This is a genomic window from Shewanella gelidii (genome assembly GCF_014647855.1).
GTDB classification, from domain to species: Bacteria; Pseudomonadota; Gammaproteobacteria; order Enterobacterales; family Shewanellaceae; genus Shewanella; species Shewanella gelidii.
The window spans coordinates 57,672-115,342 of record NZ_BMPZ01000009.1; the positions used below are offsets into that span (position 1 = coordinate 57,672).

At 43.0% G+C, this 57,671-nt stretch carries 52 protein-coding genes (2 of these 52 cut by a window edge); 21 read left to right on the forward strand and 31 right to left on the reverse strand.

Features of this window, described 5'->3' with window-relative positions; genetic code table 11:
- From IEY18_RS14120 to IEY18_RS14160, 9 genes are all read right to left on the reverse strand, one after another.
- Positions 1–543 carry the 5' portion of a WD40/YVTN/BNR-like repeat-containing protein gene (locus IEY18_RS14120; RefSeq protein WP_188921939.1) on the reverse strand. The gene continues 471 nt to the left of window position 1, outside the view, so only the first 543 of its 1,014 coding nucleotides appear in the window; the start codon lies at positions 541–543; its stop codon lies off the left edge, out of view.
- Positions 544–645: 102 nt separating this feature from the next.
- Positions 646–2,010: a DUF1329 domain-containing protein gene (locus IEY18_RS14125; protein WP_188921941.1), complete on the reverse strand. Its 1,365-nt coding sequence runs from the start codon at positions 2,008–2,010 to the stop codon at positions 646–648.
- Between the two features lie 11 nt (positions 2,011–2,021).
- Positions 2,022–4,061, reverse strand: a complete 2,040-nt coding sequence (locus IEY18_RS14130; RefSeq protein WP_188921943.1) for a DUF1302 domain-containing protein — start codon at positions 4,059–4,061, stop codon at positions 2,022–2,024.
- 315 nt (positions 4,062–4,376) lie between these two features.
- On the reverse strand, positions 4,377–4,592 hold the full coding sequence (locus tag IEY18_RS14135) for a DUF2835 domain-containing protein (protein WP_188921945.1): 216 nt from the start codon (positions 4,590–4,592) through the stop codon (positions 4,377–4,379).
- A 78-nt stretch (positions 4,593–4,670) separates the two neighbouring features.
- A complete protein-coding gene (pepN, locus tag IEY18_RS14140; RefSeq protein WP_188921948.1) occupies positions 4,671–7,232 on the reverse strand; it encodes an aminopeptidase N in 2,562 nt (853 codons plus the stop codon).
- 202 nt (positions 7,233–7,434) lie between these two features.
- Complete coding sequence (prc, locus tag IEY18_RS14145) at positions 7,435–9,480, reverse strand: carboxy terminal-processing peptidase (RefSeq protein WP_188921950.1); 2,046 nt, start codon at positions 9,478–9,480, stop codon at positions 7,435–7,437.
- A gap of 25 nt (positions 9,481–9,505) precedes the next feature.
- The gene (proQ, locus tag IEY18_RS14150; protein WP_188922115.1) at positions 9,506–10,126 is read right to left on the reverse strand and encodes an RNA chaperone ProQ; all 621 of its coding nucleotides are present in this window, start codon (positions 10,124–10,126) and stop codon (positions 9,506–9,508) included.
- A gap of 270 nt (positions 10,127–10,396) precedes the next feature.
- Complete coding sequence (gene msrC / locus IEY18_RS14155) at positions 10,397–10,855, reverse strand: free L-methionine (R)-S-oxide reductase MsrC (protein WP_188921952.1); 459 nt, start codon at positions 10,853–10,855, stop codon at positions 10,397–10,399.
- Between the two features lie 18 nt (positions 10,856–10,873).
- A complete protein-coding gene (locus IEY18_RS14160) occupies positions 10,874–11,155 on the reverse strand; it encodes a YebG family protein (protein WP_188921954.1) in 282 nt (93 codons plus the stop codon).
- Between the two features lie 205 nt (positions 11,156–11,360).
- Between IEY18_RS14160 and IEY18_RS14165 the strand changes: the two genes are divergently transcribed.
- From IEY18_RS14165 to IEY18_RS14175, 3 genes are read left to right on the forward strand one after another with little or no spacing between them, the layout of a single operon-like run.
- Positions 11,361–11,987, forward strand: coding sequence for a paraquat-inducible protein A (locus IEY18_RS14165; protein WP_188922117.1), 627 nt, complete (start codon positions 11,361–11,363; stop codon positions 11,985–11,987).
- Positions 11,980–12,609, forward strand: coding sequence for a paraquat-inducible protein A (locus IEY18_RS14170; protein ID WP_188921956.1), 630 nt, complete (start codon positions 11,980–11,982; stop codon positions 12,607–12,609). The genes IEY18_RS14165 and IEY18_RS14170 overlap by 8 nt, the downstream gene beginning before the upstream one ends.
- The gene (locus IEY18_RS14175; protein ID WP_188921958.1) at positions 12,596–15,265 is read left to right on the forward strand and encodes a PqiB family protein; all 2,670 of its coding nucleotides are present in this window, start codon (positions 12,596–12,598) and stop codon (positions 15,263–15,265) included. The genes IEY18_RS14170 and IEY18_RS14175 overlap by 14 nt, the downstream gene beginning before the upstream one ends.
- A 347-nt stretch (positions 15,266–15,612) precedes the next feature.
- Here the strand turns inward: IEY18_RS14175 and IEY18_RS14180 are convergent, their stop codons facing one another.
- Complete coding sequence (locus IEY18_RS14180; RefSeq protein WP_188921960.1) at positions 15,613–16,839, reverse strand: spore maturation protein; 1,227 nt, start codon at positions 16,837–16,839, stop codon at positions 15,613–15,615.
- A gap of 80 nt (positions 16,840–16,919) precedes the next feature.
- On the opposite strand from IEY18_RS14180, the gene rsmF reads away from it, so the two are divergent.
- Positions 16,920–18,335 carry a 16S rRNA (cytosine(1407)-C(5))-methyltransferase RsmF gene (rsmF, locus tag IEY18_RS14185; protein ID WP_188921962.1) on the forward strand — a complete coding sequence of 472 codons (1,416 nt, stop codon included), beginning with the start codon at positions 16,920–16,922 and terminating at the stop codon, positions 18,333–18,335.
- A 337-nt stretch (positions 18,336–18,672) separates the two neighbouring features.
- On the opposite strand, the gene IEY18_RS14190 is transcribed toward rsmF, so the two are convergent.
- From IEY18_RS14190 to apbC, 9 genes are all read right to left on the reverse strand, one after another.
- Positions 18,673–19,461: a TatD family hydrolase gene (locus IEY18_RS14190; protein WP_188921964.1), complete on the reverse strand. Its 789-nt coding sequence runs from the start codon at positions 19,459–19,461 to the stop codon at positions 18,673–18,675.
- 63 nt (positions 19,462–19,524) lie between these two features.
- On the reverse strand, positions 19,525–19,851 hold the full coding sequence (locus tag IEY18_RS14195; protein WP_188921966.1) for a PilZ domain-containing protein: 327 nt from the start codon (positions 19,849–19,851) through the stop codon (positions 19,525–19,527).
- Between the two features lie 69 nt (positions 19,852–19,920).
- Complete coding sequence (gene holB / locus IEY18_RS14200; protein ID WP_188921968.1) at positions 19,921–20,838, reverse strand: DNA polymerase III subunit delta'; 918 nt, start codon at positions 20,836–20,838, stop codon at positions 19,921–19,923.
- Complete coding sequence (gene tmk, locus IEY18_RS14205; RefSeq protein ID WP_188921970.1) at positions 20,838–21,467, reverse strand: dTMP kinase; 630 nt, start codon at positions 21,465–21,467, stop codon at positions 20,838–20,840. Before tmk ends, holB begins: the two co-directional genes overlap by 1 nt.
- Positions 21,464–22,474, reverse strand: a complete 1,011-nt coding sequence (gene mltG, locus IEY18_RS14210; RefSeq protein WP_188921972.1) for an endolytic transglycosylase MltG — start codon at positions 22,472–22,474, stop codon at positions 21,464–21,466. Before mltG ends, tmk begins: the two co-directional genes overlap by 4 nt.
- Positions 22,471–23,328 carry an aminodeoxychorismate lyase gene (gene pabC, locus IEY18_RS14215; protein ID WP_188921974.1) on the reverse strand — a complete coding sequence of 286 codons (858 nt, stop codon included), beginning with the start codon at positions 23,326–23,328 and terminating at the stop codon, positions 22,471–22,473. Before pabC ends, mltG begins: the two co-directional genes overlap by 4 nt.
- Positions 23,329–23,913, reverse strand: a complete 585-nt coding sequence (dcd, locus tag IEY18_RS14220; RefSeq protein ID WP_188921976.1) for a dCTP deaminase — start codon at positions 23,911–23,913, stop codon at positions 23,329–23,331. It lies immediately after the preceding gene.
- A 41-nt stretch (positions 23,914–23,954) separates the two neighbouring features.
- On the reverse strand, positions 23,955–24,593 hold the full coding sequence (gene udk, locus IEY18_RS14225) for a uridine kinase (protein ID WP_188921978.1): 639 nt from the start codon (positions 24,591–24,593) through the stop codon (positions 23,955–23,957).
- Positions 24,594–24,604: 11 nt separating this feature from the next.
- A complete protein-coding gene (gene apbC / locus IEY18_RS14230; RefSeq protein ID WP_188921980.1) occupies positions 24,605–25,720 on the reverse strand; it encodes an iron-sulfur cluster carrier protein ApbC in 1,116 nt (371 codons plus the stop codon).
- Positions 25,721–25,879: 159 nt separating this feature from the next.
- On the opposite strand from apbC, the gene metG reads away from it, so the two are divergent.
- Positions 25,880–27,901, forward strand: a complete 2,022-nt coding sequence (metG, locus tag IEY18_RS14235; protein WP_188921982.1) for a methionine--tRNA ligase — start codon at positions 25,880–25,882, stop codon at positions 27,899–27,901.
- 153 nt (positions 27,902–28,054) lie between these two features.
- Here the strand turns inward: metG and IEY18_RS14240 are convergent, their stop codons facing one another.
- Complete coding sequence (locus IEY18_RS14240; RefSeq protein WP_188921985.1) at positions 28,055–28,807, reverse strand: Nif3-like dinuclear metal center hexameric protein; 753 nt, start codon at positions 28,805–28,807, stop codon at positions 28,055–28,057.
- A 227-nt stretch (positions 28,808–29,034) separates the two neighbouring features.
- On the opposite strand from IEY18_RS14240, the gene IEY18_RS14245 reads away from it, so the two are divergent.
- The gene (locus IEY18_RS14245; RefSeq protein ID WP_188921987.1) at positions 29,035–29,388 is read left to right on the forward strand and encodes a hypothetical protein; all 354 of its coding nucleotides are present in this window, start codon (positions 29,035–29,037) and stop codon (positions 29,386–29,388) included.
- 76 nt (positions 29,389–29,464) lie between these two features.
- Here the strand turns inward: IEY18_RS14245 and IEY18_RS14250 are convergent, their stop codons facing one another.
- Positions 29,465–29,932: an outer membrane lipoprotein gene (locus IEY18_RS14250; protein WP_188921989.1), complete on the reverse strand. Its 468-nt coding sequence runs from the start codon at positions 29,930–29,932 to the stop codon at positions 29,465–29,467.
- A gap of 53 nt (positions 29,933–29,985) precedes the next feature.
- Here IEY18_RS14250 and aat point away from each other — a divergent pair, with 53 nt between their 5' ends.
- The 3 genes from aat (at position 29,986) to infA (ending at position 31,695) form a co-directional block, all read left to right on the forward strand.
- Positions 29,986–30,696, forward strand: coding sequence for a leucyl/phenylalanyl-tRNA--protein transferase (gene aat / locus IEY18_RS14255; RefSeq protein ID WP_188921991.1), 711 nt, complete (start codon positions 29,986–29,988; stop codon positions 30,694–30,696).
- Positions 30,686–31,396, forward strand: a complete 711-nt coding sequence (locus tag IEY18_RS14260) for an arginyltransferase (RefSeq protein ID WP_188921993.1) — start codon at positions 30,686–30,688, stop codon at positions 31,394–31,396. Before aat ends, IEY18_RS14260 begins: the two co-directional genes overlap by 11 nt.
- 80 nt (positions 31,397–31,476) lie before the next feature.
- Positions 31,477–31,695, forward strand: coding sequence for a translation initiation factor IF-1 (gene infA, locus IEY18_RS14265; RefSeq protein WP_026959988.1), 219 nt, complete (start codon positions 31,477–31,479; stop codon positions 31,693–31,695).
- A gap of 68 nt (positions 31,696–31,763) precedes the next feature.
- Here infA and clpA read toward each other — a convergent pair whose 3' ends face one another.
- Together clpA and clpS are read right to left on the reverse strand one after the other, a co-directional pair.
- The gene (clpA, locus tag IEY18_RS14270) at positions 31,764–34,028 is read right to left on the reverse strand and encodes an ATP-dependent Clp protease ATP-binding subunit ClpA (RefSeq protein ID WP_188921995.1); all 2,265 of its coding nucleotides are present in this window, start codon (positions 34,026–34,028) and stop codon (positions 31,764–31,766) included.
- Between the two features lie 36 nt (positions 34,029–34,064).
- Positions 34,065–34,373, reverse strand: coding sequence for an ATP-dependent Clp protease adapter ClpS (gene clpS / locus IEY18_RS14275; RefSeq protein WP_188921997.1), 309 nt, complete (start codon positions 34,371–34,373; stop codon positions 34,065–34,067).
- A gap of 198 nt (positions 34,374–34,571) precedes the next feature.
- Between clpS and cspD the strand changes: the two genes are divergently transcribed.
- Entirely contained in the window at positions 34,572–34,778 is a 207-nt protein-coding gene (gene cspD / locus IEY18_RS14280; RefSeq protein ID WP_188921999.1) for a cold shock domain-containing protein CspD, read from the forward strand.
- 89 nt (positions 34,779–34,867) lie between these two features.
- Here the strand turns inward: cspD and IEY18_RS14285 are convergent, their stop codons facing one another.
- On the reverse strand, positions 34,868–37,090 hold the full coding sequence (locus IEY18_RS14285; RefSeq protein WP_188922000.1) for an NADP-dependent isocitrate dehydrogenase: 2,223 nt from the start codon (positions 37,088–37,090) through the stop codon (positions 34,868–34,870).
- A 333-nt stretch (positions 37,091–37,423) separates the two neighbouring features.
- Here IEY18_RS14285 and IEY18_RS14290 point away from each other — a divergent pair, with 333 nt between their 5' ends.
- From IEY18_RS14290 to IEY18_RS14315, 6 genes are all read left to right on the forward strand, one after another.
- Positions 37,424–38,125: an rRNA large subunit pseudouridine synthase E gene (locus tag IEY18_RS14290; protein WP_188922002.1), complete on the forward strand. Its 702-nt coding sequence runs from the start codon at positions 37,424–37,426 to the stop codon at positions 38,123–38,125.
- Positions 38,126–38,127: 2 nt separating this feature from the next.
- The gene (locus IEY18_RS14295) at positions 38,128–38,580 is read left to right on the forward strand and encodes an NUDIX hydrolase (RefSeq protein WP_188922005.1); all 453 of its coding nucleotides are present in this window, start codon (positions 38,128–38,130) and stop codon (positions 38,578–38,580) included.
- A 171-nt stretch (positions 38,581–38,751) separates the two neighbouring features.
- A complete protein-coding gene (gene mnmA / locus IEY18_RS14300; protein ID WP_188922006.1) occupies positions 38,752–39,870 on the forward strand; it encodes a tRNA 2-thiouridine(34) synthase MnmA in 1,119 nt (372 codons plus the stop codon).
- 4 nt (positions 39,871–39,874) lie between these two features.
- Complete coding sequence (gene hflD, locus IEY18_RS14305; RefSeq protein ID WP_188922008.1) at positions 39,875–40,489, forward strand: high frequency lysogenization protein HflD; 615 nt, start codon at positions 39,875–39,877, stop codon at positions 40,487–40,489.
- 29 nt (positions 40,490–40,518) lie between these two features.
- Complete coding sequence (gene purB, locus IEY18_RS14310; RefSeq protein WP_188922010.1) at positions 40,519–41,889, forward strand: adenylosuccinate lyase; 1,371 nt, start codon at positions 40,519–40,521, stop codon at positions 41,887–41,889.
- A 70-nt stretch (positions 41,890–41,959) separates the two neighbouring features.
- Complete coding sequence (locus IEY18_RS14315; protein WP_188922012.1) at positions 41,960–43,108, forward strand: ribosomal protein uL16 3-hydroxylase; 1,149 nt, start codon at positions 41,960–41,962, stop codon at positions 43,106–43,108.
- Between the two features lie 118 nt (positions 43,109–43,226).
- Here the strand turns inward: IEY18_RS14315 and IEY18_RS14320 are convergent, their stop codons facing one another.
- Positions 43,227–43,664: a DUF4826 family protein gene (locus tag IEY18_RS14320; protein ID WP_188922014.1), complete on the reverse strand. Its 438-nt coding sequence runs from the start codon at positions 43,662–43,664 to the stop codon at positions 43,227–43,229.
- A 261-nt stretch (positions 43,665–43,925) separates the two neighbouring features.
- Between IEY18_RS14320 and IEY18_RS14325 the strand changes: the two genes are divergently transcribed.
- Both IEY18_RS14325 and IEY18_RS14330 read left to right on the forward strand, forming a co-directional pair.
- On the forward strand, positions 43,926–44,960 hold the full coding sequence (locus IEY18_RS14325) for a Glu/Leu/Phe/Val dehydrogenase dimerization domain-containing protein (protein ID WP_188922016.1): 1,035 nt from the start codon (positions 43,926–43,928) through the stop codon (positions 44,958–44,960).
- Positions 44,961–45,114: 154 nt separating this feature from the next.
- On the forward strand, positions 45,115–45,462 hold the full coding sequence (locus tag IEY18_RS14330) for a hypothetical protein (RefSeq protein WP_188922018.1): 348 nt from the start codon (positions 45,115–45,117) through the stop codon (positions 45,460–45,462).
- 180 nt (positions 45,463–45,642) lie between these two features.
- Here IEY18_RS14330 and IEY18_RS14335 read toward each other — a convergent pair whose 3' ends face one another.
- The 4 genes from IEY18_RS14335 to ppsA form a co-directional block, all read right to left on the reverse strand.
- Positions 45,643–46,059, reverse strand: a complete 417-nt coding sequence (locus IEY18_RS14335) for a MarR family winged helix-turn-helix transcriptional regulator (protein ID WP_188922020.1) — start codon at positions 46,057–46,059, stop codon at positions 45,643–45,645.
- A gap of 116 nt (positions 46,060–46,175) precedes the next feature.
- Complete coding sequence (locus IEY18_RS14340) at positions 46,176–46,628, reverse strand: DUF1285 domain-containing protein (protein WP_188922022.1); 453 nt, start codon at positions 46,626–46,628, stop codon at positions 46,176–46,178.
- A 254-nt stretch (positions 46,629–46,882) separates the two neighbouring features.
- Positions 46,883–49,918: a D-2-hydroxyglutarate dehydrogenase YdiJ gene (gene ydiJ, locus IEY18_RS14345; RefSeq protein WP_188922024.1), complete on the reverse strand. Its 3,036-nt coding sequence runs from the start codon at positions 49,916–49,918 to the stop codon at positions 46,883–46,885.
- 98 nt (positions 49,919–50,016) lie between these two features.
- The gene (ppsA, locus tag IEY18_RS14350; protein ID WP_188922026.1) at positions 50,017–52,386 is read right to left on the reverse strand and encodes a phosphoenolpyruvate synthase; all 2,370 of its coding nucleotides are present in this window, start codon (positions 52,384–52,386) and stop codon (positions 50,017–50,019) included.
- Positions 52,387–52,512: 126 nt separating this feature from the next.
- On the opposite strand from ppsA, the gene ppsR reads away from it, so the two are divergent.
- From ppsR to IEY18_RS14365, 3 genes are all read left to right on the forward strand, one after another.
- Positions 52,513–53,325, forward strand: coding sequence for a posphoenolpyruvate synthetase regulatory kinase/phosphorylase PpsR (gene ppsR / locus IEY18_RS14355; protein ID WP_188922045.1), 813 nt, complete (start codon positions 52,513–52,515; stop codon positions 53,323–53,325).
- Positions 53,326–53,511: 186 nt separating this feature from the next.
- On the forward strand, positions 53,512–54,579 hold the full coding sequence (locus tag IEY18_RS14360; protein WP_188922047.1) for a 3-deoxy-7-phosphoheptulonate synthase: 1,068 nt from the start codon (positions 53,512–53,514) through the stop codon (positions 54,577–54,579).
- A 562-nt stretch (positions 54,580–55,141) separates the two neighbouring features.
- Positions 55,142–55,807, forward strand: a complete 666-nt coding sequence (locus IEY18_RS14365) for a response regulator transcription factor (protein WP_188922049.1) — start codon at positions 55,142–55,144, stop codon at positions 55,805–55,807.
- 87 nt (positions 55,808–55,894) lie between these two features.
- Here the strand turns inward: IEY18_RS14365 and fghA are convergent, their stop codons facing one another.
- Positions 55,895–56,746 carry an S-formylglutathione hydrolase gene (fghA, locus tag IEY18_RS14370; RefSeq protein ID WP_283103796.1) on the reverse strand — a complete coding sequence of 284 codons (852 nt, stop codon included), beginning with the start codon at positions 56,744–56,746 and terminating at the stop codon, positions 55,895–55,897.
- Between the two features lie 10 nt (positions 56,747–56,756).
- Positions 56,757–57,671, reverse strand: the 3' portion of a protein-coding gene (locus IEY18_RS14375; RefSeq protein ID WP_188922051.1) for an S-(hydroxymethyl)glutathione dehydrogenase/class III alcohol dehydrogenase. Its footprint extends 225 nt past the window's final position; the window shows 915 of its 1,140 coding nt (coding positions 226–1,140); its start codon lies beyond the right edge, outside the window; it ends in the stop codon at positions 56,757–56,759.

Sequence of the window (57,671 nt, forward strand, 5' to 3'; positions counted from 1 at the left end):
ATATAATTCATGGTCCTCGACTTTCAACTGCTCTAAATATTCAACATCTTCTTCAAATAATAGCTCTTGATGAAATTCTTCATGCCATGTCTCACCGCCATTTTGGGTACGGTAAAACATACCGTATGCACCGACAGCGACGCCATGGCTATCATCGAAAAAAAACACATCAAAAAAAGGCTTTTCAAGCTCAAACGACTGTAGCTGCACGGCCCAAGTGAGGCCTCCATCTTGGGTATGCAAAATCGTTGCATCGTGGCCTACAGCCCACCCCAAAAGGTCATCGATAAAGTACACCTTAGTTAATTGAGAATGAACTGGGGACTTAACTTGTTGCCAGAGCTTTTTCTTGATCAAAATGTGGCCACGTTCACCAACAGCAATAGCGGATTCATTCAGAGATGCGATATCAAGAATTAACGAGGACTGTGCTAGCGGCTGAATTTGATGGCTTAAGTCAACATTTTCTGCTGACGTTGAAAATGACAAAAAGCTAAAACTAACACAGAAGAGCATTGCGCAATTTAGCATGCGTAACGACATACAATCTTCCTTAAAATAAAGGGGCGTCTAGCGCCCCTATGTCACAACTTTCAGTAAATAAACGCCACTTTATCTACTGAATTCTACCGATCGACTTTGCAACTATCGGATGCCTTGCCTTCTTAAAGCAGCAGGCGTGAAATTTGCTTCACTGAGCTTAGCGTCAAAGTCATACATACGACTTTGGTTATCAAGCCCCATCGCAATATACCGACGCGATTGTAAATCGTGGTAAACCTCTAAAGTACTCCAATGTGTCGGCACTTCGTAGTAATTCAAACCATGAGCTACAGCAACGCGGTACAATTCATCACGATTGTCATACAAATCGACCACAGATGCCTGCCAAGAGTCTTCATCTAAATAAAACATACGCGTTTTATAAATATGACGCATGCCATCTTTTAATGTCGCTTTAACCTGCCAAACACGATGCTTCTCCCAACGGACGAGCTCAGGATTAATATGGCCAGGCTTTAAAATATCATCATACTCAAGCTTATCTGAATGAAGCTTATAGTCGTTATAGGGAATAAAAATCTCTTTTTTACCCACTAACTCCCAGTTATAACGGTTTGGCGAACCGTTAAACATATCAAAATCATCCGAAGTTCTTAAGCCATCAGACGCAGTACCCGGTGTATCATAGGCGACGTTTGGTGCCTTACGCACGCGGCGCTGTCCCGTGTTGTAGGTCCATGCCTGACGTGGCAGTTTTTGCTGGTCCATGGTTTCTTTTACCAAAACCGCTGTCCCGGCCAAACGCGCAGGCTGAGAAACCAATTGTTTAAAATAAAATAGCGTGTTACTGCTCTTAAGATCGTCTAGCTTCGCTTCTGGTCGAGAATATTGAAAACGGATCTCTTCTTTCGTCTCAACCATGGTGTAGCTACCACCGGCAGTCGGTGCAGCCTGACTACGTGCCGTTTTAATATCAACACCACGGAAACGCAATACGTGATTCCATATTGCTTCTAGTCCGTTAGCGGGAATAGGAAAAGGAACACCAATCGATGCGCCCTGAACTCCGTTGCCGCCAGAAACCAATTCAGCCTTTGCTGCATTCGCTTTTGTCGCCTGATAAACAAAATCCGGTAATGATGCTGAGCGTCGAGTTTTATATACATTCATTTTAAATGTATCAGGATATAGCTCGAGCAGCTTTTTTTGGCCTTCAGTCAAAAACGCCTGATACTGCGCCTTATTAGCATTAGTAATCGTAAATTCAATGGGGTCAGCACTAAATGGATCTGGATGATGCATTCCTTTACTGTAACCTGGAATGGGTTCCGTAATGCCACCATTCCACTCAGGAATTGAGCCATCCGCATTGGCAGCCTTAACAGCACCATTCGGCGTTAAATCTGCACCAAGACGAGCCACTTCGCTCTCTGAAACTTTAGCAAGTGCCGTTGACGAGGTAAGTGCCATCGCAATTGCTGCAGACAATATCGTTAGCTTTTTCATTATTATTGCCCTTAGATAGAATACTTAATATTGAATGAGACATAATCTCGATCGGCCATCGCGTTCGTTGTCCCCACGCCACCAAAGAAAGTGTTGTAAGAAACGTCTGCACCCCAACGGCTTTGGTAATCAAAACTTAACCCCATAGCTACAGATTTACGGCCTTCGGTAAACAAGAACATTGGATCTGGCGTAATACCGTCAACATCATGGGAAAAAATTACTCTTGGAGACATATTCACGCCCCAAAAAACATCGTTATAATCAGCTTTCGCAACTAAACGATAACCCCACGCGGAATCCGTTGGAAATGGATTGGTCTCTGGGCCATTATGCAAGGCTTGAATAATACCTGGCATATCTGGGTTTCCTCCAGAACGTGCAGTGCCGGGGCCATTCAACCTAAGCTCATCAAAGCCGGGCATATCATGAATCCAAACACCGCCAATTTCTGCGAGCATAACCAAATTATCTGTGCCGAAAGTTGGACCAAATAAGTGGGTGAAGGTAACCTGAGCTTGGGTCGTATCCAGACGGATAAACCCTTCTGCATACGCACCGGGATCAAGCACTTCCATCTGAGAAATACCATCTAGATCCGGTCTTAAGCCTGCATTTGCTAACTGTTGCGGCATCGCCGCAAATAAAAGTTCAACATCATCAATTTGCAGCGGCTCATCTTGTCGATGAGAAATTTCACCGGCCACTGACGTATCACCAATCAAAGTGTTGAAACTAAATCCATATAGCTTGATATCTTCAGGGTAAGCAATTTGCGCCTTTGAAAAACTTCCCAAGCTCAAAAGTAATTCGCGATCAATACTGCCAGCATTAGCACCAATAGTCGCCAAATCAGCAACCAAGGTTTCAGTCCTAAAATCGGCGGTATAACCACTAATTAAAGGACGGCGGCTATGATAATTCATATAGTAGAGACCAAACTCAGTCTCATTTAACTCAGGAGAATAATAGCTTAATTTTACGCCATATTGACCCGAGTCTGATGGTTCCGCTTCGTCATCAACAAGGGTTAACTTGGTTGGGTATGCAAGACTAGCTTGCACTAATTGCTCCATTGGAATTTGACCACTGCGTACCATTGCGGCGAGCGTTTCATACTCTGAGATAAGGAAATCCAAATTCATATCTGGATTAGCATTAAACCCAAGCTGCGCATTCTGGTTGTAACCACCAAAACCTGCAAAATCATTGGTCGCAAAAATAGAACCCGGCGTAGGAACCCAAATCGGCTCCCAGTCATACTGATAAAAAGCTTCAACAGACAAGTTATCGGTCACACCAAGGGATGCCCAAACCATGCCTTGCGGTCTAAATGCTTCTTTCAGTTCTGCGCCTGGCGCATTGAGAATATTCAGATCTACAGGGTTAATGACACCAATACCATGCGGAATCAATGTGCTCTCACCCCATGATACGACTTGATTACCAACGCGAATCGTCAGTGGATTTGCGCCATCATTAAAGTCGAAGTTACCGTAGATAAATGCATCCAATAATCGCACGTCTTTACATTGAACTTCACTCGCCCTTTTATCATCACAAGGATCGAATGAACCACCGGTCACAGGATCGGTAAAATCATAATTGCCGTCATTCAGCTTACGATCATAGAAGTACATTCCACGAGCGAAAATACCAAAGTTCTTATATTGCAGTGATAACTCGTGAAGTCCTTTTACGATTTCAGATGTCGTGTCGCCTTTAGAATAAAGTAGGTTACTGAGGTCTCCATTGCTAGAGTATGAACCGGGTTGTGCCCAGATCTCACTAGATGGATAGATGGTGTTGCTGAAAGCACTGTAACCAGACCAGTCAAATCGAGGATGATTTACCTTACCAATTTGATTGTTCCAATCTCGACCTTCAACTCGCCAGCTGGCTCCAGCAGTCCAGGTCGAGTCAAATGACCCAGTGACTTCGCCCCAGTCTATAGATACCGCATTTACACTAGGTGCGATACCTAGACTTAGCGCCGACGCCACCCCCAAAGCAAGAGTCGACTTGTTAAATACTCGTTTAACAATATTCATTCTTTTGTCTCTCCGTAACCTGCTAGATTCATTGTTATAGGAATTGCAGCCAACATCTTGTTAGCCTACAGGTAACACCATTGTTACAGCAATTTATTGCCATCGGCAATACTCGAAAGGATAAAATTTTCTAGAGAATTGAATGTGTAACGTTAAATTAAAGAGGTAAAAATGAGACAAAATTTGAATTTATGTATCAGAAGTGCAGAAAGCAAAATTGTGACGAAGTTAACACCTTTTAAATTAACAAGTTAGACCGAGATCTGTGAACAAAATAGCACCGTATTAAACAGGCGTTTGTTTTAAGTATTTACTCTAAACTTTTTCAAGTTTAACAAAATTTCCTTGGTCATCTAACTGTAAACAAAACCGACCAGCTACGCCTTGATTCGTTAAAAACGAACGAAAGTGCCGCCCATTAATCCAAATCCGCCTTCCCGCATCATCAAATACTTCAATTCTTTCTGCGCGACCTTGATAATACGGGAGATATTTTGCAACTGACATATTCATACTAAAATACAAATTCACAACAAAAAAACTCTCTTCCTAGTGTCCGTAAGACAGATTTAAACTGCAGAGTCCATATTAAACCCTGCAGCGGTCAGACTAAAGTAACGCTTTTGATACCTTTTCGTATAAATCCTTAGACAAGTCGGGTAGCGTCAACAACTCCTTCAAACACTTCTTGATTTGCTGTTTGCGGCAATCATCGAATTTCTGATACTGAATCAGTGGTGTGACAAGCCTTGAAGCGATTTGTGGATTTGTCCCATTCAATTTTTTCAAAATATCCGTAAGGTAGCGGTATCCACTGCCATCTTTAGCATGGAATCGATAGAGGTTTTGAGCAACAAACCCACCGACAAGCGACCGAACCCGGTTTGGATTAGTGAAACTAAATGCTGCATGTTCTTCTAATGCGGCAAGTCTATCGATAATATCTTCTCGGTTTTGCCCCCCTTGAAGCATAAGCCACTTATCCATGACTAAAGGCGTGTCTATCCACTTTCGCTCAAACGCAGCCATCAACTCGTCCCGTAAAACTAACCCACTATTGTTTACAGCAGAAAGCACCGCCAACGTATCAGTCATATTATCGGCCTGTTCAAACTGAGTCTTCGCGATGGAATCATGTTGTTCAGAAACTTTCAATAGCATCATCAAACAGCGACTTTTAAGGGCTCGAGCCCCAACACTATCAATATGGTGAAGCTGACGATATTTAACTAACAGCTCATCTTCACATTGTGCCGCGAGTTCTTCTTCTACAAACTCTCGGGCTATTTCAAGCGCGTCAAGATCAATTGAGTCCACTTGCTCAATTAAAGAAGCTGCACTTGGTAAGGTAAAGATTTCCGCGACAAGCGCGCTGTCCAATTGCGGATCAAGCAGAACGCCACGATATCCATCAACAATTTGTGGAGCGAGCACCATTGCGCTGCCAGATTGAATACGCGTGATATTTAGCCAAATCGCCTGACTGATTAACTGTACAGATGCTTCCCAACGCGCAACTTCACTACTGGCAAAACGCATTAGGTTTACCAATTGTTCGTCACTAAATTCATATTGCAATCTAATTGGTGCCGAGAAGTTTTGAAACAATGAAGGTGTCGGCTTGTACGTTAGGCCATCGAACACGAACCTTTGACTTTCTTGCGTAATATCCAGCACCTGATTGACCAAACTTTGACCATCAGAACCGAGTAGTTCTAGATCAAAAGGAATATGCATCGCTTGCTTATTGGTTTGACCCGGCGTGTCAGGGAGAGTTTGACTCACCGTTAACGTATATTGCTTCTTCTGAGGATCGAAATGGTCATCAATCGATACCACAGGCGTACCCGCTTGGCTGTACCACAACTTAAATTGAGTCAGGTCTAAATCACTTGCATCTTGCATTGCATTGACAAAATCATCACAGGTGACCGCTTGACCATCATGGCGTTCAAAATAGAGCCTCATACCTGCTTGAAAGTTATCTTCACCAAGCAAGGTGTGCATCATACGTATAACTTCTGCACCTTTGTTATACACGGTCACCGTATAAAAATTATTCATTTCAATGACTGACTCTGGACGTATCGGATGCGCCATTGGGCCAGAATCTTCGGCAAACTGCTGGTTTTTCATGACTCGTATGGCACTAATTCGATTAACTGCTCGCGAACCGAGGTCAGAGCTAAATTCTTGATCTCTGAAAACAGTTAAACCTTCCTTCAAACTTAACTGAAACCAATCTCGGCATGTGACTCGGTTACCAGTCCAATTGTGAAAATACTCATGCCCGACTACCGACTCAATGCCGTGGTAATCATCGTCCGTAGCACTTTCCTTATCAGCCAATACATACTTCGTATTAAAAACATTGAGGCCTTTATTCTCCATGGCACCCATATTGAAGAAATCAACAGCGACGATCATATAAATATCTAGATCATACTCGAGACCAAACCGCTGCTCATCCCAAGCCATAGATTTCTTTAAAGACGCCATCGCATGATGCGCCTTGTGGAGATTCCCCTTATCAACGAAAACTTGAAGTAACACTTTACGTTCGTTCATTGTGATAAATGAATCTTCAAGTAAATCAAAATCACCAGCGACGAGCGCAAACAAGTATGCAGGCTTTGGAAAAGGGTCTTCCCAAACCGCAAAGTGACGACCATTTGGCAACTCACCTTTTTCAACAAGGTTTCCGTTACTCAAAATATAAGGAAACGCAGCTTGATCCGCTTCAATGCGCACGTCATATTTAGCAAGTACATCAGGACGATCTAAAAAATAAGTTATCTTGCGAAACCCTTCTGCTTCGCACTGGGTACAATAGGCTCCATCAGACATGTAAAGTCCTTCAAGGCTAGTGTTCGCCTCGGGATCGATTTGAGTTTCAATAACCAACTCAAATGCATCTGAATCCACTTCAATAACTAGTTGTGTTGCTTCGACCTGATAGTTTACTTTTTCCCGATCGACTAAAACAGAATCGAGATTAAGTGATTCACCATGAAGCGCAAGCTGAGTTGCATCTGCACGTAGCCTTTTAACTTGACTCGTCGCCTTTACTTTTGTATTTACGCCATTTAAATCAAACTCTAAAACGACATGGGATATTGTAAAATCTGGAGAGCGATAATCTTTCAGATGCTTGGCTTGGCATTGCTGCATAATGTGTCCTTAATTGAATTCTCGTATACTTTCAACGAGGGAAAGGAGAACAACACGGTATATCAGTGATCCTCCTTGTGCTTTGAAAAGCGCAGAGGTCACGTCAGACTCCGTGCACCTAAATGTTCTAACCTACTATCTTCGTCGAAAATTAGGCTAAAAAAAAGCGCGCCTAGGCGCGCTTTTTTTTGTCCGATTAACACTACTTAATTGAGTTCTTTGCTAATTTTTGAGTATCGACCATATCAAGTGTAATCAATGCCGTTTCATTCAAAAAAGCATCCGGCATTTCATCATTTGAGTCGAGATCGTCTAAGCTTTTAACCTTTGGTAAACCTTTCGCAAGTAGTCTCTCGTTTGCGCGCTCTAAGCGTTTTTGATCTTCTTCTTCACGAGAAGCAATACGCTCACTTTCGACTAAAGAAATACTTGTTTCTTTATGGTTATTTTTAAACTCTTCTAAATCTTTTGCAATATAGTTAAATTCGACATCAGCAACCACACGCTGCTTATGTTTTACATCAAGTGCCGCCACTAAATCTGGTGTTATATCGTTTACAACAGCATAATTTGCGACCGGCACTTTATCCCATGGTAATGCATTATCTTGCTCCGCTTCACCATACTGACCAGCTTCAAGGCCACTTGGAAATAAAATATCTGGCGTGACACCTTTCAGCTGCGTGCTTCCACCGTTTATGCGATAGAATTTCTGCATAGTAAACTGGATGTAACCGACACTTTTTTCATACATATCGTAAATACGACGCAGGCCTTTGTGCTGCTGAACTGTACCTTTACCAAAGCTTGATTCACCAATCACAATCGCTCGACCATAATCTTGCAATGCGGCGGCAAAAATTTCTGATGCTGAAGCACTATAACGATCAATCATTACAGCTAACGGCCCGTCATAGGTCATTTTGCCGTCATTATCTCTATGTTCAGAAACCTTACCACGTGCATCTCGAACTTGAACTACTGGACCAAGCTCGATGAATAACCCCGTCAGCAAGGTTGCCTCACTGAGTGCACCACCGCCATTACCGCGTAAATCAATAATAACAGCTTCAACGTGCTTCTCTTGAAGGCTAAGTAATTCCTTTTTAACATCCTGAGATAGGTTCATGTAGAAACCTGGAATTTTGATCACACCTACTTTTCGATCTGCATAGACTCCGGTTTCTGGCTGGATTACGCTTGAAGTTGCGGCACGATCTTCTAATCTAATTTTATCGCGAACCATAGTAACTTCGAACATCTTGGCATTCGAGCCACCTTTTTTGGGCAATATCTGTAAAACAACTTTGCTGCCCTTTGGTCCTTTAATAAGATCAACAACATCGTCAAGACGCCAGCCAATCACATCAACAATTTTTTCACCTTCTTGCCCGACGCCGACAATTTTATCTTCAGGCGATAACTTTTCACTATTCGCAGCGGGACCACCGGTAACTAAGCTTTTGATGACCGTGTAATCATCATCCATCTGCAAGACGGCACCAATCCCTTCAAGGCTCAGATTCATCTCCATTTGGAAACGTTCAGCATTTCGCGGAGAAAGGTAGCTAGTATGAGGTTCGATACTTCGTGCAAATGCATTCATCACGCCTTGGAACACATCTTCACTTTGTGTTTGACTCAAACGTTTAATAGCATTGTTGTATCGCTTCGTTAAAATTTCAGAAATTTCAGGCCATTCTTTACCGGTCAATTTCAGATTTAACGCATCATATTTAACACGCTGGCGCCACAACTCATCTAATTCAGCTTTATCTTTGGGCCAATCAGCATCTTCACGGTCAAATTGGTAACTATCCCCTTTCACCGTAAAATCAAATTCTTTGTCTAGTAAAGACAACGCAAAAGCAAAGCGCTCATAACGGCGCTTCATCACTAACTGATACATAGCATATGCAGGATTTAAGTCCCCTGCTTTAAGCATGTCATCAAACTGTTGACTGTACACAGCAAGATCATCGACATCACTCTGCATAAGCACATTACGACGATAGTCTGCTTGCTTTAGATAGCGTTGGAAAATCTTTTCAGAGAATGCATCATCAAGGTCAATACGATGGTAGTGAGATCGTGTGAATTCGCCCGTCACACGCTTACTCGCTACTTTATGTTGCGGTTCTTGGCTCAGAACAGGTAACTCATTGACGGGAATATCTGGTTTAGCTCCCCAAGCTGGTGTACCGACGAGAACGGCAGCTATCGATGCAGCTAGAAAAATTTTTCTCATCAACAAGTTACTCCTTCAAAAATGTTTACAGCATGACGTGTTCAACTGGTACTTTCACCGTGAATCCTGAATCGAGTTGAACATGGATGTCTTGCTTTTTAATATCGACGATAACGCCAGACACTGGTGACTTACCCAGTTTGACATTGACTCGCTGATTTGGTTTCAATTCGTCTAATACTGCCGGTGTTAAATTCACTGGTGCAGGCTTTTCTTTCGCAGGCTTCGGACGGCTCTGTGCAGGTTTTTTAGCTTGCGCAGGCTTTCTCGCTTGCTTCTTCGCCGCTTTTGGTGCTTGAGCCGCACGCTTAGCTTTCGCTTTTTCTTGGCTTTCTTTTAGTGTTGCTTGTGCATGTTCAATATGTTCTTGCTCAAGTTCACCACAAGGGTTGCCATCTAAATCAACACGTTGCACACCTATTTTGATGCACTTTAAGTAGCGCCAACTACTAGTATAGCGTCTAAGTGCAACCCGTAGCTGAGTTTTACTGACTTTAGAATCATCGGCTAACCTTTCAGCCAAATCTTGAAACAATCCGATTTTTAAGGGTTTAACTTCACCTTCTGCGACAAAGCACAAAGGGAATGTTTCATACAAATACGCGAGTATTGCGTTGGTGTCGGTCAACTTTTCTGTTGATTCCATCATTACTTCCACAGTTCAAATAGGGACAAGTCTAATTAACGTCTAGCGTCTTGCTTTTCTTGTCGTTTATCTTCGCTAACTCTACATTAGAGCTAACGTACAAATTAGCACTATATTGAAATTTGCTAAAGCATAATTACAAACTCTAACAATTTCTTCGGCATACAAGCTGACTTTTACAAGAGTGATTCAGGCATCTACAGCTCAGCCGCCTATTATAAAGCGGCATTCAGCGATTGCGACCATGAATTATGTGAAATTGTGCGCTCTTTAATCAAATAGGCACTTTTCAAGACTTTTCACCAAGGATTCTAGCCCTTCTTGGTCTTGGCTATCAAAACGATCGAAAACTGGGCTATCAATATCTAGCACTGCAATGACTTCGCTTTGACGAAAAACAGGAATGACGATCTCTGAATTACTCGCAGCATCACAAGCGATATGGCCGGCAAATTGATGTACATCTGCAATTCGCTGGGTTTCCTTAGTTGCCGCTGCAGTACCACACACACCTTTTCCTAACGGAATACGTGTACAAGCAACTTTACCTTGAAACGGACCTAAAACCAGTTGTTCATTATCCATCAGATAAAAACCAGCCCAATTTAGATTGTCCAAACTGTCATTAATCAGTGCTGAAAAATTAGCCATGGCAGCAATCAGATTCGTTTCACCTTCAAATAAGGCTAGCACTTGACGATTCAAGGTATCGTAAAACTCAGATTTCATTTGTTTTTCCTAATAGAACTATTCGGTATCCGCTTTTTTACTCGCCTTTTTTACTGGCTGAGCTTTCTTCTGCGGTGCTCCCTTCAATAACGAAGCAAGCTCATCTTTATGACTTGCTAGGTAAAAAGCAAGTTTTTCACTCGTCGGTTCATCAAGTTCCAGATCTGAACTTTGTAAAAATGGGATAAGATTATCTGCGATATCAAGCATCTTGTCGTAGGCATCTGCCTCCTTCTTAGATGTAAATGTCATCTTCTCTACCCCTTCTCTAACGACGACGAACTGTGTAATTACTGCCATATCAAGCCTCGCACTGTTTTTATATACAGTGCACAGAGTGTCATAAAATGTTCAACAGATGCAAGTGTTCTCACTAATCTGATAATATCTTTCTATATTTCTGTATCTTGGTCTCATTTCTCAGTGGACTTTGGGCTAAAATGAACAGTTGTTTTCAAAGGTTTTGCAATCGTCGCTCAATTAACAAGGTTAGTTAAATTTGAAACTGCAGGGTAAAACGCTCGATAAATCTATCGTATTGTGCCGCGCTTGTGATTTAGCGGTTAGCAAAAGAGCTTTGCCATCAGGCGTCAGGGCGCTCTGCCCTCGGTGTCACACCGCCTTATATGACACGCCATACTGTTCGATTAATGGCATGCTTGCACTATGTCTTGCTGCTGTGTTTCTATATTTTCCAGCAAATTTACTCCCGGTTTTAGAAATCCACTTTTTGGGGAACATTAGAAATACAACGGTTATCCAAGGCGCAATAGCAGTGATTGATCAAGGGTATTGGGTTGTTGGCATCGCAGTCCTGCTTGCAGCTGTCGTTGCACCAGGCTTGCTTTTATTGTCCGTTTTATTCCAAATATTGATTATTAAATTTGGTCGTCGTTCTGTTTTCTTGAAAACTAGCCTAAAGCAATTATTAAAAAGACAAAATCTAGTCACCCAATTTACGATGCTCGAAATCTATATGTTGGGTTTTCTCGTTTCCGCGTTCAATCTCTCTGATTTTTCTGATATCTACTTCAGTGTCGGTTCGTTTTGTTTCACTATGCTGTTCGTCGTAACGCTCTTTTTGCAACGAGAATACAACCTCGAACATATGTGGAGCTTTGTCGATGACTAAACGAAACCGCAATACAGGCATGACTCTCGGCCTTTGTTTATGTACTCGCTGCCGAAAGATGAATAGCAAATCCCAAAGTCATTGTTTACGATGTGACTCGCCTTTGCATACAAGAGATGATACCAGCTTGCAAAAAAGTTGGGCGCTGCTTATCACAGCCGCAATTCTGCTTGTACCTGCAAATATCTATCCAATTTCCATGATCACAAATCAGGGGAAAGTCACCTATGACACTATTTTTAGCGGTATTGCTCATTTAGTGCATACCGATATGATCCCCATTGCCATCATTTTATTTGTCGCCAGTATTTTAGTGCCTGTCATGAAAATCGTTGGCTTGACAATTTATCTGATTGCTATCAGCTTTGAATTACCCATTTCAAAGAAATATTTAATGGCCGGATTCCACATTATTGAATGGATTGGCCGCTGGTCAATGCTGGATCTTTTTGTGATTTCGATTACTGTAGCCCTAGTCAATATGGGGCAGCTTTTAGATGTCAAACCAGCGCCAGCTGCCACCGCATTTGCATTGGTCATTTTACTTACACAAATGGCTGCTCATGTACTCGACACACGCCTTTTATGGGATAGATTGGAAGTAAAAAATGACGGAAACTGAAGCGCCCAAGGTCGTTAAAAAGAAACTATTCTCTCCAATTTGGTTATTACCAATCGTAGCACTAGCGCTCGGTTCTTGGCTGGGCATCAAAAGCATCAAAGAATCAGGTATTGAAGTTTCCGTACACTTTCCGAGTGCGACCGGTATTGACGTGGGCAAAACACTAGTAAAGTACCAGGGCTTAACCGTCGGAAAAGTCGTGGACATTGGACTCGATCAGGACTTGTCCGGCGTAAATGTTGATATTTTGATGGATTATCGGGCGGAGCCTTTTTTAACAACTGGAACCAAATTCTGGCTCGTAACTCCCAAAGCCTCAATTACCGGAGTTGAAGGATTAGATGCATTGTTTTCCGGCAATTATATTGGTGTTCAACCCGGTCAAGGCGATACAAACTATAGTTTTGAAGCAGAAAAGCAAGCACCGGCAATCACTCCTGGTAGCGAAGGCGTCGTCCTCGAATTGACAGCGGAAAAACTCGGTTCAATTGATGTGGGTTCACCCGTATTCTACCGGCAAATTCCTGTAGGAAATATTGTTAGCTACCGTTTGACCAATCACCAAACCGTCACCATAAACGCCTTCGTACAAGAACAATATGCATATTTGGTAAAACACAATTCTAGTTTTTGGAATGTGTCTGGCGTCAGCATTGATGCCTCTTTGCAAGGCATCAAAGTCAATTCAGAAAGCCTCGCCTCCATTATTGCTGGCGGTATTACGTTTAATTCCCCACAATCTGGTGAACCGGCCAAAAATGGGGATAGTTTTACGCTTTATCAAAATGAAACCAACGCTCTCGGCGGGATCCGAATTACATTGGCAGCGGATACTGCGGCCAATGTTAGCAAAGGCACGAACATAGAATATCGAGGGTTAAAAATCGGTCAAATCTTACAAAGCCAACTGACCCCAAGTGGCGTCATCTTCGACGCAAAGATTGATACTCAATATCAATCCATGCTCAACCAAGAAACATTGTTTTGGTCTGAAGGCGCAGACATTTCGCTGGGCGGCGTTAAAAACGCGGCAAGAATGATCACAGGGCACGTCATCAATATCATCCCGGGTCGTGGTGCCCCCCAAACAGCATTTGAGTTAAATGATGTAGCGCCAGATCTGCTTCAAGCAGACAGGTTACAACTCACGCTTACATCTGATGCAAACCCAGGCGTTCAAGCCGGTTCACAAGTCAGATATAAACAAATACCCATTGGCGAAGTCACATCAGCGAATTTAAGTGAGTCCTTTGAGCATGTTGAATACGCCATAGAAATATGGCCAGAATTTGCAAAATTGATCGCGCCTTCAAGCTACTTTGTTGCAGAATCAGCCTTAGCTGTTGATGCGTCACTGGATGGGGTCTCCATCAAATCGCGAGATATTGATACTTTAGTGAAAGGCGCCATTAGCTTGATGGCTGCAAAGCCGTATAAGCCGGTCAATCAAGTATCAAGCAATAAAGTGACTCCAAAAACCAAACAAACAAAACTCATCAAGCCTCTACGACTGTTTTCAGATCGAAACGCAGCACAACAATATTTTGCCAAACAAAAACTCATTTATCGTTCACTTTCAAGCCTTGATGGTGCTGGCCTTTCGGAAGGGTCCCCTGTTTACTTTAAAAAAATGAAAGTTGGGGCTGTAACCTCTGTCAACTGGGCAACTCAAACGAATCAATTTACGATAGAGCTCGGGATCAAAAAACAATTTCAAACACTTCTGAACCCACGCACAGTTTTCTGGCGCAACGGTGCAGCAACGATCAATGCTAGCCTTGCGGGGGTTGATATTGATGTCGCACCTTTAGAAGGCACATTAAAAGGCAGTATTAGTCTTGGCCATGTCGACGCAAAACAGAACAATACCGAACATCTTTATGCAGACAAAAAGCTTGCTCTGATGCAGGCAAAACCCATCTCTATCCAGCTCCCTGCGGCAGCTCAGATTGCAGTCAATGCGGCAATTCGTTATCAAGGACATCAAGTTGGGCAAGTAAAAAATGTGTCCCTCGACCCTTCACTCAACTTTGTCAACGCTGATGCCTATCTATATGGCGATTACGCAAAGTACTTCGTAAAGTCAGATAGCCAATTTTTCATCGTTCAAGCGCAAGTCTCATTAGCTGGAGTGAAAGATGTAGATACACTGATTACCGGTCCATATATTGGTGTCCTACCTGGAAAGTCTGCACAACAGCAATTTCGATTTAACGCAAGCCTTACCGCCCCAATGCATACAAAACAAGGTGATTTATTGGTGCAGCTTGAAGACTCTGAGTTAGGCTCAGTCAAAGTCGGCACGCAAATATTTTATCGCGGTATCGCTATCGGACAGGTTGATCAGGTCCAACTTGCGGCCTCAGGCAACAAGATCATTATGCATGCCCATATCGATAGTCAATATCGTCACGTAGTCAATCAAAGTAGTAAGTTCTGGGATCTTTCAGGGATAAAGTTAGATTGGGGCCTATTCTCAGGCGCCCAAATAAACACAGGTTCACTTGAAACGTTGCTCGTCGGTGGCATCGGTGTGGCAACCAGGGAAACGACCAACACATCGAATCAAATTCGCCAGCAACTGGTAGCTCCGCTTCACGAAAAGCCGGATCCTCTTTGGCAACAATGGGCACCTAAACAATCCATACGACCATAGAAGCAAATGTTCATGAAGGCAGCGAGATGACTCAGGTGCTCATCCGCTTCCCATGGAACCTGAGCAAAAATGCAAACCAATAGAAAATTAGTATGGGAGTGAAGTGCACTCACATTGTTTTCGTAAGACGAGCTTACTCTTTAGGCTATTTGTTGTGCACCACGTCGTGTTCATGCATTCCTAACGGCACTTTAACGAGAAAATTTCGTTCGCCTTTGGTTGTGGCAAAGCATCCCCCAATCAAACGCACAAGCACTGTACCCTCAAGGTCACTGAGGCATGACTTCTAAAAAACAAGAAGACTTCCAGTTCTTAAAGCACAGAGCTTTGAAATGGCAATTTAAAGGCTACCCATAAAACCAATAACAAACAAAAATCGCTGTAATGAGTCCGGCAGCATCGGCTACCAAACCACAAGTTAACGCATGACGGGTATAGCGAATTCCAACCGAACCAAAATATACTGCAAGTACATAAAAAGTGGTCTCTGTACTACCTTGAAATACTGCGGCAAGTCGCCCTGCAAATGAGTCCGGCCCGTAATGAGACATTGTTTCTAACATCATGGCTCTTGCGCCCGAGCCACTAAAGGGTTTCATCAATCCAGTAGGCATTGCATCAACAAAGCGAATGTCACCACCAAAAGCTTGTACGCAGTATGCAAGCAGCTGCAGTACATAATCCAACGCACCGGAAGCTCTAAGTAAAGCAATGGCCAATAACATCGCCAACAAATATGGAATTAGGTTGATAGAAAGCTGAAACCCTTCTTTTGCCCCTTCTACAAATTCATCATAAATTGCGACTTTTTTAAACGCTGCAATCAGCACGAAGCTAAAAATCAAACAAAGCAAAATACCATTGCCTGCAATGGCCGAGAATTCGCTGATAAAAGTCGTGGTTGACGCACCCAACACCATCAATAATGTAGCTAAACTGCTTAACAACAATGCGCCATATCCAAGAACAACCGCATTCATCAAACGAATTCGTTGGAACCAAGCCACAACACTCAAGCCAACCAAGGTCGAAGCAGTGGTGGCTAAAAGAATCGGCAAAAATACATCTGTCGGTGCCGCTGCACCCTGCTGAGCGCGATATAAAAAAACGGTAACCGGAACTAAAGTAACAGAGGATGTATTTAAGACTAAAAAAAGTATCTGGGCGTTAGTTGCGGTTTGCTTGTTTGGATTTAACGTTTGCAAATCTTGCATTGCTTTTAGCCCTAAGGGCGTTGCAGCATTATCCAAGCCTAAAAAATTAGCAGTCAAGTTCATCGTGACACTACCAAAAGCCGGGTGACCTCTTGGCACTTCAGGCATTAACCGACTCAACAAGGGCTCTAGAACTTGGGCAAAACGGCTCACTAACCCCGCTTTTTCACCAATGCGCATTAAACCCATCCATAAACTCAAAACACCCACTAAACCAATGGCAATTTCAGCAGCTAGTTTTGCGCTTGAAAAAATTGCATCAACGCTTGCTGACAGCACCTGAGAGTTGCCACTGAAAAGTTGCAAAATAATGGCTATAGCCGCCGTGATAAAAAACACAAACCAAACTCGATTTAGCAAGTAAAACTCTCCACATGTTCCATAGCGGTGACCTCAATATGGTATACTAATGCCACCGAATGAAACAGTTTGCATGATATATGGTTCAACTAAATCAAGAATTTATTAACAGTATTGCCAAAGAACTCCCTTCTCACCTTAACCTTGAAGACTTTGTCCACTATTGCAAGCAACCGCTAAGGCCTTCTATTCGAATCAATTCGTTAAAAATATCTGATGACGCCTTTCTCAAAATGATGCAACCCAAAGGTTGGCATTTTGAGCCGATACCTTGGTGTGATCATGGGTACTGGATTACACTGGAGAAAGAGGTGCAGCTCGGAAATTGCGTCGAACACTTAGCCGGACTGTTTTATATTCAAGAAGCAAGCTCAATGCTCCCCCCTTTTGCCATGCAAACTGAACTCTATAACTCAGAACTCGTATTGGACGTTGCGTCTGCACCAGGTTCTAAAACCACGCAAATGGCAGCAATGATGCAAAACCAGGGGCTGATTATTGCCAATGAGTATTCTTCAAGCCGTGTCAAAGTGCTGCATGCGAACATTTCTCGTATGGGCGTCTCAAATTGTGCAATTACTCATTTTGATGGTTGTGTGTTTGGCGAATATCAATACCAAACCTTTGACACCGTCCTACTGGATGCGCCTTGTAGTGGTGAAGGCACTGTGCGTAAAGATCCTGATTCACTGAAACATTGGGATATTCAAGAAATTGAAGACATTGCGAACACGCAAAAACAACTTATCGAGTCGGCTTTTCTTGCTTTAAAACCGGGTGGAACACTTGTTTACTCTACTTGTACGCTCAACCAACTCGAAAACCAAAATGTGTGTCGACACCTAAAAGAACGCTACGGTGATGCAGTAGAATATGTTCCGCTCAATACGCTTTTCCCTGGCGCGGAGAAAGCTTGTACTCAAGAAGGATTTTTGCATGTCTGGCCACAGATATATGATAGTGAAGGATTTTTTGTCGCCAAACTTAGAAAAACAGCTTCGGTAACCCGCCATCTAACTGAGCCCAAGCCACAAAAAAAGTTTCCATTTACCCCTGCAAACAATAAAGCGGTTGTAGCAATCTCAGAACACTTTTCCAAACAGCTCGGTCTTGAACTACCAAGTGACCAAAGCGTCCAAGTTCGCGACAATGAGTACTGGCTATTTCCGAAATCAATCCTACCGCTTATCGGGAAAATGCGTTATCAGCGCATTGGCCTCAAGCTCGCAGAGATTGCCAAACATGGCTTTAAAACGAAACATGAAGCAGTCACAACTCTGCCATTAGTCAGCGGTCGAGGGTTTGAATTAAACGAAGCACAAAGTGTTGAGTATTTAAAAGGACGGGATATCGCATTGGACGGCTCAAGCAAAGCGAAAGGAGAAATCATTGTTTGTTACCAAGGTGCCGCACTTGGGCTAGGCAAACACCTCGGGCACCGCATCAAAAACAATCTCCCCCGCGAACTTGTCAAAGACAATGTTTGTTCGAGCTGACTATAAAGCTGCTGTGAAATGAAAAATTTGCCGCTGCAAGAAATCTTATTCCTACAGTGGCTTTGACCGACTCAACACAAATTCAACGCCTTCCTAATACAATTGAAACTAATTGAAGGCTGGCTTGGCATTTTGTTAAATTAGCGACTATATTTTGACTAGACTAAGTTTTAGAGCAGATGCTAAAGCGCTCTCAAAGATAGCGCACGGCTCAGAATGAGCCCTTCCCCTAGGCCCGAAACAACCGGAATAGTTTTGGGCCTTTTTTTGTGCAAAATTCTTCAAGCCAGAATAAAAAATACTTCAAAATAAACACTGCTAAAGTGAATACAATAGGTTACCGACCGACTAACTTTGCTGCACCGTGGAATAAATCAAAGAAATTATCGCTGGTATACTTGGCGACGTCTTCATACTTTTCTCCTCGCAACTCAGCAACAAATTCGGCAACATCACGAACAAAAGCAGGCTGATTCTCCTCGCCACGGTGTGGCACAGGAGCTAAATAAGGCGCATCCGTTTCGACCAGAAGTCTGTCTTTTGGTACCTTGCGGATTACACTCCTCAAAGCTCCGGCGTTTTTAAAGGTCACAATACCAGAGACAGAAATATAGAGGCCTAAGTCGAGTGCTGCTTTGGCCATGTCCCAATCTTCAGTAAAGCAATGTAACACGCCACCAACTTTATCAGCATGACCGGATTTAAGCATGTGAATGGTATCTTGCCGCGCATCTCGCGTATGAATAATAAGAGGTTTATTAACTTGCACCGCTAAATCTATTTGTTGCTCAAAACACTGCTGTTGCAGCGACTTAGTTTCGTTTGCGTAATAATAGTCGAGGCCAGTTTCACCAATAGCGACAACCTGTTCATCCGTTGAAAACGCCGAAATTTGCTCAATATCTAAACCATCTTGAACATCAAGAGGATGTACGCCTGATGAGAGAAATACTTGCTTAAATGGCGCGACTTTGGCCTTCATTGCTTCAAAGCCACTTTGGCACACATTGACACACAAAATGTAATCGACACCGCGATTTTTAGCTTGCTCTAGGAGGAGTTTCAACGATGCCTCATCAGGCGCCGCTTTAATACGGTCGAGGTGACAGTGTGAATCAATTAGCACGGGCGTTCTCGGTTACAAAAATAAGGTGGGCAAGAATAGCGAGCTAAAACCAGTGGGTCAAGCTTACATGGTGCACGTTAGATCACCTGACGCCAACTCTCTAGAGAGGTGGTTTTCGATATGATGTTTATGGGTTTCGGGCTCAGTTAAAATCTTAACTCCAATACCGGCAGGTCGACCGCCGGAAGCACCCATCGGGTTAATCCAAACCACGCTCCCCCGAAACTCATGGGTATTTCCAGTACTCGGCAAGCGATAGGATATCGTTAGTTCCTGCCCTAAATAGTGGGCTTCGCTCGTTGTAATAAACAAGCCTGCAGGCTTTATAAACGGCATATAAGCGCGATAAAGCTGGTGCAAAGTGTCGAAGTTTAAAACAACATCTACCATGGATTAATTTAACTCACTCTATTTGCTACTGGTGAGCATCTGTTTATCATTTTGATTGATAAGCAAATACTACAATTTAGTTACTTGTTGATATTCTAGAACAAAACGCTGACAAATGGCTAAATTATTTACATTTGGCATACGATTTAATTGGTGGACTTGATGCATCACTTGGTCTGCGAGCGCAACAACCGCTTGACGCATAAATGGATTATCCAGTTTAGGCTGTAGTAATTGTTGACGAAGAACAAAATATAAAACCTTAAGTGCATCAACAAGATGCTCATCCTTCAATTGGGTAAACCCAAGCTGTAGCTGTCCAGTCGTTAGGCTGTTTACCCAATTATTCCGGTATTTCAACAACTGCTCATAGTGGCCGTTTTCACAATATTCAACTAAAGGTATGGGGCCACCAACAACCGGTAAACACCAGAGTTTATCTTGGCACGGTCCAAGTTGCTGCTCTAGCCAAGTCCTTAATGCTTTTTTATCTGGCGTTGCCACTAAAGTGCGTTGACAGCGGCTCGTAATCGTCGCCATTAATCGACTCGGAGTGTCGGATTGTAAAATCAATAAAGAATTAACACCTGGTTCTTCTAATGTTTTCAACAACGCATTTGCGGCAGCATGATTTAGCTTTTCACACTGACGGATCAGAGCAACACGATAGCCACCTTGTTGAGCAGTATTCTGTAGTCGCTGGCACAGCTGGCGAACTTGGTCGACTTTGATTTGATTGCCGTCAGCTTCAAGCGCATAAAAATCAGGATGCGTTCTTGCTTCAAACAACTGACAGCTCTTGCAAAAGCCGCATGCACCATGGTTTGAAGCTTTTTCACACAACACAGCTTGTGCCATGGCCATGCAGAGCGTATCTGCACCATAACCTATACTTCCGCCCACCAATTGTGCATGAGCGATCTTTTGACGATGTACAATCCCCATGAAATGCGCGAAAGAAGGCTCAAGCCATGGCAATAGCGGCATTATGCCCAACCCTGTGCCGCTAAGCTGGTTAAAATATCTTTATGCACCTGCTCTATAGGCTGTTCAGCATCAATCACAATAATCGAGTCATCTTTTGCTGCAACGTCCAAATAAGCAGTGCGGGCACGCTCAAAAAATGAGAGTTTTTGTTGTTCGATTCTATCAAGTTCCCCTCGAAGTGCCGCTCTTTCCAAACCTACTTTGGGGTTAATATCTAAATACACAGTTAAGTCTGGCTTAAAGTCTCCCAAAATTACATCACTAATCGATTGAACCAATGGCATTAAACCGCGGCCACCACCTTGATAAGCGATGGAGCTCAAGTTATGTCTATCTCCCAGCACCCAATGCCCTTGCGCTAAAGCGGGCTGAATAACGTTCGCAACAAGCTGCGCACGAGCAGCATAGATCAACAAGCATTCAGATTTATCACAAAGAGGATCGGTGTTATCTGCAATCTTAACCAAATCTCTCATTTTTTCAGCCAGAGGAGTTCCACCGGGCTCCCGGGTACAAACAGGCTCTGCGCCGGTTTTTGCATGAATAAAATCACGAACCAACGAGATGGCGCTAGACTTTCCGGCGCCCTCTAGACCTTCTATCACAATAAACTTGCCCTGTTGGCTCATTTTCTATTTCTCTGATATTGATTCACAGCACGATTATGCTGTTTTAGTGTATTTGAAAAGATATGACTGCCATCATTGCGTGAAACAAAATAGAGGGCTTCACTTTTTGCTGGGTGTGCAGCAGCTAACAGCGATGCACGACTTGGAGCCGCAATCGGCGTTGGCGGAAGCCCTTTGATGGCATAGGTGTTGAACGCGGTAGGCGTTCTCAAATCTTTACGCGTAATATTGCCGTTAAACTTATCCCCAATACCATAAATAACGGTTGGATCGGTTTGTAGGCGCATTCTTTTTCTCAACCGATTAATAAATACAGAAGCAATCAATGGCCGCTCATGGGCTTGGCCGGTTTCTTTTTCAATAATCGATGCCAAAATCAGCAATTCATAGTCCGATTTGAGCGGCAAATTAGGCGCTCGGTTCCGCCAAATTTCAGCCAATTGCGATTTCATGCTTTGGTAACTTTGAGTCAAAATCGTTTCGGCACTTTCATTCGCTCGATATTGAAAGGTATTCGGGAAAAACTTCCCTTCCGGTAATGAAGAGTTATCTTGTTGTTTCAACAACACCTTTTCAAACGGATTACCATTTAAAGTTAACCGCGGCGCTTGCTTAAGCTGTTGTAACCACTCTTTAACCGTCAAGCCTTCCACCAAAGTAATAGAGAATGTTTTCTCTTCACCGCGATTCAACTTATTTAGTAAGTCGGAAAGTGTTTCATTGGGAGTGATTTCATAGTAACCGGAGCGGATGTTCGCCAAATCAGGGCGCAATTTGAGCAGTATTTTAAGTTTCCATAACTCTGATATCATGCCTTGCTGCTCGAGCGACTTAAAAAACTGATTAAACGAGGTCCCTCGAGTCAGTTCCACTTCAGTTGTTTGGGTTATTTTTAATGGTGTTTGGGGGTAAGCTAAAACACTTTGATAAATATACCCACCGATGCAGGTGCCAATTAAACATAAGCACAACAAAAAGTAAGCAACTGGTTTTGATAGTAGTTTCATAGTTGAATATTAAGTTTACGACGAAGGATTTCTGTCACTGGATGAGCTTGAAAATACTGTGCATCAATACGAGTCACATCCACGCACCCCAATAAACTATTAGTGATAAATGCGTGCTGAAATTGAGGTAACCCTACACTTTCCGTATCGTTTTCGCGATCCCCAAGATAATCTATCCGTGTCATTTTAATATCAAAGCCAAGCTCAATTAATGCTTCAATGATTTGCTGGCGCATGACTCCAGAGACACCACTATGGCTCAGTACGGGGGTAATGACACTTTGACCATCAATGAAAAATATATTTGCCATTGATGTTTCAATCACATCACCTTTTGCATCTAATGCTAGAGAATCGTCAGCCCATTGAGGAAGTGGTCGACGTTTGATCAGAACTTGCTCCAAACGATTTAAATGCTTTATTCCGGCTAATCGGGGTTGTTGCCCTAATTGAATCGAAGATGTAGCAAGTGCAATCCCGCTGCGTTGCCAGTTACGGTAATGCGTAGGGATTGACTGCACCGAAATGATTTCATTCAAGTCAGGCTGTTCTGGAGGCGTGTACCCACGTCCACCAGCACCACGGCTCACCATGAGTTTGAGGCATGAATTAGGATATTGTTGCGCAGCTTCTAACATTGCACTTTGGCTTTGTTGCGAAATTTGCCAACCAAAACCGAGCCGGTGAGCACTTTGCTGCAATCGACTTAGATGACTTCCAAGAAACAATATTTTGCCATAAGAAACACGCATGGTCGCAAATAAACCGTCGCCATAACTTAGTCCTCGGTCATTCGCTTGAATACACGGAGCACCGATATCGGTCGCGATGCCATTTATCCAAAGAGCGTCCATTTATTCGTCCTGGCTGATCCGGCTTGCAACAGCCTCTTGTTGATCTTTATATTTTGCGTTTTCACGTTGATTGTATGGACGAGCCACCGCAGAACTCAAGCGCTCAAAATTTAGTGCGCCTATCGTCATGTTTGGCCGCAATGCCAGCGGCAGTTTTCCACTATTAAAAAACTCCAATACAATCTTACCTTGCCAGCCTGGATCAATGCGGTGGGCGGTCACATGCACCATTAAACCAAGACGAGCTAACGAAGAGCGACCGTCTAACCAACCAACAATATCCGCCGGTAAGGTGACTGTTTCGTAGGTGACAGCCAAAGCCAACTCTCCAGGATGAAGAAAAAATGCCTCGCCTTCCGCGATTTCTATTTTATCACTCATCACCCGGTCTAGTGCTTCCTGAACTTCAACACTTGGACCACTCAGATCAATAAAGGGCGCAGTATGATCCTGAAATACACGAAACTGATTCCCAAGGCGTACATCAATACTTACGCCACTGATGGCATCATTGCTAGGCCGAGGTTCAATAATAATTGAACCCTCATCCAAGCATTGCTCAATTTCGATATCCGTAAGACGCATGCGATCTCTATCTCCCTATATACTCCAAACGAAAATGGATTCTATCTCGCCAATAGGTGTTGAATTCTAGTTTTTAAAATATCGGTCGCAATTCGGTTTTTACCCCCACGAGGAACAATAATATCGGCATATTGTTTTGATGGTTCAATGAATTGCAAAAACATAGGGCGAACCGTTTTTTTGTACTGTGCGATGACAGATTCCATGGTTCGGCCGCGCTCTTCGACATCACGAGTCAAGCGACGCAAAAAACAGATGTCTAAAGGGGTATCCATAAAAACACTCGCATCCATCACATCACGAAGCGCCGGATCGGTGAGTAACAAAATCCCTTCAAGGATAATCACCTTTTTCGGCTGCATATCAATCACTTCGCTTGTACGAGTATGCTCGGTATAGCTATAGCAAGGAATTTGTGCTGCTTTTCCAGATTTCAATTGTGCAAGGTGTTTACACAACAGTTCATGGTCTAGAGCTTTGGGGTGATCGTAATTGGTTTTAACCCGATCTTCCATCGAGAGATGGCTTTGATCGTGATAATAAGCGTCCTCTGCAATCACACCAATTTGATCGGTGCCAAGATCACGGCACAGCTCTTCATAAATGGTCTTGGCAATGAGGCTTTTGCCAGAGGCCGAAGCCCCTGCAATCCCAATAATCACACACTGTTGAGAATTCATCTTGCTACGCCCTACTCGTCTTCTGATACGCTAATTGATACACCCGATTGCACTTCACTCAATGCGAGTTGAGCGCCAACTTTGCGCGCTATCTCTCGATAAGTCGCAGCCTCATTACTTTCTGGTTGAGAAACAACGCTTGGTGCACCATTATCAGCGCCTTCACGAATTGAGAGCTTCAGCGGCAAAGCACCGAGCAGCGGCACCTGATAACGTTCCGCTATTTTCGCACCTCCGTCGGAACCAAATGGATGCTCTTTGTGGCCACATGATTGACACTCGTGATAACTCATATTCTCAACAACACCAAGCACTGGAATCTTTACCTTATTAAACATGCTGATGCCTTTTTGAGCATCGGCAAGAGCAATATCTTGAGGTGTTGTGACAATCACGGCTCCACTTACAGGCACTTTTTGCGATAAAGTAAGCTGAATGTCACCTGTTCCTGGTGGCATATCAATCACAAGATAATCCAATTCAGGCCATAGTGTTTCGTTAATCAACTGAGTCAAAGCGCCGGCTGCCATAGGGCCACGCCATACGGCAGCTTCATCATCAATTAGCATGAAACCTATAGATTGAGCGGTAATACCATGGTTGGTGGCTGCGGTCATGTGCTTGCCATCAGGCGACTCTGGCACAAACTTGGAGACTCCAAGCATCAGCGGGATGGATGGACCATAGATATCTGCATCTAAAATGCCTACTTTAGCGCCTTCTGCTGCGAGCGCGAGCGCGAGATTCACTGAAGTCGTTGATTTACCTACACCACCTTTTCCAGATGCGACTGCAATCACTTGCTTCACATTTGGGATCGCTTGAGCACCGGGAACAACGGAGAAATTTGCGGGTTGGAAGTCAATTTCACATTCAACCTCATCAATAGCATCGAGCACGGCAAGCTTCTTCGTCACCGCCATTACGGTATCACGATACTGGGTTTGACAAGGATACGGGTAAACCAAACCTAGCTTTAATTGCTTGCCTTCGATATCAAGCTTAGAGACGCAACCAGCGCTCACTAAACCTTTTTGTAAATATGGATCTTGATAAGCATCTAGAATCGCCAAAACCGGCGCTAAAAGATCGTCACTGAGACGATAATCTTGTTGACTCGCTGACAAAATGATTACCCCATTGGAAGAATTTGGCTAAGTGTACCAGATAATGGCAGAAACTTTAGCGTAGTTTTAGCACACTTAGCACAGGTTTAGATGAAAGTCGTTTATGGATCGGTTAGTATCTATCCCAATTAATTTAGGCCCAACATGATTTGAGAAAAGATGGCAAATTCACAACGTAAAATTTTGGTGACTAGTGCACTTCCTTACGCAAATGGCCCGATCCATTTAGGTCATATGCTCGAGTATATTCAAACCGATATTTGGTCTCGTTACCAAAAACTACGTGGCCACGAGTGCTACTATATTTGTGCAGATGATGCGCATGGCACACCAATCATGTTGAAAGCGCAGCAGCTTGGGGTGAAGCCCGAAGAGATGATCGCCCAAGTTCAAACGGAACATCAGCAAGATTTTGCAGACTTCCATATTGAGTTTGACAACTATCACAGCACCCATAGTGAAGAAAACCGTGAGTTGGCCAGTGATATCTACCTAAAACTCCGAGATGGTGGATACATTAAAACCAAAACAATTTCTCAGTTATTTGACCCTGAGAAGTCAATGTTCTTACCCGATCGCTTTGTAAAAGGCACATGTCCAAAATGTAAATCGGAAGACCAATACGGCGACAACTGTGATTCTTGTGGCGCAACTTATAGCCCGACAGATTTGATTAATCCGAAATCCGCCGTTTCTGGTGCAACCCCTATCATGAAAGATACGGAGCACTTCTTCTTTGATTTGCCTGCATTTGAAAACATGTTGCAAGAATGGACACGCTCAGGCTCTTTGCAACAAGAGATGGCAAATAAACTTGGAGAATGGTTTGAGCAAGGTCTACAGCAATGGGACATTACTCGCGATGCACCTTACTTTGGTTTTGAAATTCCAGATGCACCAGGCAAATTCTTTTATGTGTGGCTAGATGCTCCGATTGGCTATATGGGTTCGTTTAAAAACCTATGTGACAAGCGCGACGACTTAAACTTTGACGAGTTTTGGAATAAAGATTCAACTGCTGAGGTGTATCACTTTATCGGTAAAGATATCGTGTACTTCCATAGTTTGTTCTGGCCAGCCATGCTTGAAGGTGCAGGCTACCGTAAACCGAATAGTGTTTATGCCCATGGTTATGTCACCGTAAATGGCGCGAAAATGTCAAAGTCGAAAGGCACATTTATTAAAGCCCGTACTTACCTTGAGCACCTTCAGCCTGAATATTTGCGTTATTATTATGCGGCGAAGTTAAGTAGCAGAATTGACGATTTAGATCTAAATCTTGAAGATTTCGCACAACGCGTTAACTCTGATTTAGTGGGCAAGCTGGTAAACCTAGCCTCACGAACTGCTGGTTTTATTAGTAAGCGCTTTGACGGTAAGTTAGCAGATATCGAAGATATGACACTCACCAACGAGTTCCTCGCGAAGCAAGACCTTATTGCTGAATATTATGAGAGCCGAGAATATGGTAAAGCTATGCGGGAGATAATGGCTCTTGCTGATAATGCAAATGCTTTTGTTGCAGACGCTGCCCCTTGGCAACTCGTCAAACAAGACGATAAGCAAAGTGAAGCGCATCAAGTTTGTAGTAATGCACTCAACCTATTCAGAATCCTAGTAACGTACCTTAAGCCGGTACTTCCTAAACTCGCTGAAGATGTAGAAGCTTTCCTACAATTCCCGCTCACTTGGGACAATCTTGGTGCTTCGTTAGCGAACCATGAAATTGCCAAATTCAAAGCGCTGATGCAGCGGGTTGATATGAAGAAGATTGAAGCGATTACAGAAGCGTCTAAAGAAAACCTAGAAGTTCAGAAAGCACCAGAAACTGAGCTTGAAAAAGATCCAATCTCTGAAGAAATAAGCTTCGACGACTTTGCCAAATTAGATTTAAGAATTGCACGTATTGCAAAGGCTGAACACGTACCAGATGCTAACAAGCTACTTAAGCTGCAGCTAGATTTGGGCGGCGAAACAAAACAAGTGTTTGCAGGGATCAAGTCAGCCTATGCTCCGGAAGATCTTGAAGGCAAGCTGACCGTGATGGTCGCAAACCTTGCCCCAAGAAAAATGCGTTTTGGTATGTCGGAAGGGATGGTGCTTGCGGCAGGCCCGGGTAAGAAAGATCTGTGGATCCTTGAGCCACACGATGGTGCTCAGCCGGGAATGCGCGTTAAGTAAAACTTATTCGAACACGATAAGCACACATCAAAAAGCCGCTCTTCGCGGCTTTTTTGTTGTTTTGTTTTTATATAAAACTGAACCATCAGCTCAACAATTTTCGTCAAGAAGCTGCTTTCTTTATAACGGAATAAATAGGGCTAAACCGTTACATCACACTGGATTGACGATGTCAACAAAATGGTGGGTAAGACCAAACTCTTGGGCAAGGTGATGACCTAAGGCTTGAATACCATACAACTCAGTTGCGTGATGCCCTGCAGCAAAATAGTCCACTCCCTGCTCTACTGCGCAATGAAAAGTACGCTCAGAAATTTCACCGCTTATAAACGCATCAACACCAAGTTGCGCCGCCATATCGATGTAGTCTTGCGCCCCTCCAGTACACCAAGCAACAGACTGAATCGAGTGTGACACCGCAGAAATATGTTGTGGCGCGCGATTTAAATGACTTTCGATATGCTTCGCAAAATCCTCACCTTTCATCGGTAAATCGAGCTTCCCTTGCCACAGCAATCCATCTCCAAATGCTTCTACGGGTTCAGCATTAATCATCCCAAGACGCCGGCCCAACTCTGCATTGTTGCCTATCATCGGATGAGCATCTAGTGGCAGATGATACCCAAACAAGTTGATGTCACTTTCAAGCAAGGATTTAATACGCCGCTGCTTCATGCCCGTGATGACTTCCGGCTCATTCTTCCAAAAGAAACCATGATGAACGAGAATTGCATCAGCATTTAATTTGACGGCCTCATCTATCAAAGCTTGGCAAGCTGTTACACCGGTAACGATAGTTTTAATTTCAGCACGGCCTTCGACTTGCAGTCCATTTGGTGCGTAATCCTTAAACTTAGCCGTTTGTAAAAAGTCAGCTAAATATTGAGACAAAGTATGACGTTTCACGAGTCACCCCTTTTTGAATAGATTGGATAAGTTTATCCCATGCAGCGCAATGAAGCAGCAGAATTAATCAGCAACAAGGGTGTGAGCCGACAAGCATAATTACTGCAACTATTGGTTGAGGTCACTGAAACAAACCAGATTTGGAGCAAAAGTGGACAGATACATGGTTTCACCTTTAAAATTGCGCGGATTCGAAACACAAACAATAAATTAAACAGGTTAAAACTATGTCAAAACTGACCAAAGAAGAAGTAATCAGCACCCTGCAAGACGCCTTATCCAAAAAAGAAAATAAGGCAGTAACAATCGAGCAGAAAGGTAGCTGGTACAAAATCGATGGCGGTAAGTCTATTCGCTTCAGTGAACTCGAAACTATGTTAGAAGAGTTCGGAGCAGCACCTCAAGTTGAAGCCAAAGCTGAAACGAAACCTGTCGCAAAAAAGGCGCCAGCAAAAAAATCACCTGCAAAGAAAACTGCAGATAAAGCACCAACGTCAAACGTTGGCATGACGCCAAAGCAACTATGGCGCAATAAACTCGCTGCACAATCTGGTAAGTCAACCTTACCGCGTGGATTCTAAAACGAACACGACGGAAAAAGGAGCTATAGGGCTCCTTTTTTCTTGTCTACACTTTCAACTTCACACCCGATATCATTTACATGGCTTTATCAACTCGAACACCATTCTTTAAGTAAACAACCCTCACCTCATCACCGGGGTTAAATATCATCCGTGTATCTAAATCTTGTAAAATCATCACTTGCGATTGGTCTTCAAGATTAATCATTAACTCGACCAATTCCAACGTTTGATAACGCTCTCCGCGCTGTCGACTCGCCATATTTGCGCCAATCAATGCTCCGATGACGGTCGCAATGTCCTGACCCGAACCACCGCCAAATTGATGTCCGATTGCGCCACCAGCTAGTGCGCCCCCGAATGTACGCCACCCATTGTTCTGGTCTTCAATTAATTGTTTTTCTGTAATATTTCGAACAGAATTAACAGTGCCATAGGTCACTTTCTCAACTGGAATGGCTTTATTACGCTCGTAAGCCAAAGTTGCAGAGCTAAAACAAAGGGCAAAAATCAGTAATAAGTAACGCGTACTAGGTTTCAACATCAGGAATTTTCCGCTAAATTAAAGAGAGTCCTTAGACCAAATAATACCCAATTGTGAACTCACTGTCTTTTTTAAATCATGACGTAGAACGATTTCCCGCACCCGAATTTGCGCTTTCAGATCCCAATGGGCTATTAGCGATTGGTGGTGACCTACAACCTGCGCGTCTCATGGCGGCTTATTACAATGGGATTTTCCCTTGGTTTAATGCCGATGATCCAATTCTATGGTGGTCACCCGATCCCCGAGCTGTATTTGTTCCAGGCAGTATTCGTGTTAGCCGTAGTACACGTAAATATTTAAAGAAACAGCCGTGGCATTATACAATAAACACAGCTTTTGAAGCCGTCGTGACGGGTTGTGCCGGTCCACGCAATAATCAGGATGGCACATGGATAACCGACGATATTCAAGATGCCTATAAAACTTTACACAAAAATGGCAATGCTCATTCTATCGAAGTTTGGCAACAAGGGCAGCTCATCGGGGGACTATATGGCTTAGCCATTGGGCAGGTATTTTGTGGTGAATCGATGTTTCATACGAAAACCAATGCATCAAAAGCTGCAATGATCATGCTCCATCAACATTTACTCCGAAATGGTTTTAAGTTGATTGATGCACAAATCATGAACCCCCACCTTGATAGCCTTGGGGCAAAGGCAATAAAACGAAAAGACTTTATCAAATTGCTACAAAGGTTTCGCGACAAAGAAGCCTGCTCAACCAGTTGGCAAGCCGGAGAGGTACTGATTGAACTCTGACCCACACACGATTGCTATTGGCATTAGCAAAGCCTCAACATGCGTCTATAAGCCTGAAAAACAAGAACAGCTACTCGTCATTCAAGAAGAACAACTCGATATTAGTTTATTTGAAAGATTGCTCGCCCTTGGCTTTCGAAGAAGTGGCGACGCTATGTACAAACCTCGCTGTGCAGGATGCCAAGCCTGCTTGCCCATTCGAATCCCAATTGCTGATTTTAGCCCTTCTAAACGGCAAAAACGGACGCTAAAAAACAATCTGGATATTCATTGGCAAGTTACTGAACAATACAATGAAAAGCACTATCAGCTATATGCACAGTATATTGCTGAGCGACATATGGATGGCCCAATGTATCCGCCAACCCCAGAACAATATCAAAACTTCTTGCTTTGTCGTTGGCTGCAGCCGTTATTTATTGAGCTCTATCATGAACAAGAGTTAATTGGAGTCGCGGTAACTGATCACTCAAGCAATTGCTTTTCTGCTATTTATAGCTATTTCTCACCAAAACTTGCAAAACGTTCGCTAGGTGCATTAATGATTTTGATTCAAATCGAGGTTGCCAAGCAAATGGGAAAACAATACCTTTATTTGGGTTATCAGATAGATGACAATCGCAAGATGAATTATAAGCGCCTATATCGCCCCTACGAGATATTATCTGCGACTGGTTGGCAATATTACGAGAATCCCTAGTCATTTGCTTTACAGTCAGACGTTTTTGGGGCATGATACGCCCGTTTTTTATATTTGAAGGCTAACGGGATAACTAATTAATGGCGAAAGAAGATAACATTGAAATGCAAGGCACTATCCTTGAAACCTTGCCAAACACAATGTTCCGCGTAGAACTTGAAAATGGTCATGTTGTAACAGCACACATTTCAGGAAAAATGCGCAAAAATTACATTCGAATTCTTACTGGAGACAAAGTCACTGTTCAGTTGACTCCTTATGACCTAAGTAAAGGCCGTATCGTCTTCCGCGCACGTTAACGATTAGCTTCAGATAAAAAAAACCGGCTATTGCCGGTTTTTTTATGCGTTCAATATTTACCGCATACTTATGATGAAGCTACTTTATCCACGATTTCAGGAGTAATACTAATCTCACCATCTTTGACATCGATTTTTGCAACACCACCACGTTCAAGTTCGCCAAATAGAATTTCGTCAGCCAACGGGCGTTTAATCAAGTCGGTTACCACTCGCGCCATTGGACGAGCGCCCATTGACTTGTCATAGCCCTTCTCCGCCAATAAGGTTAACGCTTCATCTGATACATCCAAAGTGACTCGTTTTTCGTCTAGCTGCGCTTGTAGCTCGACTAGGAACTTATCCACCACCTTCGCAATCACTGTCATATCAAGATGATTAAACCAAATGATAGAGTCTAAGCGGTTTCTGAATTCCGGAGAAAACACTTTATTAATCTCACTCATAGCATCTAAGCTATGATCCTGCTGTCTAAAACCAATCGATTTACGAATGGTTTCTTGCACGCCGGCATTGGTTGTCATCACAAGTGTGACATTTCTGAAATCTGCTTTTCGGCCATTATTGTCGGTTAATGTACCGTGGTCCATGACTTGTAGCAGCAGGTTGTATATATCCGGGTGCGCTTTTTCAATTTCATCAAGCAACACCACACAGTGAGGGTTTTTAATGACGGCATCCGTCAGTAACCCGCCTTGGTCATATCCTACGTAACCTGGCGGTGCACCAATCAATCGGGAAACCGTATGGCTCTCCATATATTCGGACATATCAAAGCGCATAAGCTTAATACCCATACACTTCGCGAGCTGGCTCGTGACCTCAGTTTTACCCACCCCAGTTGGCCCAGCAAACAAGAAACTCCCTACAGGTTTGGTTTCAGCGCCTAAACCACTTCGCGATAGGCGAATGGCCGAACTGAGACTTTCGATAGCTTGATCTTGCCCAAAGACCACCATTTTAAGATTACGCTCAAGATTTTTAAGCGTCTCTTTGTCGGAAGCAGAAACGGACTTTTCTGGAATGCGTGCGAGCTTGGCGATAATCGCCTCGATTTCCCCTTGGCCAATCGTCTTCTTGCGGCGACTTTGTGGCAACATCGTCATACGAGCACCCGCTTCATCAATGACGTCTATCGCCTTATCTGGCAGGTGTCGGTCATTAATGTGTTTATCCGAAAGTCTGGCTGCACTACTTAATGCTGCAAGCGTATAACGCACACCATGATGTTCTTCATACTTGGATTTTAAGCCTTGTAGGATCTTAGTGGTTTCAGCCACAGACGGTTCATTGATATCGACTTTTTGGAATCGACGAGCAAGCGCACGATCTTTCTCAAAAATGCTTTGATACTCTTGGAATGTCGTTGACCCCATGCATCGCAGCGTACCATTGGATAATAATGGCTTTAACAAATTCGAAGCGTCCATAACGCCACCCGATGCAGCCCCTGCGCCAATGATGGTGTGGATTTCATCAATAAATAAAATCGCATTTTCATTAGCGGTCAATTCTTTCAACAACCCCTTAAAACGCTTTTCAAAATCGCCACGATACTTGGTTCCCGCGAGCAGAGCGCCAAGATCCAAAGAGTACACACAAGCCGACTTCATCACATCAGGTACCTGCCCATTCACGATGCGATAAGCTAAGCCTTCCGCAATGGCAGTTTTACCTACACCAGCCTCACCGACGAGCAATGGGTTGTTCTTTCTACGGCGGCATAAGGTTTGAATTGCACGCTCAACTTCATGCTCTCGACCAATTAAGGGGTCAATAAAACCTTGGGCAGCCTGTTCGTTTAAATTGCTTGTGAACTTGGCGAGCATACTACGCTCTTCTTCAGATTCACTTTTATCTTCTAACCGCTCTGTATCAGATGAGTCGGAAAAATCTTCATCTTTTGAAACGCCGTGACTAATGAAATTAACCACATCCAAACGGCTAATATCACAGCTACGCAAAAGATAAACCGCTTGTGATTCTTGCTCACTAAAAATAGCCACTAATACATTGGCGCCGTTCACTTCATTACGTCCTGAAGACTGAACATGGAATACGGCTCGTTGCAAAACACGTTGAAAGCCTAATGTCGGCTGCGTTTCTCGCTCATCATCAGGTTCAGAAATAAGTGGCGTCGTTTGATTAATAAAACTCGTAACTTCTTCTCGAAGCTTATCCAAATTTGCACCACACGCATTAAGTGCTTCTTGTGCAGACGGGTTATCAATGAGTGCCAGTAACAAATGTTCTACGGTCATATATTCATGACGGGAATCTCTAGCTCTTTGAAAAGCTAAATTTAAGGTGATTTCAAGATCTTTGTTTAGCATAAGCGCCCCCGAAATTTACAGCTAATTCAACCAAGTTCACGCTTTCTCTATGGAACACAATAGCGGATGTTGGTTTTCTCTTGCAAACTGATTAACTTGCGCCACTTTAGTTTCAGCAATGCCATGGGGGAATATCCCACACACTGCTTTACCCTTTTCGTGGATTGCAAGCATCACATCTGTTGCCTGTTGCTCATTCATCCTAAAAAATTTTTGTAAAACAACGACCACAAAGTCCATTGGTGTGTAGTCGTCATTATTAAGTATCACCTTATACATGGGAGGTGGTACAACTTCTGATTCTAAGCGTTCTTCAACGCTTTCAATGTTTCCTGTTTTACCCATAACTAAATATTAGCCTATATTGCGGTGTTTGTACTGACGGAAAAAGTAACCCTTGATGTTGATTAATTGTTAACTTTTTACTTGACATCAGCTTTTTATACTTTCATTCTGTTTATTAGCGAGTGTTAAATAACTCTCGTACATCACATTCAGTTTTACTATCTTACTGGTAAGTAGACAATAGAAGGAAGAGGAAGTATGGCAAACGGAACTGTTAAATGGTTCAATAACGCCAAAGGATTCGGGTTTATTTGTCCTGATGAAGGTGGCGAGGACGTTTTTGCACATTATTCTACCATTGAAATGGAAGGCTATAGAACTCTAAAAGCAGGCCAACCAGTTCATTTTGAAGTAGAAGCAGGCCCTAAGGGGATGCACGCCTCAGCCATATCGCCGACGAAGTAGTTCTTCGAAACAGTTCATCGGTGGGAGTATTAAAAAAGGCAGAAGTTTAAACTTCTGCCTTTTTTATTCGCTCGATAAAGCTGCGCTAATTATGCAAAAAATGAATTCAACAGTGCACTCGGACGCATTGCCGGTGCAGATTTAGCGGCATCTAAACGGTAATAACCACCTAAATCAATCGCATCACCTTGCGCATCATTCAATTCTTTAACAATAGCGGCTTCATTTTCACGAAGACCTTTTGCTAAATCTTCAAAATCAGCTTTTAGCGCTGCATCTTTGTCTTGTGCTGCCAAGGCCTCTGCCCAAAATAGCGCTAAGAAGAAATGACTGCCGCGGTTATCAAGCTCACCGACTCGACGAGAAGGTGATTTATTTGCATCTAAGAATTCACCAATTGCGATATCCAGGCAATCTGCTAAAACTTGTGCCTTAGCGTTGTCATTGCTTTGAGCTAAATGTTCGAGTGACGCGGCTAGTGCCAAGAACTCGCCAAGAGAATCCCAACGTAAATGACCTTCTTTCTCGACTTGTTGAACATGCTTTGGAGCACTACCACCAGCACCGGTTTCAAATAGACCACCGCCATTCATCAAAGGTACAATCGATAGCATCTTCGCACTTGTTCCTAATTCTAAAATCGGGAACAAATCAGTTAGGTAATCGCGAAGTACGTTTCCTGTTACCGAAATCGTATCTAAACCTTGTTTTACTCGCTCTAAGGTAAAGCGGGTAGCTTCAACTGGCGACAAAATACGTAGGTCCAAACCTGAGGTATCATGGTCTTGCAGATATGCTTCAACTTTGGCAATTAACTGCGCGTCATGAGCGCGATTTTTGTCTAGCCAAAACACTGCTGGCGTATTAGATAAGCGTGAACGATTCACGGCAAGTTTAACCCAGTCACGGATTGGTGCATCTTTTACTTGGCACATGCGGAAGATATCACCTTGAGCCACATTTTGACTCATCAAAATATCGCCGTGATTATCAATTACATTAACCACACCATCAGCTGGAATTTCAAAGGTCTTGTCGTGGCTTCCATACTCTTCAGCTTTTTGCGCCATCAAACCAACATTTGGCACGCTACCCATTGTGCTTGGATTGAAAGCACCATGGGTTTTACAAAAACTAATTGTTTCTTGGTAGACACCCGCATAGCAACGATCAGGGATCATGGCTTTCATGTCTTTCAACTTACCATCAGGTCCCCACATCTGTCCTGACGTTCGAATAGCAGCTGGCATAGAAGCATCAATAATAATATCGCTAGGGACATGAAGGTTGGTAATCCCTTTGTCAGAGTCAACCATTGCCAGCTCTGCTCGTTCAGCATAAACGGCTGCTAAATCAGCTTCTATTTCGGCACGTTGTTCTGCAGGCAAAGTAGCAATTTTGGCATAAACATCGCCAATACCATTGTTTACATCGACGCCTAGCTTTTCAAATAACTCACCATATTTATCAAATGCAGATTTGTAGTAAACCTTCACCGCATGACCAAATAAAATTGGGTCGGAGACTTTCATCATGGTCGCTTTTAAGTGAAGCGATAACAAAACGTCTTGCTCTTTTGCTGCGGCAGTTTCTTTTTCAAAAAACTCAACTAAAGCTTTTTGACTCATCACTGCCGTATCAATCACCTCTCCTTCTAATAAAGATAATGATTCGCGCAGAACTTTTTCTGAACCATCAGCTTTGGTCAAAACAATATTGACACTCGCAGGCTTAGCAACCGTGAGAGACTTTTCACTACCATAGAAGTCACCTGATACCATATGAGCGACATGTGACTTTGAATCCTTGCTCCAAACACCCATCGAATGAGGGTTCTTTTTCGCGTAGTTTTTCACTGAGGTCGGCGCACGACGGTCAGAGTTACCTTCACGTAAAACTGGATTTACAGCACTACCTTTAATTTTGTCATAACGTGCTTTTACGGCACTTTCAGCAGCATTCTTTGGCTCATCGGGGTAATTAGGAATGTCATATCCCTTTGCCTGTAGCTCAGCAATACAAGCCTTTAACTGCGGGATAGATGCGCTGATATTGGGAAGTTTGATAATATTAGCTTCAGGCTTGGTTGCTAATTGTCCGAGCTCAGCTAACGCATCAGAAATTTTTTGTTCATCCGTCAATTTATTGGGGAAGTTGGCAATTACACGGCCAGATAGGGAAATATCACGCGTTTCTACATTAACACCGGCAGCTTTGGTAAAGGTTTTAATCATTGGTAACAATGATAGCGTCGCTAATGCTGGGGCTTCATCTGTTTCTGTATAGATGATTGTTGATAGTGTGTCTTTCATTTTTAACCCTACGTTATTGAAATTTATAAACTTTATTGATTTTATTATTCTTTTATTATTTTTTTACGGTTGACAAATACCGTGCTACTCTACCTCAGAAGTGGCCTGATTTCAGCGAAAAGATTGCAAATCAAAGATATTTCACCCTCTATGTAACACACGAACCCAACCAATCAACGACTTTGATATCAATAGAACCAAGCTGCAGATTGATCTGCGTCACAAATTTCGCCGCTATAATAGAACATTCCGACAAAGATTCAAATTCCACTAAAGCCCAGTCCCAAGTACAATAGGGCTAACTTGTAATCACTTTCTTACCGAATTAACCCCATGACCTCTGCCAAGCCCGCTAAAAAATCCAATAAAACAAATGCCTGGCACCGGAAGCCTCACAAAAGTTGCGCCGAAAAAAATGGCGCGCAGCGAAATTTGAATAACCCTTCAGCTCACATCGCCAAAACAAAAAAACTAAGACCTGCTGCAAAAGACCGGGTTATTGTTCTGTTTAATAAACCTTTCGATGTTTTATGCCAGTTTACCGATGCTGAAAAACGCGCCACATTAAAAGACTATATTGCTATAAAAAATGTATATGCTGCAGGTCGGCTTGATCGCGATAGCGAAGGTTTATTGCTGCTCACAAATGACGGGCCTTTACAGGCAAAGTTAACCCAGCCCCAAAAGAAAACATTCAAAACTTACTGGGTGCAAGTTGAAGGGGTACCAACACAAGAAGCCATCAAGTCACTTCAACAAGGCGTTGAGCTAAAAGATGGTCGAACTCTGCCAGCAAAAGTTCAGTTAATCCCTGAGCCTAACGTATGGGAACGAACCCCACCAGTTCGCGAACGAAAAAACATTCCAACAAGTTGGCTAGAAATAAAGATTTGTGAAGGCAAAAACCGACAAGTCAGAAGGATGACTGCACACGTTGGCTACCCGACATTACGTTTGATTCGCTACAAAATCGGCCAATGGAGTCTAGATGATATTGCAAGTGGTGAATTCAAAGTCATTCAACCTGGGAGGTAAACATGCAGGAAAGATATCGCCCCAATGTCACCGTCGCAGCAGTCGTGCACTATAAGGGGCGCTTTTTGCTGGTAGAGGAGCGCATCGACCAACAAATCGTGTTTAATCAGCCCGCAGGTCACATAGAAGCAAATGAAAGCGTAGAGCAAGCTTGCAGTAGAGAGCTATATGAAGAAACTGGAATTCGCGCTCAAGCCGACTCGCTCATCTGTATCTACCAATTCCAAGCAAACAATAACGCCTCCTACTTACGCTTTACATTTGCCATAGAACTTGAAGCCCTCAGCCCTATCAGACCACAAGATCCCCAAATTATAAGTGCACAATGGCTAACCTACGATGAAATCAAGCAACAACAATCTACTCATCGCAGTCCCCTCGTCATGCAATCCATTGACGACTACTTAGCAAATAAGCAACACGACCTTTCAATTTTGAATCATGACTTTTTATAAGCAACACTTCCATAGCTCAGATCACGAATGCATGGTAGAATATCGCGCCGCAGAAACGCGGTGAATGGCTTCGCGCGATCATGTTCATATGCCATAAGAGCACAACATGAACTCTTATGGCGTGAGGTCATACAATTTCAATAGTTTTCAGCGCAACGGTTTAAAAGGTTTATGGCATCAATCGAAACTTCTCATTCAAATAAAAAAGTCATTGTCGGTATGTCCGGCGGTGTGGATTCTTCTGTCTCGGCTTACCTGTTACAGCAACAGGGTTATCAAGTTGAAGGCCTATTCATGAAGAACTGGGAAGAAGATGATACCGATGAGTATTGTGCAGCGGCAGATGATCTAAAAGACGCACAAGCCGTATGCGACAAACTTGGAATCAAATTGCATACTGTCAATTTTGCGGCTGAGTACTGGGACAATGTTTTTGAGTATTTTCTTGCTGAATATAAAGCAGGAAGAACACCAAATCCCGACATCATGTGCAACAAGGAAATCAAATTTAAAGCTTTTCTTGAGTTTGCGGATGAGATCCTCGATGCCGACTACATCGCAATGGGGCACTATGTTAGACGCAGTGATGATGTGAATAATACACAGATGCTCCGTGGTATTGATGGAAATAAAGATCAAAGCTACTTCCTCTATACCTTAGGCCATGACCAAGTCGCACGCTCTCTCTTTCCAATTGGCAACTTAGAAAAGTCTGAAGTTAGAGAAATAGCAAAAGAGCTTGGGCTGATCACCCATGATAAAAAAGACAGCACTGGTATTTGCTTTATCGGTGAACGAAAGTTTACCGACTTCTTAGCGACCTTTTTGCCAGCACAGCCGGGGAAAATCGAAAGCGCAGAAGGCGAAGAAGTTGGTACGCATCAAGGCTTGATGTACCACACGCTCGGACAGCGTAAAGGTCTTGGCATCGGCGGCCTAAAAAACAGTGGTGAAGATCCATGGTATGTCGTCGATAAAGACTTAAAAAGAAATGTGCTTGTGGTTGCTCAAGGGGCAAACCATCCAAGGCTAATGTCCCACGGCATGAAAGTGAATCAGTTACATTGGGTCGACCGAAAAGGCCCCCAAGATGGCAGTACTATTACGGTGAAAACCCGATATCGTCAAAAAGATGTTCCTTGTCGAGTACATTTTATTGATGAACAAACGGTTGAAGTCACGTTCGAACAAACGGTGGCAGCAGTAACACCGGGACAATCGGCTGTATTTTATGATGGCGAGGTTTGTTTGGGTGGCGGCATTATTGACCAGTTAATTAAGGACGAATAAAGGGATGCAAGAAGAAACAGAACGCACGATGGCATTTGCCGGGATTCTACAAGCAATTATGCAGGTTCAATTGCAAGCACGTAACGGTGAATCAGATCTCGACACTTTAGCCGCAAGCTTGCATAGCATCCTCGTGACCAACCCTGAATCCCCTAAAGATGTATATGGGGAGTCGCCCGATTTAAAGCTGGGTTATGAAGCCATCATGAATCAACTTGGCGATAGCCGAAAGAAAGATGTTGAAGTTACGCGTTATCTTGTTGGGATATTAGCGCTAGAACGCAAACTTTCCCGAGATGATGCAGCACTAGGAATGCTAGCAGAGCGGTTTACGCAAGTTCAGCGCCAATTGCATCACTTTGACATCAATGATGAGCAAGTCATTGCCAATTTTGCCAGCATTTATAGTGATATTATAAGCCCTCTAGGGCACAAGTTACAGATTTCAGGCAACCCATTACATTTACAACGCCCCATTGTACAACAAAGAATTCGCGCCCTACTGCTCTGCGCTATGCGCAGTGCAGTATTGTGGCGACAATTAGGAGGCAAGCGTAGGCACCTTGTCTTTTCAAGAAAAGCGATCGTAGACGTCGCTAAAAATAGCCTTACCCTATAACTACATATAAGTTCATCAAGGAGCTTCTAATGGATCTTTCCGCACTAACTGCTATCTCTCCTGTAGACGGTCGTTATGGTAGTAAAACCGCCTCATTAAGAGGGATCTTCAGCGAGTTCGGTCTCACTAAGTATCGAGTTCAAGTCGAGATTAATTGGTTAAAACTACTTTCTAGCTGCCCTGAAATTGAAGAGGTTCCGCCATTTAGTGAGTCGGCTTTAACTCTGCTCGATAGCATCAAGAATAACTTCAGTGAGCAAGATGCCCAGCGCGTCAAAACAATTGAAAGCACCACCAATCACGATGTAAAAGCCGTCGAATATTTCATTAAAGAAAAAATTGCGGACAATAGCGAACTCGTAGCTGTTGATGAATTTGTACACTTCGCATGTACTTCAGAAGATATCAATAATCTTTCTCACGGCTTGATGTTAGCAGAAGCCCGCGATCAGGTTGTGGTACCTTATTGCCAAAAACTGGTTGATGCCATCAAAGCACTCGCAACGGAATACCGCAGTGTGCCGCTCATGTCGAGAACTCACGGGCAGCCAGCTTCACCGTCGACACTTGGTAAAGAAATGGCTAACGTTGCGGTCCGTCTTGAGCGCCAGCTCAAGCAGGTTCAAGCCGTAGAGATTATGGGAAAAATTAACGGTGCTGTCGGCAATTACAATGCACACCTTTCAGCGTACCCAGAAGTTGACTGGCATTCACTATCACAGCGCTTTGTAACCAGCCTCGGTTTAAATTGGAACCCATACACGACTCAAATTGAACCCCATGATTACATTGCTGAATTATTTGATGCTCTCGCGCGTTTCAATACGATTCTTATCGATTTTGACCGTGATATTTGGGGCTATATTGCACTGGGTCACTTCAAGCAAAAGACGGTTGCTGGCGAAATTGGTTCTTCAACCATGCCTCATAAAGTCAATCCTATCGATTTTGAAAACTCTGAAGGTAACTTGGGTATTGCCAATGCGCTAATGCAGCATCTCGCAGCCAAATTACCAGTTTCGAGATGGCAACGCGATTTAACCGACTCCACAGTTTTGAGAAATCTAGGCGTTGGTATGGCTCACTCCTTAATTGCCTACCAAGCTACGCTGAAAGGGATCGGTAAACTTGAAGTAAACGAAACGAAACTTCGAGAAGAGCTCGACCAAAACTGGGAAGTTCTTGCCGAGCCTGTACAGACAGTAATGCGTCGTTATGGCATTGAAAAACCATATGAAAAACTAAAAGAGTTAACCCGCGGCAAACGCATAGATGCAGAACAACTTGCAGTATTTATTGACTCTCTTGAAATGCCTGATGCGGCTAAAGCCGAGCTGAAGAAGATGACACCTGCCAACTATATTGGCCGCGCAGAGTCTTTTGTTGACGAACTCAAGTAATTTTCTAACTTAAAGGTTTAAGGCAGGAATAAAGCAAGTCATTGTTTTATTCACTGCCTTTTTTATTGCTATGTATACACCTAACTTTGATATTCAAGCTTTTCTTCGTCAGCACTGGCAAAAACGCCCTATCGTTTTAAAGCAGGGGTTTACTAACTTTGAAGACTTCATCGATGCCAACGAGTTGGCAGGCCTTGCAATGGAAGAGGACATTTCCTCTCGCATAGTAATTACCGAGCAGGCAGATAAGCAAAGAGAAGAATGGCAAGTCATTCAAGGTCCCTTTACTGACTATCAAGAATTTGGTGAAACTCATTGGCAATTGCTCGTTCAAGCGGTTAACCATTGGCACCCTGATGCGAACCAACTCGTTCAAGCATTTCGATTTATTCCAGACTGGCGTTTCGATGACCTAATGGTTTCATTTGCTACCCCATTTGGTGGTGTTGGACCGCATATCGATAATTATGATGTATTTATCATTCAAGGACAGGGGCTTCGTCGCTGGCAAGTTGGCGAGAAAGGCGTCTACCCAGCCCGAGGCAGCCGCTCAGATACACCCTTGATTGAAGATTTTGAACCCATGATTGATGAGGTGCTTGAACCTGGAGACATTTTATACATCCCACCTGGGTTTCCCCATCGAGGCCAAACAATAGAAACAGCAATAAGCTATTCCGTTGGCTTTCGAGCGCCGAGTCAACAAGAACTACTCAATGAGTTTGCTGACTATTATCTGGATAATAATCTAGGCCAGCTTCGCTACGAATCTTCTTCAGAGCCTTTATCAGGCGGTGGGGTTTCAGCCGTTCAACAACAAGAGTTACTATGCCTACTGACTTCGCTCGCCAATGACAAAACGCAATATCTGCAAATACTCGGACAAATACTCAGTCAAAACCGCTTTGAGCTCAACATCGAAACCGGTCACCGTATTGACGAAAATGAGCTAATTCGTGAACTATCAGATGGTGCAAGTCTACACCGAACTGGTGGTGTGAAAATCATTTGGTTAGAGCAAGATGCTGAAAGTCGACTATTTGTAAATGGCGAATGTTACTCAACCGAAGGAATACCTGAATCGAACACTCAATCACTAAGCTACGAGTTTTCTTTTTCCTCATTTCGAGCGTTAGAGTTATGTCAATCGCCACAAACTATCACGCTTATTCTACAGCTGATAAACAACGGTTATTTATATCTAAGTGATGAATACTAGGTTTTGCATATTAGTTTGTGCTGTTGTGCACCTAAGCAAATCTCATAAAACAGCTCAATTATAAAAATAGAAAAACCAGCAAATGCTGGTTTTTTCATATGCAAAAACAACAATAAACCTATGAAAGTCGTCCCCACATTTTCTCGTCGTTATATAGCTTATATAGACTTTCGGCTCGAGAAATCAATAATGCTGCAAATTGCGCTTGTGTTGGATCACTTGTCACGCCACTCTGCTTTAAATTTTCAGCCTTCATTTGCCACATCATTGAAAAGTGCCGTAAGGCTTCACGTGCATTAGGTGCCACACTTGCTTCAACAAAGTCGGAAGGTAAATCACCCGACATGACCCAATAGGTTTGTTTCTTTGGTTGCTTTGATTCTAGCTTCCAAATGGCAACAAAAGGTGCAAGAAAGCGAGATTCTTCCATAATCACTTTTTCAGGGATCACACCTTTTTCTGCTAAAAATCGATTTGCTTTCTGAAAATGCTCTCGGACCCATGCTTGACGTTTTTGTTCTACTTCTTGAGCTTGTTCAACCGCTTGCTCTGTCATGCTTTTTTCCTATCTTATTGTTATTTAATAACTATTATTTATTTAAACCAAACTATTTTTTAGTTTCAACATTCAATTTACTTTTACAACTTTACGTTAACGTAAAGTGGAAAGCTAAATTGCCACACAGATCACAAAAATTCCGAATTAGTGCTTTGTCGAGAGTATCGCTAAATGCTATCGTTCTGCAATAATTATCCTAATAAGTGGGTTGTAGATCTGGCATTAACCCACAAATCATTGCACGGCGGAGAGTATCACGTGGCTGTATTTAATCATGTATCTTTTGACCAACATGAACAGGTTGTATTCTGTCATGATAAGGAAAGTGGCCTCAAGGCCATTATTGCCATTCACAACACAAATTTGGGCCCGGCAGTGGGCGGTTGTCGAATGTGGAATTACCAGTCTGATGATGAAGCACTAAATGATGTGCTCAGACTTTCCAAAGGAATGACTTATAAAAATGCACTAGCCGGATTAAAAATGGGTGGTGGCAAGTCAGTAATTATTGCAGATCCCAAAACTAAAGATCGAGAAGCACTGTTCAGAGCTTTTGGTCGGTTTATTGATAGCCTTGGTGGACGCTACTATTCAGCAGAAGATGTCGGTACCACCACGGCAGATATTATGATTGCCCATCAAGAAACTCCATATATGGCAGGCCTTGAGGGGAAAAGTGGCGATCCTTCTCCATTCACGGCTCTGGGAACATTTCTTGGGATCAAGGCCGCCGTAAAGCATCAACGAGGCTTAGATAGTCTTGCAGGTCTAAAAATATCAGTCCAAGGTGTTGGTCACGTTGGATATTATCTCTGTAAACAACTCCACCAAGCTGGAGCAGAGCTCATCGTTACCGATATTCATCAAGCATCACTAGACCGAGTTGCTGCTGAATTTGGCGCGACGGTTGTTGCACCGCAAGATATATACACGCAGGATGTTGACGTCTATGCACCTTGTGCCTTAGGTGCAACAATTAACGATACAACCCTACCACTGCTTAAAGCGAGTATTGTTGCTGGTTGTGCCAACAACCAATTGGCAGAGCCCCAGCATGGACAACAGTTAACGGATATGGGCATTTTATATGCACCAGATTATGTCATCAACGCTGGCGGCATCATCAATGTTTCATTTGATGACCATTATGATGAAGCACAGTCCACAGCAAAAGTTAATCAAATCTACGATACCTTGCTAAAAATCTTCCAGCAGGCTGAAGAACAGAGCCGACCTACCGGTGAGATTGCAGATGAAATGGCGCAAGCCATCATCGAGTCTGCTGCACAATAAATAGAAAATGCCACGGTAGACTTTATCGTGGCATCTTATTTTCCTTACATATCAAGACGACGCTGCAACCTAACAAATTTTTCATATTCTTCACTGGAATTCATCGCAATCCTCTGCTTCACTTAATACTATCTTACTTGCACAGGACGGCGTTATGGTCAGCTTTAAATATGGACTAAATCAAGACCTTGTGGAGCTTCAGGCTAGTAACTGGAACGGTCTTGAACGCGTATTTGTGAATGGTGAGATGGTTTCAAAGAAGCTGAATTTCAGAAGAAGAAGTGAACACAAAATCCAGTTAAACAATGGCCTTCCTTGTAGTTTTAAATTACTCATTTGCCCTCAAACAGACCAGTTAGTTTGCAGAATCTACAAACAAAACCAACTGGTCGCCAGCTTAAAGCAAGGCAAGCGCAATCTAATGCAAAGTCAGAAATATTTTTATAATTCACTGTTGGTATCTGCGAGTATGGCGACCGCATTGCTATACTGGCTTGCTTAAGCAAGCGAAGTTTATTACGGATTGTTATATTTTTATACGGAATGGGTTTGCTTGCTAGGTAAAAAAGCTGAAATACAATGCAAAATAACTAATCTCATCAACATCTAATATCAGAATATCTGGTTTTAGTTGCGTCCATTATAGTGCCAATTCAATGTTAATCTGTTCTAGAACAAACGATTAGTCGGGCTTATTTATCTTATTAATCAACGCCATAAACTGCTTTTGTTCATCAGTCTCTAACCTTGATAGGTAATGTTCGTTGACTCTCTCCGCTTCACGAATTAAGTCTTGCTCTAATGCTTTACCATCATCAGTTAGAAAAATTTGAAATGCGCGCCTGTTTTCAGGTTCTTGAAATCGAGTGATTAAGCCCTGTACTTGCAATAGATCAAGCAAACGGGTCATGGTGTAATTTGCTACGTCACACCGTTTGGATAATTCAGTCTGCGTAACGCCTTCTTCTTGCCAAAGTGCAAAAAGAACTGGCCACAATTTAATATCTAAACCATAGCGCTTTAATTGCTGATCGAGTTCGTTTTGTAACTCGATATTCAAATGAGATACCAAATATCCGAGGCTTTCATAACGTTTCAAATCACACCTCCTATGACCATGATGCATACTACAATTTTACCAGTTATCAAGAATGCTGCGAGTTAAACTCTCAAGTAAAATCAAATAATATTGTAAAATCATTGAAATACAATCAGTTAATCAATATGAACAAACTCATCAATAAAACGATAATAACAAGCCCTGCCAAGAATTGCGGGCAACTCTCTCTCCGTAAACACTTTGATGCGATCGTCACTTAATTCAAAGCAACTTAGATCAGCAATAGAAAATTTGGTGCCGATACTTGTAGTTACTTCAAAATTGCCATTTTGTCGCTTATCGTAGTCAACAACCGTAAACACCGAGTCAGCGACTTCGACTTTTAGTTTCTCTACTGGAGTAATTAAGAAATACTCGTCATCCACTCGATGCAAAATAGTACTAAATAGCTTTGAAAATTTTGCTGGGAGCGGGCTATTGAGGTAGCGCCAATGCCCCTGATTATCGATCTTAAACAGCGGCACTTCAGAACAAAGTGGTGTCCCTTGAATTAAATTATGAAGTGCTGATTCAGGCGCATCATGTTTTTCTTGTTCCTTATTCAACATACATCCCCCAACTTCAACGTCCTATGAACTTCATAAATCAGTTCTGATGTTATATCAGTATATACTGATTCTTTAGTCAATGTCTCACCAAAGGTACGTAAACAGCTTTACCCGGATTGTAAGAACAACAAGCTATACTACTCATTCATAAGCACTTTTCGTAATTAAAACAGATACCATGATTAACATTTATTCATACGCATAAAAAAGCCGCTTCGATCATCGAAACGGCTCTTCATTCATCATCTACGGTGCTACTTTACCAACTCAAGAATAGCTTCAAGCGGATGTTTTGGTCGATAGCCACCAAATCGCTTCATTTGACTCCGACACGAGTAACCAGAAACCAATACTTTATCTGGTGAATAGTTCTCTAACCCTTTCTTCCATGACATATCAAATAAGGCTTTAGAATTTTCAATGTTTGCGGTTTCATGGCCATAGGTTCCAGCCATGCCACAGCAACCTAAACTAACTGTATTTAATTCAGCGCCTAAGCGCGCAAAGATTGTTTGCCAATCTTTAGGGGTACTTGGTTTTGCCGTTGATTCGGTGCAATGGCTTACCCATGTATAAGTCACACCTAACGGTTCACGGGTTGGCAGTTGTTCAAAGATTTCAAGTAGCCATTCATTGGCCAATTTCACTTCAAAATCACCACGTTTATCGCCAAGCGCATGTTTATATTCATCGCGATAACAAAGCACCATTGCAGGATCAATCCCTATCATCGGCATCCCCAGCGCGAAGACTTGATTTAAAAAGTCAGACGCCGATTGCGCAGTTTTCGCAAACTTATCTAAGAAACCTTTGATATGCATGGCTTTACCATTAGGTTTAAATGGTAACAAAACGGGTTTAAATCCTAGCTTTTCAATGAGCTGTATGGTTCGATAAACCAAACCAGAATCATAATATGTGTTGAACGGATCTTGCACCACTAATACATATTGATGTTTATCGGCGTCTGGGATCCGCTTTAACGCATCTAAATCATAGTCACAGCACGAATGCCCTTCCAAACGCTGACTCAAGGTCGGTACAGACAAAGCTGGCGCATCAATGTAACCCAGCGCTTTCTTAATCACCCATTGGCTTACTGGGTTTTGCGAAGCGAAATTGGTGATTCTTGGGATCTTCGCCATCACTTGTACAGAGTCTTCAATCGTACCAACGAGGTAATCTTTAGCCGGACGCATATAGCGCTTGTAATAAAGGTTAAAGAACTCCGCTCTAAACTTAGGAACATCAACTTTTACTGGGCACTGCCCAACACAAGCTTTACAAGCAAGACAACCCTTCATGGACTCCATGACTTCATGGGAATAATCGTACTCAGACTTGGCTTTAAAACTATTCTGCGCACGTTGTAGCATGCTGACTGGTTTAGCTTTTGCTAACTCGTTGACATCGATTCCTTCTGCTTCCAATAAGCGTAACCATTCACGCACAAGACCGGCTCGGCCTTTAGGCGACTGAACGCGGTCATCAGTCACTTTGAAAGACGGACACATTGGGGAATAAGGACTGTAGTTAAAACACAGACCATTACCATTACAATCCATCACATCAGGGAATGCTTCTCGAACTTTCAACGGAATTTCTCGGTCAAAGGTTCCACGCTTAATAGAGTCAACATTATAAATTAAGTCACCAGCCGTTTTTGGCGCGACCAATTTTCCTGGATTTAAACGGTTATGGGGATCAAACAATGCTTTGACGTCTTGAAGCACACCATATAGCTCATCACCGAATACATCTGGACCATATTCACCCCGAACGCCTTTACCGTGTTCGCCCCACATTAAGCCGCCATATTTTCGAGTTAATGCTGCAACTTGATCAGAAACGACTTTCAAGAGTTTTTCATCATTAGGATCGCACATGTCTAGGGCTGGTCGAACATGTAAAACGCCCGCGTCAACGTGACCAAACATACCATATTGCAACTCGTGGCTATCGAGTAACGCTCGAAACTCCATAATAAAGTCTGCAAGTTTTTCTGGTGGGACTGCTGTATCTTCCGCAAATGCAATTGGTTTACGTTGGCCTTTAGCTGCGCCCAATAGCCCTACCGCTTTTTTACGCATTCCGTAAATACGATTGATACTCTGTTTATCTGCAGTCACCTGATAACCAAGTACACCGGCTTGTTGTTTCTTAATTTGTTTAGAAAGAACTTTTTCTAGCGATGCCACTTTTGCTTTAACTTCATCAATCTCACCCGCAAACTCAACCATATTTAGCCCTTCAATAGAATGGCCTGGAACTTCAGTAATTTGGTCAGAGACTGAATGCCAAATAATGTCGCTTTTGGCAAGGTTAAGCACTTTAGAATCTACAGTTTCTACAACAGTGGCATTCGCAGCAACTAAAGATGGCGCATGCCGCAAAGCTGATTCGAAAGAATCATACTTAATATTGACCATCATGCGCTGACTAGGCAGCTTCGTAATGTTTAGCTTTGCTTCAGTCACGAACGCAAGTGTCCCCTCAGAACCAGAAATAATTCTTGAAAGGTCAAACTCTTTTAGATCGTCACTCCAAACATTTTTTAAATCGTAACCCGTGAGAAAGCGGTTTAACTTCGGAAAACGAGTTTCAATAAGCGCTCGTTTATCTTTACATACTTTTGAAACTTCTTGATAAATACGTTCAGCGAACGGATTTGAAGAAACTTTTGTATTTTTCAAAGATTCGGCAGTCTTTACTTGGCTTTCCAAAATACTGCCATCAATGAGCACACTAGACATTTCAAGCACGTGATCAGAGGTTTTGCCATAAACCAGCGAGCCGGCCCCTGAAGCATCAGTATTAATCATCCCGCCAATCGTGGCCCGATTAGAGGTCGATAAATCAGGACTAAAGAAGTAGCCGTGAGGTCGCAGTGCGTCATTGAGCTGATCTTTAATCACGCCGGCTTCGACGCGCACCCAGCCTTCTTCTACATTAACTTCTAGCACGCGGGTCATAAAGCGCGACACGTCAACAATCAAGCCGTGTGTCAATGCTTGACCATTAGTGCCAGTACCTCCGCCACGCGCACAAAAAGTCACTTTAACAAACTCACGCTTTGCAGCCAGCTGCAACATGATTTGCACGTCTTTTGTGGATTTTGGATAAAGCACTGCTTGCGGCAAAAACTGATAAATGGAGTTATCAGTGGCCTGGGAGAGGCGTGCGCTATATCGCTTGTCGATGTCACCGCTAAAACCACTAGTCGCGAGTGCATCTAAAAATGAAAGATAAACAGGTTCTAAAGTATGCTGATGAGATAATGTCGGTAACATGGATATTTTCTATTCCCTTTTAAATATGACGTCATTATAAACACAAAAAAGCCGCTAAAAAGCGGCTTCTATCTCAACATGACAATTTTGATGCTTAATTATGCATGTTCTTTACCTAAATATAGCCATGTGTCAATGACTGTATCAGGGTTAAGTGAAACCGTGTCAATGCCTTGTTCAACTAACCAAGCAGCAAAATCTGGGTGATCTGAAGGTCCTTGACCACAAATACCAACATAAGCTCCCTTCTTCTTAGCCGCCTGAATGGCTAAAGAAAGAAGTGCTTTCACAGCTTCGTTTCGCTCATCGAACAAATGGCTAATGATTCCTGAGTCACGATCTAAGCCTAATGTAAGCTGGGTCAAATCGTTAGAACCAATCGAGAAACCGTCAAAATGCTCAAGGAATTGGTCTGCAAGCAATGCATTTGATGGCAGCTCACACATCATGATCACGCGTAAACCATCTTTGCCTCGCTCTAGGCCTTGCTCTTTTAACAGCTCAATCACTTGCGCTGCTTCATCAAGAGTACGAACGAATGGGATCATAATCTCAACGTTCTTCAGACCCATCTCACCGCGAACACGCTTAATGGCTTCACATTCTAGCGCAAAACAATCACGGAAAGACTCTGAGATATAACGGCTAGCACCACGGAAGCCCAGCATTGGGTTTTCTTCTTCTGGCTCGTAGCGGTCACCACCAACTAGGTTCGCATATTCATTAGACTTAAAGTCAGACATACGAACAATCACTTTCTTCGGATAGAAAGCAGAACCAATAGTTGCGATACCTTCAACAAGACGAGCGACATAATACTCAACCGGAGAATCATAGCCAGCAATCATCTCATTGATTTCTTCTTGAAGCTCTGCATCTTGTTGATTGAACTCAAGTAGAGCTTTCGGGTGAATACCAATCATACGGTTGATAATGAACTCAAGACGGGCTAGACCAACCCCTTCGTTCGGAAGGCGTGCAAAATCAAATGCACGATCTGGGTTACCAACGTTCATGGTAATCTTCATTGGCAATTCAGGCATAGAATCGACGCGAGATGAAATCACTTCAAACTCTTGCTCGCCATCATAGATAAAACCTGTATCACCTTCAGCACATGAAACGGTTACAGTTTGTCCGGTTTTTACTAGGTCTGTTACATCACCACAACCAACAACCGCTGGGACACCTAGCTCACGAGCAATAATTGCAGCGTGACAAGTACGGCCACCACGATTCGTTACAATCGCGCTAGCGCGTTTCATGATTGGTTCCCAATCTGGGTCAGTCATATCTGTAACGAGTACATCACCTGGTTGGATTTGATCCATATCATCAATTGATGCAAGAACCTTCGCAACACCTGTTCCAACCTTGTGACCAATCGCACGACCTTCACTTAAAATCTCACCACGAGTTTTTAAGTTATAGCGTTCGATTAATTGAACATCTTCACGTGAACGAACAGTTTCTGGACGAGCCTGTACAATGTACAGCTTGCCATCATTACCATCCTTCGCCCACTCAATATCCATTGGACGACCGTAGTGCTTTTCAATAATGACAGCTTGTTTTGCAAGCTCCATGACTTCGTCGTCATTGATAGAGAATTCACGACGAGTCGCTGCATCAACATCTTCAATCTTAACTTGCTTACCATGGCTCTCATCATCAGAGTACACCATCTGGATAAGCTTACTACCAATGTTGCGACGAACAACCGATTGATTGCCTTCAGCTAACATTGGCTTGTGTACATAAAATTCGTCTGGGTTCACTGCACCCTGTACAACCATTTCACCAAGACCAAATGATGAAGTAATAAATACAACGTCGTTATTGCCTGATTCAGTATCCATGGTGAACATGACACCAGAAGAAGCTTTATCAGAGCGAACCATACGCTGGATACCGGCAGATAGAGCCACACCACGGTGGTCATAACCTTGGTGAACACGGTATGAAATTGCACGGTCATTAAACAGTGAAGCATATACATGCTTAATTGCGACCAAGACAGACTCGAACCCCTTAACGTTTAGGAAAGTCTCTTGCTGACCCGCGAAAGAAGCATCAGGCATATCTTCTGCAGTCGCTGATGAACGAACAGCGAATGAAGCGTCTTGGGTTTCAGAGGCTAGCTTTTCGTATGACTCACGAATGGCTTGCTCAAGTTCCGGCTGAAATGGAGTATCAATTACCCATTGTCTAATTTGAGCACCTACTTTTGCCAGTGCATTCACATCATCAACATCCAAGGTGTCTAAGATGTCATAAATCTTCTGGTTCACTCCACTTTGTTCTAGAAACTCATTGAACGCATGAGAGGTCGTTGCGAAGCCGCCAGGTACTTGAACACCTGCATTAGCAAGATTACTAATCATCTCACCAAGCGAGGCATTTTTACCGCCAACTAGGTTTACATCGCCCATGCCTAATTCTTGATACCAGAGTACGTATGATTGCACAGTTCTATCTCCGAAGGTTTTTTATTCATTAGCCCCTTCACACGAGGGCAACGGCATTTTACACTTCATGGCAGTACGCGTAAATCTATAATTTTGTTTGTAATTTTATTACCACATGAGGTCTTTATGACACAGAAAGTATTCTACATCTCTGATGGAACAGCCATTACCGCAGAAGTATTTGGCCATGCAGTACTATCGCAATTTCCAGTAGAATTTGAAGCACTTACGATTCCATTTGTTGAAACCACAGCGAAAGCAAAATCAGTAATCAAGCAGATCAATGATAGTTTTATTACGACAGGAATACGTCCAATTGTGTTTCACTCCATCATAAAACCAGAGATACGTGAAATTATTTACAGTTCCGAAGGTGTCGATTATGACTTTTTGAATACCTTTGTTTCGCCACTCGAACAACAACTGGGTATAAAAGCATCACCCGTAATACATCGAACCCACGGTAAAGCAAATCATACCTATGAAGCACGTATCGATGCGATTAATTATGCAATGGATAATGATGACGGCCAAACCATGAAGCACATGGATAAAGCAGACATCATTTTGCTCGGCGTTTCGCGTTGCGGTAAAACGCCATCAAGTCTTTATCTTTCAATGCAATTTGGCATCAAAGCAGCCAACTATCCATTCACGGAAGATGATATGGATAACCTCAAATTACCAGAAGTTTTAAAACGCAATAAAAGTAAGCTTTTTGGCCTTACCATTGATCCGAATCGGCTTCATGAAATACGTCAAAGCAGACTTGAAAATAGCCGCTATAGTTCCCTCAGACAATGTCGTTTAGAAGTTAAAGAAGTTGAAATGCTCTACAAAAAAGAGCGCATTCCTTTTGTGAATACCACCAACCATTCAGTTGAAGAAATTTCAACAAAAATTCTCGATATGACAGGTCTAGAGCGTCATATGTTCTAACTTGTAATAAAGTGACAGCAAAATGTTACAATTCACGAGCAAGTCAGACAATTTTTATAACAAATCAAAAATAAATTGCACCGTTGCCTATAAAAGATACATATAGGCACTGTGCAAGACTCTGGGATTGGTTATAATCCGTGCCAATTATGGACGAACGCTCCACACGAATGCTCGGTAACATGAATGACCATTAAAACAGACGAATTACGCACTTCTTTATTATGTAAAGTCATCTCTCCTGCACAACTTGCATCTGAGTATCCTCTAACCCAAGACGCAGCAGACTACCTCGTACAGCAACGCCGCGAAGTTGAAGCAATCTTATCAGGCGAAGATCAGCGTTTGCTGGTTATTATTGGCCCTTGCTCAATCCACGACACTGACGCAGCACTAGAATATGCGCAGCGCCTTGCCAAGCTCCATCAAGAGCTGAAAGATGACCTGTGTATACTTATGCGAGTTTATTTTGAAAAGCCACGAACGATTGTAGGCTGGAAAGGTTTAATCTCAGATCCAGATCTAGATGGCAGCTTTAGCCCAAATAAAGGTTTACGTAAAGCGCGTCATCTATTACAACAAATCACGGAGCTAAAACTGCCTATCGCGACTGAGTTTCTTGATATGGTGAACGGCCAATACATCGCTGATTTGATTACTTGGGGTGCAATTGGCGCTCGCACAACGGAAAGCCAGGTCCACCGTGAAATGGCTTCCGCACTTTCTTGCCCTGTCGGCTTTAAAAATGGTACCGACGGGAATATCAAAATTGCTGTAGATGCCGTACGAGCAGCCAAAGTTCCGCACATTTTCTATTCGCCAGATAAAGATGGTGCGATGGCAGTTTACCGCACACATGGTAATCCATTTGGCCATATCATTTTACGAGGCGGTAACCAACCCAACTACTCTGCGGATGATATTGAGTCAACTCGTCAGAAGCTTGAAGATGCAGGTATTTCTGAGCGTATGGTTGTTGATTTTAGTCATGGCAATAGCCAGAAAAAACATAAGAATCAGCTCAACGTCGCTGATGATATTATGGGACAACTCGAAAAAGGGTCTACGGCAATTGCAGGCATTATGGCTGAAAGCTTCATTGAAGAGGGTAACCAGAAAGTAGAACCAAACCAGCCACTGACGTTTGGGCAGAGCATCACAGATAGCTGCTTACATTGGCAAGACTCAGAAACCCTGCTTCGCAAGCTCGCCTGCGCATCTAGAGCACGCATGACACAGCTTGCTAAAGGTTAACTCCATCTTTATATCAACAAAGGCCCATCAAGGGCCTTTTTTATTGCCTTTCAAGTAGCACAAATCATGACCCTGCTAACTATGATCATTAATGAAAAGCATCGCTAAAGTGGATTTTCAAAAACGATCCTTCTCCCTACTAAAGCGTGAATATATTCACTGTGAACTTTGACCGTTTCTAGCACTGAAGCGGCAACTGAAGCAATTCTATTCGGTAAGCACACAACAACCAAAATAATGACGAGTACCAGCAGTGTGAGAAATGCCTTTCATACACACTCTTTTTTGATGTAGACACAGCGCATACATATATTTAGGCAAGAAAAGCGCATGACTAATCACAATAACAGACTCATTCTTACGTATGACAACAGACCCACCGACTCAATAAATTAGGGAATGTTTATGTGAAGCACAAACTTACCTCTTATTAGACTTTGGTCTAACACAAGGAAACATATAATAAAATTGTATAGCAAAATGAATAAAGAATAGGATCAATCCCACATTTTCTGTTACATTGAGATACCTTCAAGTGCCACCTAAATAAACAAAAGAAGCCATGAAGCTAGAAAATCTAAATATTATAATTGCCGATGATCATCCTTTGTTTCGTAACGCCTTGCGACAAGCCCTCACGAATGCTTTGTCGAGCACACACTGGTTTGAAGCAGACAGTGCGGACGCACTGCAGCAGTTACTAGAAGACAGTAGTAAGAGTTACGATCTGGTTCTGTTGGATTTACAGATGCCGGGAAGCCATGGCTATTCAACATTAATTCATTTACGCTCGCATTTTCCTGAGCTTCCTGTGGTCGTGATTTCTGCACACGAAGATGTCAACACCATTTCTCGCGCAGTCCACTATGGCAGTGCCGGCTTTATTCCTAAATCCGCCTCAATGGAAGTGCTCGCCGAAGCCTTAACCAGTGTGTTATATGGTGATATTTGGCTGCCAGAAGGCATTGAACTGATCGAAGTCAATGAAGAAAACGGTACCGATCAAATGGCGAGTAAGCTCTCGGAACTGACTCCACAACAATACAAAGTACTACAGTTATTCGCTGAAGGTTTATTAAACAAACAGATTGCCTACGATCTCAATGTCTCTGAAGCAACAATTAAAGCGCATGCTACCGCTATATTTAGAAAACTTGGGGTGCGTAACCGAACACAAGCAGTGATTTCTTTGCAACAACTAGAAATGGAAAAAGTAGAGCTTAATTGATTTGAATGTCCATTAAGATAGAGAAATAAAAAGCCATCATCAATGATGGCTTTTTTTGTTCGGACAGTCAGTCGCTATCGGGTATTCTCACTTCGACGCTGATTCGCGCAAGTACTTGGCATGAAAGCGCAGATGCTCTTCAATAAACGTCGCAATGAAATAGTAGCTATGATCATAGCCAGCTTGCATCCTTATCTGTGCTGGATAATTTTTCGCTTCCACAACCTCAAGTAAATTAGACGTTAACAATTGCTCTTCGAGGAAATTATCGGCCTGTCCTTGATCGACTAACATCGGCACAGAGGTTGTTACGTTATGCATCAATTCGCAAGCATCATAAACCAACCATGCCGCACGATTATCACCTAAGTACGCAGTCAATGCTTTGCTCCCCCAAGGGCAATTAGTAGGGTTTACAATAGGACTAAACGCACTCACTGAACGATATTGCATCGGATTTTTGAGTGCACATATCAGCGCACCGTGTCCCCCCATGGAATGACCAGAGATAGACTTGACATCTGACACATTGAACTGACACTCAATCAGATGAGGAAGCTCTTTGCTGACGTAGTCATACATCTGATAGTGTTGTGCCCAAGGTGCTTCAGTTGCATTGACATAAAAGCCGGCCCCAAGTCCTAGATCATAGTTGCCATCAGGATCATCTGCGACCTCTTCTCCCCGTGGACTGGTATCGGGAGCAACAATGGCAATACCCAGTTCAGCAGCAACTCGCTGCGCCCCCGCTTTTTGCATAAAGTTTTCATCAGTACAGGTCAAACCCGATAACCAATACAAAACAGGAACCGGTCGATGCTCGGCTTGTGGCGGCAAATAAATTGCAAAACGCATGTTACATGCAAGGCTTGTAGATTCATGGCTGTACTGCGCATGCCACCCGTTAAATACCTTATTTTTACTTATCTGCTGCAACATGAATTGCTCCTTATTGATCCGATGAATCAAAATGAATGACACTGCGGATACTTTTACCTTCATGCATCAATGCAAATGCGTGATTTATTTCTTCTAGTGGCATGGTATGCGTAATGAAATCATCAAGTTTAAACTCTCCGTCCAAGTAACGCTCAACAATTTCAGGCAATTCTGAACGCCCTTTGACACCACCAAATGCAGAACCTTTCCATACGCGACCAGTGACCAGTTGAAATGGACGGGTAGAAATTTCTTGTCCAGCCCCTGCGACACCGATTATCACAGATTCTCCCCAACCTTTATGACAACACTCTAATGCTGAACGCATGATATCTACATTTCCAATGCACTCGAAAGAGTAATCAACGCCGCCATCCGTCAGTTCCACAATGACTTCCTGAATCGGACGTTCGTAATGCTTAGGATTAATACAATCTGTAGCGCCAAGTTTGGTTGCTAGATCAAACTTCGACTCATTGATATCGATTGCTATAATTCGACTTGCACCAGCCATTACCGAACCAATGACTGCTGATAAACCGATCCCACCCATACCGAATATGGCAACTGTTGCCCCCGCCTCAACTTTTGCCGTATTCATCACTGCACCCATCCCAGTAGTTACACCGCATCCTAATAAACAAACTTCTTCTAAAGGTGCATCCGGATTCACCTTGGCCAAAGATATTTCAGGGAGCACTGTGTACTCAGAAAAAGTCGAGCACCCCATGTAATGGAATATTGGCTCACCGTCTTTATAAAAACGCGTCGTTCCATCCGGCATTAACCCTTGCCCCTGGGTTTCACGGATCTTCTGACATAAGTTGGTTTTTCCAGATAAGCAAAATTTACATTCACCGCACTCCGGTGTGTACAACGGGATCACGTGGTCACCAACGGCGACACTTGTTACACCTTCACCGAC

Coding starts and splice junctions, on each gene's coding strand:
- IEY18_RS14125 (WP_188921941.1), bottom strand. CDS start 2,010: ATGAAAAAGCTAACGATATTGTCTGCAGCAATTGCGATGGCACTTACC.
- IEY18_RS14130 (WP_188921943.1), bottom strand. CDS start 4,061: ATGAATATTGTTAAACGAGTATTTAACAAGTCGACTCTTGCTTTGGGG.
- pepN (WP_188921948.1), bottom strand. CDS start 7,232: ATGCAGCAATGCCAAGCCAAGCATCTGAAAGATTATCGCTCTCCAGAT.
- prc (WP_188921950.1), bottom strand. CDS start 9,480: ATGAGAAAAATTTTTCTAGCTGCATCGATAGCTGCCGTTCTCGTCGGT.
- proQ (WP_188922115.1), bottom strand. CDS start 10,126: ATGGAATCAACAGAAAAGTTGACCGACACCAACGCAATACTCGCGTAT.
- msrC (WP_188921952.1), bottom strand. CDS start 10,855: ATGAAATCTGAGTTTTACGATACCTTGAATCGTCAAGTGCTAGCCTTA.
- IEY18_RS14160 (WP_188921954.1), bottom strand. CDS start 11,155: ATGGCAGTAATTACACAGTTCGTCGTCGTTAGAGAAGGGGTAGAGAAG.
- IEY18_RS14170 (WP_188921956.1), top strand. CDS start 11,980: ATGACTAAACGAAACCGCAATACAGGCATGACTCTCGGCCTTTGTTTA.
- IEY18_RS14175 (WP_188921958.1), top strand. CDS start 12,596: ATGACGGAAACTGAAGCGCCCAAGGTCGTTAAAAAGAAACTATTCTCT.
- rsmF (WP_188921962.1), top strand. CDS start 16,920: ATGGTTCAACTAAATCAAGAATTTATTAACAGTATTGCCAAAGAACTC.
- IEY18_RS14195 (WP_188921966.1), bottom strand. CDS start 19,851: ATGGTAGATGTTGTTTTAAACTTCGACACTTTGCACCAGCTTTATCGC.
- holB (WP_188921968.1), bottom strand. CDS start 20,838: ATGCCGCTATTGCCATGGCTTGAGCCTTCTTTCGCGCATTTCATGGGG.
- tmk (WP_188921970.1), bottom strand. CDS start 21,467: ATGAGCCAACAGGGCAAGTTTATTGTGATAGAAGGTCTAGAGGGCGCC.
- mltG (WP_188921972.1), bottom strand. CDS start 22,474: ATGAAACTACTATCAAAACCAGTTGCTTACTTTTTGTTGTGCTTATGT.
- pabC (WP_188921974.1), bottom strand. CDS start 23,328: ATGGACGCTCTTTGGATAAATGGCATCGCGACCGATATCGGTGCTCCG.
- dcd (WP_188921976.1), bottom strand. CDS start 23,913: ATGCGTCTTACGGATATCGAAATTGAGCAATGCTTGGATGAGGGTTCA.
- udk (WP_188921978.1), bottom strand. CDS start 24,593: ATGAATTCTCAACAGTGTGTGATTATTGGGATTGCAGGGGCTTCGGCC.
- metG (WP_188921982.1), top strand. CDS start 25,880: ATGGCAAATTCACAACGTAAAATTTTGGTGACTAGTGCACTTCCTTAC.
- IEY18_RS14245 (WP_188921987.1), top strand. CDS start 29,035: ATGTCAAAACTGACCAAAGAAGAAGTAATCAGCACCCTGCAAGACGCC.
- IEY18_RS14250 (WP_188921989.1), bottom strand. CDS start 29,932: ATGTTGAAACCTAGTACGCGTTACTTATTACTGATTTTTGCCCTTTGT.
- infA (WP_026959988.1), top strand. CDS start 31,477: ATGGCGAAAGAAGATAACATTGAAATGCAAGGCACTATCCTTGAAACC.
- clpA (WP_188921995.1), bottom strand. CDS start 34,028: ATGCTAAACAAAGATCTTGAAATCACCTTAAATTTAGCTTTTCAAAGA.
- clpS (WP_188921997.1), bottom strand. CDS start 34,373: ATGGGTAAAACAGGAAACATTGAAAGCGTTGAAGAACGCTTAGAATCA.
- cspD (WP_188921999.1), top strand. CDS start 34,572: ATGGCAAACGGAACTGTTAAATGGTTCAATAACGCCAAAGGATTCGGG.
- IEY18_RS14285 (WP_188922000.1), bottom strand. CDS start 37,090: ATGAAAGACACACTATCAACAATCATCTATACAGAAACAGATGAAGCC.
- IEY18_RS14290 (WP_188922002.1), top strand. CDS start 37,424: ATGACCTCTGCCAAGCCCGCTAAAAAATCCAATAAAACAAATGCCTGG.
- IEY18_RS14295 (WP_188922005.1), top strand. CDS start 38,128: ATGCAGGAAAGATATCGCCCCAATGTCACCGTCGCAGCAGTCGTGCAC.
- mnmA (WP_188922006.1), top strand. CDS start 38,752: ATGGCATCAATCGAAACTTCTCATTCAAATAAAAAAGTCATTGTCGGT.
- hflD (WP_188922008.1), top strand. CDS start 39,875: ATGCAAGAAGAAACAGAACGCACGATGGCATTTGCCGGGATTCTACAA.
- purB (WP_188922010.1), top strand. CDS start 40,519: ATGGATCTTTCCGCACTAACTGCTATCTCTCCTGTAGACGGTCGTTAT.
- IEY18_RS14315 (WP_188922012.1), top strand. CDS start 41,960: ATGTATACACCTAACTTTGATATTCAAGCTTTTCTTCGTCAGCACTGG.
- IEY18_RS14320 (WP_188922014.1), bottom strand. CDS start 43,664: ATGACAGAGCAAGCGGTTGAACAAGCTCAAGAAGTAGAACAAAAACGT.
- IEY18_RS14330 (WP_188922018.1), top strand. CDS start 45,115: ATGGTCAGCTTTAAATATGGACTAAATCAAGACCTTGTGGAGCTTCAG.
- IEY18_RS14340 (WP_188922022.1), bottom strand. CDS start 46,628: ATGTTGAATAAGGAACAAGAAAAACATGATGCGCCTGAATCAGCACTT.
- ydiJ (WP_188922024.1), bottom strand. CDS start 49,918: ATGTTACCGACATTATCTCATCAGCATACTTTAGAACCTGTTTATCTT.
- ppsR (WP_188922045.1), top strand. CDS start 52,513: ATGACACAGAAAGTATTCTACATCTCTGATGGAACAGCCATTACCGCA.
- IEY18_RS14360 (WP_188922047.1), top strand. CDS start 53,512: ATGACCATTAAAACAGACGAATTACGCACTTCTTTATTATGTAAAGTC.
- IEY18_RS14365 (WP_188922049.1), top strand. CDS start 55,142: ATGAAGCTAGAAAATCTAAATATTATAATTGCCGATGATCATCCTTTG.
- fghA (WP_283103796.1), bottom strand. CDS start 56,746: ATGTTGCAGCAGATAAGTAAAAATAAGGTATTTAACGGGTGGCATGCG.